Annotated in this window: 47 protein-coding genes (2 of these 47 running past the window's edge); 29 read left to right on the top strand and 18 right to left on the bottom strand. The window is 71.9% G+C overall.

Going from position 1 to position 57,242, the window contains the following annotated elements; genetic code table 11:
• The 4 genes from WME85_RS36770 to WME85_RS36755 form a co-directional block, all read right to left on the bottom strand.
• Window positions 1-296, bottom strand: the 5' end (the start) of a protein-coding gene (locus tag WME85_RS36770; protein WP_437842440.1) for a multicopper oxidase family protein. It extends 1,690 nt beyond the left edge of the window; 296 of the gene's 1,986 nt are visible here — the first part of the coding sequence; it begins with the start codon at window positions 294-296; the stop codon falls past the left edge of the window.
• A gap of 289 nt (window positions 297-585) precedes the next feature.
• Window positions 586-2,481 carry a multicopper oxidase family protein gene (locus WME85_RS36765; protein WP_437842438.1) on the bottom strand — a complete coding sequence of 632 codons (1,896 nt, stop codon included), beginning with the start codon at window positions 2,479-2,481 and terminating at the stop codon, window positions 586-588.
• Between the two features lie 459 nt (window positions 2,482-2,940).
• Window positions 2,941-4,014: a D-xylose ABC transporter substrate-binding protein gene (xylF, locus tag WME85_RS36760; protein WP_437842436.1), complete on the bottom strand. Its 1,074-nt coding sequence runs from the start codon at window positions 4,012-4,014 to the stop codon at window positions 2,941-2,943.
• A gap of 79 nt (window positions 4,015-4,093) precedes the next feature.
• Entirely contained in the window at window positions 4,094-5,752 is a 1,659-nt protein-coding gene (locus WME85_RS36755; RefSeq protein WP_437827743.1) for a glycoside hydrolase 5 family protein, read from the bottom strand.
• Between the two features lie 506 nt (window positions 5,753-6,258).
• Between WME85_RS36755 and WME85_RS36750 the strand changes: the two genes are divergently transcribed.
• The 5 genes from WME85_RS36750 to WME85_RS36730 all read left to right on the top strand — a co-directional run bounded on the left by WME85_RS36750 (window position 6,259) and on the right by WME85_RS36730 (window position 11,429).
• Window positions 6,259-7,380: a sterol desaturase family protein gene (locus tag WME85_RS36750; protein WP_437827742.1), complete on the top strand. Its 1,122-nt coding sequence runs from the start codon at window positions 6,259-6,261 to the stop codon at window positions 7,378-7,380.
• Between the two features lie 249 nt (window positions 7,381-7,629).
• Window positions 7,630-8,745 (top strand): ADP-ribosylglycohydrolase family protein, encoded by a 1,116-nt coding sequence (locus tag WME85_RS36745; RefSeq protein WP_437827741.1) that lies wholly within the window; start codon window positions 7,630-7,632, stop codon window positions 8,743-8,745.
• 15 nt (window positions 8,746-8,760) lie between these two features.
• Window positions 8,761-9,126 (top strand): GH12 family glycosyl hydrolase domain-containing protein, encoded by a 366-nt coding sequence (locus tag WME85_RS36740; protein ID WP_437842434.1) that lies wholly within the window; start codon window positions 8,761-8,763, stop codon window positions 9,124-9,126.
• Between the two features lie 130 nt (window positions 9,127-9,256).
• The gene (locus WME85_RS36735) at window positions 9,257-10,672 is read left to right on the top strand and encodes an AAA family ATPase (protein WP_437827740.1); all 1,416 of its coding nucleotides are present in this window, start codon (window positions 9,257-9,259) and stop codon (window positions 10,670-10,672) included.
• Window positions 10,673-10,685: 13 nt separating this feature from the next.
• Entirely contained in the window at window positions 10,686-11,429 is a 744-nt protein-coding gene (locus tag WME85_RS36730) for an HNH endonuclease (RefSeq protein WP_437827739.1), read from the top strand.
• Here the strand turns inward: WME85_RS36730 and WME85_RS36725 are convergent.
• Window positions 11,341-13,767 (bottom strand): NACHT domain-containing protein, encoded by a 2,427-nt coding sequence (locus WME85_RS36725; protein ID WP_437827738.1) that lies wholly within the window; start codon window positions 13,765-13,767, stop codon window positions 11,341-11,343. The genes WME85_RS36730 and WME85_RS36725 overlap by 89 nt on opposite strands.
• Window positions 13,768-14,263: 496 nt before the next feature.
• Here WME85_RS36725 and WME85_RS36720 point away from each other — a divergent pair, with 496 nt between their 5' ends.
• The 10 genes from WME85_RS36720 (at window position 14,264) to WME85_RS36675 (ending at window position 24,710) form a co-directional block, all read left to right on the top strand.
• Window positions 14,264-14,578, top strand: a complete 315-nt coding sequence (locus WME85_RS36720; RefSeq protein WP_437827737.1) for a hypothetical protein — start codon at window positions 14,264-14,266, stop codon at window positions 14,576-14,578.
• A gap of 30 nt (window positions 14,579-14,608) precedes the next feature.
• Window positions 14,609-14,914 carry a hypothetical protein gene (locus WME85_RS36715; protein WP_437827736.1) on the top strand — a complete coding sequence of 102 codons (306 nt, stop codon included), beginning with the start codon at window positions 14,609-14,611 and terminating at the stop codon, window positions 14,912-14,914.
• A 416-nt stretch (window positions 14,915-15,330) separates the two neighbouring features.
• Window positions 15,331-17,274 carry a DUF1585 domain-containing protein gene (locus WME85_RS36710; RefSeq protein ID WP_437827735.1) on the top strand — a complete coding sequence of 648 codons (1,944 nt, stop codon included), beginning with the start codon at window positions 15,331-15,333 and terminating at the stop codon, window positions 17,272-17,274.
• On the top strand, window positions 17,271-18,158 hold the full coding sequence (locus WME85_RS36705) for a hypothetical protein (RefSeq protein WP_437827734.1): 888 nt from the start codon (window positions 17,271-17,273) through the stop codon (window positions 18,156-18,158). Before WME85_RS36710 ends, WME85_RS36705 begins: the two co-directional genes overlap by 4 nt.
• Window positions 18,159-18,168: 10 nt before the next feature.
• Window positions 18,169-19,533: a DUF1501 domain-containing protein gene (locus tag WME85_RS36700; RefSeq protein ID WP_437827733.1), complete on the top strand. Its 1,365-nt coding sequence runs from the start codon at window positions 18,169-18,171 to the stop codon at window positions 19,531-19,533.
• On the top strand, window positions 19,530-20,861 hold the full coding sequence (locus tag WME85_RS36695) for a c-type cytochrome (RefSeq protein ID WP_437827732.1): 1,332 nt from the start codon (window positions 19,530-19,532) through the stop codon (window positions 20,859-20,861). The genes WME85_RS36700 and WME85_RS36695 overlap by 4 nt, the downstream gene beginning before the upstream one ends.
• Window positions 20,862-20,999: 138 nt before the next feature.
• Window positions 21,000-21,857 (top strand): helix-turn-helix domain-containing protein, encoded by an 858-nt coding sequence (locus WME85_RS36690; protein WP_437827731.1) that lies wholly within the window; start codon window positions 21,000-21,002, stop codon window positions 21,855-21,857.
• A 55-nt stretch (window positions 21,858-21,912) separates the two neighbouring features.
• Entirely contained in the window at window positions 21,913-22,407 is a 495-nt protein-coding gene (locus WME85_RS36685; protein ID WP_437827730.1) for a VOC family protein, read from the top strand.
• A 321-nt stretch (window positions 22,408-22,728) separates the two neighbouring features.
• Window positions 22,729-23,961, top strand: a complete 1,233-nt coding sequence (locus WME85_RS36680; protein ID WP_437827729.1) for a hypothetical protein — start codon at window positions 22,729-22,731, stop codon at window positions 23,959-23,961.
• Window positions 23,958-24,710: a ferritin-like domain-containing protein gene (locus WME85_RS36675; protein ID WP_437827728.1), complete on the top strand. Its 753-nt coding sequence runs from the start codon at window positions 23,958-23,960 to the stop codon at window positions 24,708-24,710. The genes WME85_RS36680 and WME85_RS36675 overlap by 4 nt, the downstream gene beginning before the upstream one ends.
• Before the next feature lie 259 nt (window positions 24,711-24,969).
• Here WME85_RS36675 and WME85_RS36670 read toward each other — a convergent pair whose 3' ends face one another.
• Together WME85_RS36670 and WME85_RS36665 are read right to left on the bottom strand one after the other, a co-directional pair.
• A complete protein-coding gene (locus tag WME85_RS36670) occupies window positions 24,970-25,926 on the bottom strand; it encodes an Rpn family recombination-promoting nuclease/putative transposase (RefSeq protein WP_437827727.1) in 957 nt (318 codons plus the stop codon).
• 75 nt (window positions 25,927-26,001) lie between these two features.
• Window positions 26,002-26,865 (bottom strand): hypothetical protein, encoded by an 864-nt coding sequence (locus WME85_RS36665; protein ID WP_437827726.1) that lies wholly within the window; start codon window positions 26,863-26,865, stop codon window positions 26,002-26,004.
• 966 nt (window positions 26,866-27,831) lie between these two features.
• On the opposite strand from WME85_RS36665, the gene WME85_RS36660 reads away from it, so the two are divergent.
• Complete coding sequence (locus tag WME85_RS36660; protein ID WP_437827725.1) at window positions 27,832-28,842, top strand: hypothetical protein; 1,011 nt, start codon at window positions 27,832-27,834, stop codon at window positions 28,840-28,842.
• Between the two features lie 115 nt (window positions 28,843-28,957).
• Here WME85_RS36660 and WME85_RS36655 read toward each other — a convergent pair whose 3' ends face one another.
• Window positions 28,958-30,196 carry a hypothetical protein gene (locus tag WME85_RS36655; protein WP_437827724.1) on the bottom strand — a complete coding sequence of 413 codons (1,239 nt, stop codon included), beginning with the start codon at window positions 30,194-30,196 and terminating at the stop codon, window positions 28,958-28,960.
• A gap of 475 nt (window positions 30,197-30,671) precedes the next feature.
• On the opposite strand from WME85_RS36655, the gene WME85_RS36650 reads away from it, so the two are divergent.
• The 3 genes from WME85_RS36650 to WME85_RS36640 all read left to right on the top strand — a co-directional run bounded on the left by WME85_RS36650 (window position 30,672) and on the right by WME85_RS36640 (window position 34,547).
• Complete coding sequence (locus tag WME85_RS36650; RefSeq protein ID WP_437827723.1) at window positions 30,672-32,078, top strand: RNA polymerase sigma factor; 1,407 nt, start codon at window positions 30,672-30,674, stop codon at window positions 32,076-32,078.
• Between the two features lie 453 nt (window positions 32,079-32,531).
• Entirely contained in the window at window positions 32,532-33,104 is a 573-nt protein-coding gene (locus WME85_RS36645) for an RNA polymerase sigma factor (protein ID WP_437827722.1), read from the top strand.
• Between the two features lie 522 nt (window positions 33,105-33,626).
• Window positions 33,627-34,547 carry an undecaprenyl-diphosphate phosphatase gene (locus tag WME85_RS36640; protein WP_437827721.1) on the top strand — a complete coding sequence of 307 codons (921 nt, stop codon included), beginning with the start codon at window positions 33,627-33,629 and terminating at the stop codon, window positions 34,545-34,547.
• On the opposite strand, the gene WME85_RS36635 is transcribed toward WME85_RS36640, so the two are convergent.
• On the bottom strand, window positions 34,529-34,813 hold the full coding sequence (locus WME85_RS36635) for a cupin domain-containing protein (protein WP_437827720.1): 285 nt from the start codon (window positions 34,811-34,813) through the stop codon (window positions 34,529-34,531). The two genes, WME85_RS36640 and WME85_RS36635, sit on opposite strands and share 19 nt — an antisense overlap.
• Window positions 34,814-35,556: 743 nt before the next feature.
• On the opposite strand from WME85_RS36635, the gene WME85_RS36630 reads away from it, so the two are divergent.
• The 3 genes from WME85_RS36630 to WME85_RS36620 all read left to right on the top strand — a co-directional run bounded on the left by WME85_RS36630 (window position 35,557) and on the right by WME85_RS36620 (window position 36,605).
• The gene (locus tag WME85_RS36630; protein WP_437303695.1) at window positions 35,557-35,955 is read left to right on the top strand and encodes an RNA recognition motif domain-containing protein; all 399 of its coding nucleotides are present in this window, start codon (window positions 35,557-35,559) and stop codon (window positions 35,953-35,955) included.
• A gap of 108 nt (window positions 35,956-36,063) precedes the next feature.
• Complete coding sequence (locus WME85_RS36625; protein ID WP_436621828.1) at window positions 36,064-36,246, top strand: hypothetical protein; 183 nt, start codon at window positions 36,064-36,066, stop codon at window positions 36,244-36,246.
• Window positions 36,243-36,605, top strand: a complete 363-nt coding sequence (locus WME85_RS36620; RefSeq protein WP_437827719.1) for a hypothetical protein — start codon at window positions 36,243-36,245, stop codon at window positions 36,603-36,605. The genes WME85_RS36625 and WME85_RS36620 overlap by 4 nt, the downstream gene beginning before the upstream one ends.
• A gap of 466 nt (window positions 36,606-37,071) precedes the next feature.
• Here WME85_RS36620 and WME85_RS36615 read toward each other — a convergent pair whose 3' ends face one another.
• Both WME85_RS36615 and WME85_RS36610 read right to left on the bottom strand, forming a co-directional pair.
• Window positions 37,072-37,437 (bottom strand): hypothetical protein, encoded by a 366-nt coding sequence (locus tag WME85_RS36615; RefSeq protein WP_437827718.1) that lies wholly within the window; start codon window positions 37,435-37,437, stop codon window positions 37,072-37,074.
• Window positions 37,438-37,823: 386 nt separating this feature from the next.
• A complete protein-coding gene (locus WME85_RS36610) occupies window positions 37,824-38,045 on the bottom strand; it encodes a hypothetical protein (RefSeq protein WP_437827717.1) in 222 nt (73 codons plus the stop codon).
• Window positions 38,046-38,669: 624 nt separating this feature from the next.
• Here WME85_RS36610 and WME85_RS36605 point away from each other — a divergent pair.
• The 4 genes from WME85_RS36605 to WME85_RS36590 all read left to right on the top strand — a co-directional run bounded on the left by WME85_RS36605 (window position 38,670) and on the right by WME85_RS36590 (window position 45,019).
• Entirely contained in the window at window positions 38,670-39,737 is a 1,068-nt protein-coding gene (locus WME85_RS36605) for a DUF72 domain-containing protein (protein WP_437827716.1), read from the top strand.
• A gap of 238 nt (window positions 39,738-39,975) precedes the next feature.
• A complete protein-coding gene (locus WME85_RS36600; protein ID WP_437827715.1) occupies window positions 39,976-43,287 on the top strand; it encodes a hypothetical protein in 3,312 nt (1,103 codons plus the stop codon).
• A 68-nt stretch (window positions 43,288-43,355) separates the two neighbouring features.
• Entirely contained in the window at window positions 43,356-44,459 is a 1,104-nt protein-coding gene (locus WME85_RS36595) for a deoxyhypusine synthase family protein (protein ID WP_437303689.1), read from the top strand.
• Window positions 44,460-44,482: 23 nt separating this feature from the next.
• Window positions 44,483-45,019 (top strand): hypothetical protein, encoded by a 537-nt coding sequence (locus tag WME85_RS36590; protein WP_437827714.1) that lies wholly within the window; start codon window positions 44,483-44,485, stop codon window positions 45,017-45,019.
• 17 nt (window positions 45,020-45,036) lie between these two features.
• Here WME85_RS36590 and WME85_RS36585 read toward each other — a convergent pair whose 3' ends face one another.
• The 4 genes from WME85_RS36585 to WME85_RS36570 all read right to left on the bottom strand — a co-directional run bounded on the left by WME85_RS36585 (window position 45,037) and on the right by WME85_RS36570 (window position 49,071).
• Complete coding sequence (locus WME85_RS36585; RefSeq protein WP_437827713.1) at window positions 45,037-46,209, bottom strand: homogentisate 1,2-dioxygenase; 1,173 nt, start codon at window positions 46,207-46,209, stop codon at window positions 45,037-45,039.
• Window positions 46,209-47,360, bottom strand: coding sequence for a 4-hydroxyphenylpyruvate dioxygenase family protein (locus tag WME85_RS36580; RefSeq protein WP_437827712.1), 1,152 nt, complete (start codon window positions 47,358-47,360; stop codon window positions 46,209-46,211). Before WME85_RS36580 ends, WME85_RS36585 begins: the two co-directional genes overlap by 1 nt.
• A 62-nt stretch (window positions 47,361-47,422) precedes the next feature.
• A complete protein-coding gene (gene maiA, locus WME85_RS36575; RefSeq protein ID WP_437827711.1) occupies window positions 47,423-48,097 on the bottom strand; it encodes a maleylacetoacetate isomerase in 675 nt (224 codons plus the stop codon).
• On the bottom strand, window positions 48,094-49,071 hold the full coding sequence (locus WME85_RS36570) for a fumarylacetoacetate hydrolase family protein (protein WP_437827710.1): 978 nt from the start codon (window positions 49,069-49,071) through the stop codon (window positions 48,094-48,096). Before WME85_RS36570 ends, maiA begins: the two co-directional genes overlap by 4 nt.
• A gap of 140 nt (window positions 49,072-49,211) precedes the next feature.
• Here WME85_RS36570 and WME85_RS36565 point away from each other — a divergent pair, with 140 nt between their 5' ends.
• The gene (locus tag WME85_RS36565; protein WP_437827709.1) at window positions 49,212-51,656 is read left to right on the top strand and encodes a substrate-binding domain-containing protein; all 2,445 of its coding nucleotides are present in this window, start codon (window positions 49,212-49,214) and stop codon (window positions 51,654-51,656) included.
• A 177-nt stretch (window positions 51,657-51,833) separates the two neighbouring features.
• A complete protein-coding gene (locus WME85_RS36560) occupies window positions 51,834-54,266 on the top strand; it encodes a substrate-binding domain-containing protein (protein ID WP_437827708.1) in 2,433 nt (810 codons plus the stop codon).
• A 43-nt stretch (window positions 54,267-54,309) separates the two neighbouring features.
• On the opposite strand, the gene WME85_RS36555 is transcribed toward WME85_RS36560, so the two are convergent.
• The 3 genes from WME85_RS36555 to WME85_RS36545 all read right to left on the bottom strand — a co-directional run bounded on the left by WME85_RS36555 (window position 54,310) and on the right by WME85_RS36545 (window position 56,543).
• Entirely contained in the window at window positions 54,310-54,663 is a 354-nt protein-coding gene (locus WME85_RS36555) for a DUF1801 domain-containing protein (protein ID WP_437827707.1), read from the bottom strand.
• 282 nt (window positions 54,664-54,945) lie between these two features.
• The gene (locus WME85_RS36550) at window positions 54,946-56,352 is read right to left on the bottom strand and encodes an NAD-dependent succinate-semialdehyde dehydrogenase (protein ID WP_437827706.1); all 1,407 of its coding nucleotides are present in this window, start codon (window positions 56,350-56,352) and stop codon (window positions 54,946-54,948) included.
• Window positions 56,349-56,543 carry a hypothetical protein gene (locus WME85_RS36545; protein WP_437827705.1) on the bottom strand — a complete coding sequence of 65 codons (195 nt, stop codon included), beginning with the start codon at window positions 56,541-56,543 and terminating at the stop codon, window positions 56,349-56,351. Before WME85_RS36545 ends, WME85_RS36550 begins: the two co-directional genes overlap by 4 nt.
• A 29-nt stretch (window positions 56,544-56,572) precedes the next feature.
• Here WME85_RS36545 and WME85_RS36540 point away from each other — a divergent pair, with 29 nt between their 5' ends.
• Window positions 56,573-57,242 carry the 5' portion of a hypothetical protein gene (locus WME85_RS36540; protein WP_437827704.1) on the top strand. Its footprint extends 320 nt past the window's final position, so 670 of the gene's 990 nt are visible here — the first part of the coding sequence; its start codon is at window positions 56,573-56,575; the stop codon falls past the right edge of the window.

Here is a 57,242-nt window from a genome sequence, read left to right as displayed (position 1 = left end):
TGGGGTAGATCCATCTCGGGCGGCAGGACCTGCTGCGGGAACTGCCGGACAGCGATCTCGTAACGATCGAAGCGCGCGCCGAGATCGTGGCGCCCGTTTGCCCTGGGCATGGTGGGCGGGATGAGCAGCGGGCGGCTGTACCGGAATGCGGCGATGTCGATGCCGGGGAGGGTCGGTCCCTGTGCCGAGGGGATCGGACACGCATCGAGGGCCGCCCTCGCCATACCGCCGCGCCGGAGCACCAGGAGCCCGCCCGTCGTGGCCAGACCATACTTCAGGAGCTGTCGCCGTTTCATGGAGGACATCGCATCTCCTTGCGCCACAGCCCATGCTGTGAACGCGAGGTATCATGACGAGCGCAGGGATCCGGACAATCCAGGAGGCCCCGGATTCGGGCGCCTGCGTGATCATGAGAGAGGATACGGATTCACCGAGACCTCGGGTGAGGCGAGGATGCCTCTCCGCGGATCGGGATCGTGCCGGGCGGCGCGCCGCGCGTGCGGGACGGGCTCGGCGCGCGGCTCGCGTCCTTGCTTGTGTCCCGGAAGCGGGGGAGTGGGCTGGCTGGAGGCGCGCGAGGCGCGGTCACCGTCGCGGGATGTCGTCCGGCATCGGGCCGATCTGGTAGGGCCGCATCATCTCGTTGTCCTCGTGCTCGAGGATATGGCAGTGCCACACGAACCGCCCAGGCTTCTCGAACCTCATCTTGATGCGCGTGATCTCGAACGGCAGCGCGACGACGGTGTCCTTGACGCCCTCCTCCCCGGCCTCCGGCGGGCGCGGATCGCCGTCGAACGGCTGGCGATCGACGACCTCGAAGTGGACCTCGTGGACGTGGATCGGGTGCGCGTCCACGGTGAAGTTGTAGATCTCCCACACCTCCGTCGAGCCCACGGCCGGGTTCTCCGTGATCGGATCGTGCCAGAAGAGCGGCCTGGGCGTCCTCCCGCCCTGCGGAGGATCGAGTGTACCCAGCAGGGCGACCTGCAGGCCGGCCTCGGGATCGAGCGCGGAGCTCACGTCGTTCAGGGACACCTGCCGGCGGACGTCCACCTCGCCGAGGGGGGGGATCCGGGGGAGATCGAGCCGGTGGGGGGGCGTGCTCGTGTCGCTGCTCGTCGCCGGCACGACGCGGAGCTGCATCACCTGCCCTGTCGTCTTCGGGTCGGCCGGGGGCTGCGGACCGCCGGTGAAGGGCGCGTCAGGACCGAGGTTGAGGAGGACGATCTCGGTGCCCGCGCGGACCCCGCTGAAGTCGACGATCACGTCCACGCGCTCGGCCGGAGCGAGCAGGAGGGTCCCGCGCTCCACGGGGGAGGGGAGGAACCCTCCCTCCGAGCCTATCTGCCAGAACGGGAGGCCGTTATCCATCTTCAGGAGCAGGAACCTCGACGGGCAGCCGTTGAGGATGCGGAAGCGGTACCGCCGCTGCTCGACCTCGAGGTAGGGCCACGCTTGGCCGTTGACGACCATGGCGTCGCCGAAGAACTCCGGGACCCAGATCGGCGGGATATCGCCCTTCGGGATGTACAGCGCGTCGAGCGGCGGGGAGAGCCCGCGCGAGGCTGGATAGAAGAGCGAACCGTCGTCGTTGAAGGAGCGGTCCTGGATCACGAGCGGGATCTCGTGGACCCTGGCTCCCGGGGGGTCTCCTGGTCTCGGGGCTGGTCCGGGGAGGGCGTCGTGCGGCAGATCGTCCGGTCCGCCGCGGAGCAGGTAGAAGCCGGCCGGCCCCGCGTAGACGTTGAGGCGGGTGATGCCGAGCGAGTGGTCATGATACCAGAGCGTCGATGGCCGCTGGTCGTTCGGGTACTCGAACACGGCCGTCCCCGGCTCCCATAGCTGCCCGAGCGGCGACGTGCGCCGGTAATGGTCGTAGAAAGTGCCGGTCTCCGCGTACCCCTCGGGGATATCGGTCGCCGCGGGGAGGTACCAGGCTTCCGGATAGCCGTCGCTCTCCTGCCGCACCCTGGCGGTCCCGTGGAGGTGCGTGACGAACGGCACCGGGCCCCGGTAAGGTCCCGGCGGGCAGTCGCCGGCGAACGTGGGCCGCCTGTCGCGGCCTTTCACCCCGCCGGGCGGGTTGGCCCAGTGGAGGGTCGGGTCGACCGGGAGCAGGTGGGGGAGGAAGCGGCCTGTCGCGGGGTCCTTGAGATCGTTGATCCACTTCACGCGCACCGGCCGCCGCCACTTCGCCTCGATGGTGAACGCCGGGTAGCTGAACGACTGCGGGTGATGGACGGAGCCGTAGCCCCACACCGTCGTCGGGGGCAGACCCAGCTCGGGCGGCAGGACGTGCTGCTCGAACTGCCGGACGGCGATCTCGTAGTAGTCCGTGTCGGCGCCGTCCACGCTGAGCACCGCCGCCTCGGGCATGACCCGCGGGATCGCCAGCGGGCGCGTGTATCTGGGGATCGCGGCGCCGGGCAGGGTCGGGACCGAGCCCGGGACGGCCGGGCACGCGGCCGCGGCCGCCCTCACCACGCCTCCGCGCCGGAGCGCCGCGGTCGCGCCGCGGCCAGACCGCGCCTCGGGAGAGGTCGTCGCTTCATCGAGGACATCGCGCCTCCTTGCCTCGCGCTGCACGCTGCGAGCGCGCACCAGGATGGCCGGCGCGCGGACCCGAGCCACCCGGGAAGCTCCGGATTCGAGGAGCGCCGGGATCATGAACGGTTCCGGGATCGCTGGGCTCCGGGCGACATCCAGGGCTCAGCCGTACGACCGGGATCGCCTGGGACGACGCGCGGCTGCGGGCCGGGCGCCCGCGACGCCCGGGAGCGCGGTCGGGTCATGGTCACGCGCCCACGCGCGCGCGAGGGAGCGAGGGAGGGAGATGGGAGGCGGGAGGCGTCCGCCGTCAGACGCCCTGGAGGACATCCGACGGCAGATCGCCGATCGGGCGGCGAACGCTCGCCCGGGAGAGGCCTGCTCGGCCGCCGGCTACTGCTCCTTCGGGGCGTCCTTGTAGACTTCCTCTTTCTTGTGGAACCCGTCGGCGATCACCGTGGAGGCGAGGTTGTCCTTGTCCACGGCGACCGGCGTGATGAGCACGCTGGCCACGTCCTTCTTCCCGTTGTTGACCGTCTGCGTCTTCTCGCCGAGGTCCTCCTTCTTCGCCAGCTTGATGGCGAGCTCGGCGGCCTTCTCGGCGAGCAGCTTGATCGGCTTGTAGACGGTCATGTTCTGGGTGCCGGCCGCGATCCGCTGGCAGGCGGCGAGCTCGGCGTCCTGCCCCGAGACGACGACCTTGCCGGCGAGCTTCTGCTCGCCGAGCGCCTGGACCGCCGCGCCCGCGAGCCCGTCGTTCGAGGCGACGACCGCCGTGACGTTGTTGTTGTTCTTGGTGAGGGCGTTCTCGGTGATCTTGAGCCCCTCGACCGGCTGCCAGTCCTTGGCCCACTGGTCCGCCACGACCTTGATGTCGCCCTTGTCGATGAGCGGCTTCAGGATGTTCATCTGCCCCTCGCGGAACAGCTTCGCGTTGTTGTCGGTCGGGGAGCCGCCGATGAGGACGTAGTTCCCCTTCGGCTGCATCTTCACGAGGTACTCGGCCTGGAGCTCGCCCACCTTCACGTTGTCGAAGGACACGTAGAGGTCGACGTCGGAGTCGAGGATCAGCCGGTCGTAGGCGATGACCGGCACGCCCTGCTTGTGCGCCGACTCGACGATCGTGGCCGTCGTCTTGGCGTTGTGGGGCACGACCACGAGGATGTCGACGCCCTGGGTGAGCAGGTTCTCGGCCTGCGAGTTCTGAAGGGCGTCATCGCTGTTCGCCGACTGCACGAGGACCTGCGCCCCGAGCGACTCGGCCTTCGCCTTGAACAGGTCGCGGTCGCGCTGCCACCGCTCCTCCTTGAGGGTGTCCATGGAGAAGCCGATCGTGAGCTTCTTCTTCTCCGTGCCCTTGGTGTCCGCGGTCTTCGCGGCTTTTTCTTCCGTCTTGCCCGCGCCCACCTCGTTCCCTGCCTCCGGCTTCGAGCAGCCGGCCGAGAACGCGAGCGAGAACAGCGCCATGAGGAAGGCAGAACGACGAATCAAGATGACCTCCGCGTCAGATGAAGGGGTGTGGGGCTGTGATGGGCCCCACGGGTAATCACTGTGTCGAGTTGATCTGGTCAGCGTACTGCATGATGAGCGTCAGCGTGTCGACGTCGGTTGTGTACACCGAGTACCAGCCCTGGAGCTCGTGGGGCGGATCGCCGATGTAGTCCTGGCCGATGCGCCAGTAAAGGTTCCCGTCGTTCTCCGGCCTGCCGGTCCCGCCCCACGCCCAGAAGTTCACGCCGGCGAGCTCGGGGTTGTCCTTGACCGCGTCGAAGACGGAGGCGTAGTACGCGTTCCTCTTCGTGACCGGCGTGCTGATGGGGTCGGACTTGTCGTCGCGCGCGAGGCCGAACTCCTCGACGACGATCGGCTTGTTCAGCGCCTTGGCGTGCGCGACCTGGGTGGCGATGAACGCGTCGCTCTCGTCGATGGCCGCGCTCAGCGACTTCTCGGCGTCGCTGTCGATCGGCAGCGAGGGGTCGTACCACGACCAGTTCTCCGGCCAGACGTGGAAGGTCAGGTAATCGATGCCGGCCACGTCGTGGAACGCGCGGTAGTCGCTGTTCGCGTAGTCGCCCCACTGGTACAGCTCGCCCTCCGAGCCGATGGAGACCAGGTGGTTCGGGTCGATGTCCTTGATGAACTTCGCGGTCCGCTCGACCCAGAGCTTGAAGAGCGCGCTCCAGCCCCGGAACGACCGCGGCTCGTTCGCGAGCTGCCACGCCATGATGCCCGGGTGGTCCTTGAGGGCGGCGATGACGACCTCGGCCCGGCTGTAGAAGAACTCCTGCGCTTTCTTGTTGCACAGGAACAGGGTCGAGAGGTTCTGCTGGTCGTCCCACGCCGGGCCGACGAGGTTCGGGTCGGTGATCGTGTTCGGGTGGGGGATCGCGAAGTCGCCCGCGAGCGGGACGGCCTGGCAGTCCTCGCCGGTGCCCTCCTCGAACCGGGCCGACCCGGCGAACGGCACGAAGTGGCCTGCCGCGAGCAGGTCCGCGCCCGTGTCGGGGTGGGTCAGGCCGACCTGGTAGTCGCTGAAGTCCTTGCCGCACGTGGTCTCGGGCTGCTCGTGCGCCCACTTGATGTACTGGGGCATACCGCCGGACCAGTGGTACCAGTCGTTCAGCGTCATCACGGCCTTCATGCCGTGGCCGTGGATCTCGTCGAGCACCGTCTTCAGGTTGCTCACGTACTGCTCCAGCTTCGGGTCGGCGCACGGCGCATCCGACGACGCGGGGAAGATCCGCTGCGGCCCGAACTCCGGGTCGTTCTGCTGCGCCTCGGGGATGTCGCCCTCGCTGAGCGCCATGATCCGGAGGTTGAGCACGCCCTGGCTTTCGAGGATGTCGAGCTCGGCGCGCAAGCGCTCGCGGTCGACGTAGGGAGCTGCCCAGAAGTTCGTGCCCATGTACTTGTACGGTTTCCCGTCGAGCGTGAGCTTACTCCCATCGGTGCGGACGTAGCACTTTTCGGCTTGCCGGGCGCAGTCGACGGCCGCGCTCCCGCCGGTTCCGTCCCCGCCGCCGCCGGTGTCGCCCCCGCCGGTGCCGCCCCCGCCGCCGCCGGTGTCGCCGCCGCCGGTGTCGCTCCCGCCGCCGCCGGTGTTGCCGGACCCACCGGTGCCGCCGGAGGGGGAGGGGTCGACCGCGTCAGAGGAGCACGCGGCGAGGGAGAGCAGTCCCAGAGCGAGCAACAAGGTTCTGTTCATGGTGTTTCCTTACCTGGTTCGAGGTTCGTTCCTCAAGCGTGGCTGAGCGCTGTCGCTCGGAGCCTGCGGCCGGTTCACGGCGAGTTGCCGAGCGGCCGCGTCACCTGCGCGGTGATCGTCTCGCCGGCATGGCTGCGATTCCCCCGGACGTCGCGCCACGACAGATCTCCGTTCGGGGTGGTCGCTCCTGCTGGCTTGGCTGGTGGCAGACCACTTAATCGGTTCAGCGTCAACAGGGAACCGAGCGGCCGGCGGGGCGGCTCCGGAGCGGGCGTGCGGTGTTCGGGGCGCTGCCGGCGCGCGGCTGTCCGGCGGGCGGCGCCGGGTCCTGAGGCGGGGCGATCCGGGCCGGCGCCGGTGGTCGCTGCGCGCCGGCCGAGGCCGTCCGGGTGGCGCGTGTTTGCTGGCGTGCTGGCGGCGTGCCGGCGGCGTCCGGGCGGCGTCCGGGCTAGGATAGGCGGGCGGTGGCCGAGGGGCTGTGCGCCGGCCGCGCGGAGGACGGGGGCATGTCGTCGAGGCTGATCCTGCTTGCTGTACCGGCCTTTTTTGCGCTCATCGGCGTCGAGCTCTGGCTCTGTCGCCGCCGCGGGCGCCGCGATTACCGCTTCTCCGACGCGCTCGCCAACCTGTCCTGCGGGGTGGGCCAGCAAACGATTGTCACCCTCGTTAGTGTCGGCTTGCTCGTCTATGTCTTCCTCTTCGAGCGCGCCGCGCCGGTCCGGCTGCCGCCGGGCGCGTTGTCGACCTGGCTGGCCTGCTTCGTCGCCGTCGACTTTTGCTACTACTGGGCCCACCGCGCGAGCCATCGGGTGAACTTCCTGTGGGCGGCGCACGCGGTCCACCACCAGAGTGAGGACTACAACCTCTCGGTCGCGCTGCGTCAGAGCTGGGTCCAGCGGACGTTCTTCTGGCCGTTCTTCTGGCCGCTCGCCCTGCTCGGCTTCCCGCCGGCGGTGCTCGTCACGACGTACACGCTGAACACGCTGTATCAGTTCTGGATCCACACGCAGCTCGTCGGCCGGCTCGGTCCGCTGGAGTGGGTGCTGAACACGCCGTCTCACCACCGGGTGCACCACGGCGTCGACGCGGCGTATCTGGACCGGAACCACGGCGGCATGCTCATCGTCTGGGATCGGCTGTTCGGCACGTTCCGCGCGGAGGGCGCGCTCCCGCGCTACGGCGTCGTCCAGCCGCTCGGGAGCTTCAGCGCGCTGCGCGCGAACCTCGACCCGTGGCGCAAGCTCGCGCGCACGGCGGCGGCGGAGCCGCGCCTCTCGGGCAAGCTGCTCGTCTTTCTCCGGCCGCCGGACTGGCGCTCCGAGGCGTCGCCGCCCGAGGAGGGCCCGCTGCGCACCGACCCGGGCTATGTCCTGCACGACGTGGAGCGTCCCTTGCCGGTCCGCGCGCTCGCGGCGGGGCTCTTCCTGGCGGCGCTCGTCGGCGCGATCGCGTTCCTCGACGCGGCGCCGGGCCTCGGCGCGGGCCCGCTGTGGGCGGGGGCGGCCGTGCTCCTGGCGGCGCTCACCGGCGTCGGCGCGCTGCTCGACGGGCGGGCCTCGCCGGAGCCGGCGCGCGGCGAGGCGACGTCCGCCGGCTCGCCCAAGGGGCTGCCGATCTCGCCTGCATAGAAGGTAGCCAGAGCGCCCGGCGAGCCTGGGAGTCGCGCTGCGGCGGCGGGCGGCGGCGCCGCGGCGGCGGGCGGCGCCGTGACACGATGTCCATCGGCGCGGAGAGCGACTGCCAGCCTGGCGGGCTGCTCCCGGGGCGGACGCGCGGCGTGGCGCGTCGAATCGCGCGGATCTCGGCGGCGCGCTGCGGCCGTCTCCGCGTCGCGCTGCGGTCGTCTCCGCGGCACGGCGCGTGAAAGGCGCGCTCGCATGCCCATCGAGACGACATCCATCGATCGCGAGGACCGGCTCACCGGCGTCCTCCTCGGCGCGGCGGTCGGCGACGCCCTCGGCCTCCCGCGCGAGGGCCTCTCGCGCCGCCGCGCCGCGCGCCTCTTCGGCCCTGCGCCGCTCGAGCACCGCTTCGTCTTCGGCCGCGGGATGATCAGCGACGACGCCGAGCACGCGTGCATGACGGCGCAGGCGCTGCTGGCCGCCCCTCGGGACACCGCGCGGTTCGCGCGCTCGCTCGGGTGGCGTCTCCGCGGCTGGCTCGCCGCGCTGCCGGCGGGCGTCGGATACGCCACGTTGCGGGCGATCCTCAAGCTATGGCTCGGCTTCTCTCCGGAGCGGAGCGGCGTCTTCTCGGCCGGCAACGGCCCTGCGATGCGGGCGCCGATCCTCGGCGCGGCGCTCGCCCTCGCGCCGTCGCGCATCGAGCCGATGGTGCGCGCTTCCACGCGCCTCACCCATACCGATCCGCGCGCCGAGGAGGGCGCGCGGCTCATCGCCCTTGCGGCCGCGTATGCCGCGGTGCGCGGGCCGGAGCAGGTCAATCCGGGCGAGCTCCTGGCGATGCTGCGCGAGCGCGTCTCGGACGGGGAGCTCCGCCGCCGGCTCGACTGCGCGGCGGAGCTGCTCGCCCGGGGCGCCTCGGCGGAGGAGTACGCCGCTGCGATCGGGCTCGATCAAGGCGTGAGCGGCTTCATCGTGGACACCGTCCCTGCGGTCCTGTTTTGCTGGCTCGCGAACGTGCGCGATTTCCGGCGCGCGGTGGAGGACGTGATCCTGCTCGGGGGCGACGCCGACAGCACGGGCGCCATCGTCGGCGGCCTCGCGGGCGCGACGCTGGGTGCGCGCGCCATTCCGGGAGCGTGGCTCCGCGGGATCGCCGATTTCCCGCTGTCGGTCGGGTGGATGCGGCGGCTCGGGGCGCGGCTCGCGCGGGCGTTCCGCGGCGAGGGGGAGGGCGCCGCGGCGGGGGAGGGCGCTCCTCGCGGGGAGGGGCCGCTCGGCTACTTCTGGCCGCTCGTGCCGGTGCGCAACCTGATCTTCCTGATGCTGGCGCTGAAGCACGGATTCCGGAGGATGCTGCCGCCCTATTGAGGCGCCGCATACGACATCTGGATGGGCAATGGCACGCGGCTCCAGGGCTACCTGATGGTGTGGCTGCGCGATCCGCCGAGCTATCAGCCCGCCGGGCAGCCGAACCCCGCGCATCAGGGCGTGACGGTCGCGAACGTCCCTGGCACGTGGAACATCTGGAACGGCATGGTGAACGGCCTGCCGAACGTGAACTGGGTGCGCGCCGAAGGGAACGACAGCTACGAGATCGAGTTCGACGTGATGGACTTCGTGCGCGACGCGGAGACGCGCGGCCTCAGCGTGCCCGGCAATACAGTGAACGCGGTCGGCGTCGGGTTCGAGATCTGGGAGGGCCCGCTCACGAACTTGCAGAGCCTCGACTTCTACGTCGACGTGAACTGACGTGAACTGAGCGCGCGCTTCGCTCCTCGCGCCAGCGCGCGCCGACGAGCTTCGGCAGCTCCGGCGAGAGCTCGCTCGCCAGAATCTGTACGAGCGCGCTCCTCGCGGTGCTTTGGGCTATAGTCGGCGCGTGACGACGCGCCGCAACGAGAGCAAGTCGCCGCCCGCGCCTCCGCCGGGGGCAGGTACAACCGCTGTTTCCCGGCTCGTCCTCGAGAACGTGCGTTGCTTCGCGCGCGGCGAGGTGCCGCTCGGGGCGCAGGTCACGGTCGTCATCGGGCAGAACGGTTCCGGCAAGACGAGCATCATCGAGGCGATCGCCTCCCTCGCGCCCGGCGACGGCGAGGGGCTCGACCGCTTTCCGCTCCGCCGCGGGGCATCCGGCGGCTCGATCGCGCTCCACGGGACCGGCGCCGAGCCGCTCGCGCGCTGGGTCGATGGCGAAGGGCGCGCCGAGCGCGCGCGGCTCCCGCGCGGACAGCACGTCTTCGCGTATGGCCAGTACCGGGCCTTGCGTCCGCCGGCGAGGCCGCGCCAGGCGGCCGGCCCGACGCTCCTCGGTCCGGAGTGGGAGCAGGCGCTGGCCCGGGCGCTCCCGGCGCACCTCGAGGACGCGCTGCGCCGCCCGGCCACGCGCACGCTGGTCGACTTCGACGAGTACCTCTTCCGGGATCTCTCGGCCTACGTCGCGCTCCTGGAGGAGCGAGGCGAGTACGATCCTGCCGCGCGGGCGGTATGGGAGAGGCTGCGGGCGTGGCTCTTGGGGCTAGACCGGCGCATCGAGGGAGTGGACATCGTGGAGCAGGAAGGGCGCCGCGTGGTGGCGTTCCGTCGCTCGGGCGTCACGCTCTCGGTCACCGAGCTCTCCGACGGGTACCGCGCCATGCTCTCCGTCGTCCTGGATCTCGCGATCCGCTACGCGCAGCTCTTCTCCGCGCTCGACGATCCGCTCGCGGGCGAGGCCATGGTGGCCATCGACGAGGTCGATCTCAACCTCCACCCCCGCTGGCAGCGGTGGATCATCGATCAGCTCACGAGCCTGTTTCCGCGCACGCGCTTCGTGTTGACCACGCACTCTCCCGCGGTGGTGCAGGCCGCCATCGACGACGAGAAGCGCGAGATCCAGATTCTGGTGCTGGACGAGAAGCCCGGGGAGGGCACGACGGTGCGGCCGTTGACGAAGGGCGATCTGGAGCGGCTCGACGGCGCGGAGGTCGACTCGGTGATGGTGGACGGCGCTGTCTTCGCTGTGCCCTCGCGCCTCTCGCCGACGTACGAGGCGCGGGAGTTGGAGGCCGCCGCGCTCCGCCAGAAGGTCGAGGACGGCACGGCGACGGCGCGCGACCGGCAGACGCTGCTGAAGACGCTGGACGAGCTGCAAGGCGTGCTCGCGCGGGAGGAGGAGCGGGAGGGCAGAGGGCCGCTGCTGTCCGAGATCGCGCGGACGCAGATCGCGCTGCTCAGGCGGCTGGATGCACAGCTTTCCGTGAAGGGAGGGGGACGGCGTGATCCGGCTCCGGCGAAAAGGCGTAAAGCCTCCCGCTGACTGGCAAGCGACGGTGGACGCGGCGTTCCCGGACGCGGCGGCGTTCTGGAAGAAGGTGAAGGCCTTCGAGAAGCTCGCCGAGCACGGGGCGAAGCGGAAGAAGGGGTTCGTGCGCTACGCGCCGGATGTGCTGCCGTCCGACGAGAAGGGGAAGCCGGAGTTCCCGCCGGTCTGGCGCGCCGATGCGCGCGTCCGGCAGGCGATCGCCGGGATGTCTCAAGGTTTCTGCGCTTACTGCCAGTCTCCCGTCAGCTCGACCCACCCCGGGGCGAAGGGGGAGGAGAAGCCGCCGGGGCAGGTCGAGCACTTCCGGCCCAAGGCTCGCTTTCCCGCGCAGGCCTACGCATGGGACAACTACTTCCTGGCATGCATGGGGTGCAACGGCGCGAAGCACGACAAGTGGCCGGCCGGCGGGTACGTGCGGCCTGACGAGGGCGACCCGGGCAGCCGGTTCGTGTTCGCGGAGAACGGCGAGATCGAGGCGCGTGACGGCGATGAGCAGGCGAGGTGCACGGTCGAGGACTTCGACCTGGCGCGCCACTGGCTCACGCAGCACCGGGGAACGGCGATCCAGAGCCATCTTGACTTCGTGCGGAGGCTGATGGGGCGTCCAGGCATTCAGCTTCAGGACATGCTGATCACGCGGCCGGTGGCGTTCTCCGAAGCGATCAACCAGAACGTGCGGCGCGTCTGGGAGAACGGACGGCGTAAGAAGAAGCAGAACTCGTCGCGTGGGCGGTCTCGGCGCGTTCGATAAGCGCCCTGAGCTTGTTGCGCAACTCGGGGTCCTCCACAAGGTCCATGCTTATTTGGAGAGATCGAACGGCGCTCGGATCGGCTGAAGGAATGGCATCGAAGAAGATGGAAAACGCCGTCTCCGAGACTTCAATGATGCTTCTCACGAAGAGGGCGGCGCACTCGGCAAGAGTGCGAGGCTTGTTGAACATCCCGAGCAAGGTGGGGATCGGGTAATCGGTCCGGCTGGGGTCTCTCAGAAACTTCAAAATTGATCGTGTTGCTGGCTCATATTGAATATAGGCAAGGAGCACGATGATTGACGTCTTCTCTTCCGTGCTCGCCTTGTCGAGCGATCGAAGGAGCACCGGTCCGGCCACGTCGCCGAGATGAACCAGCGTTTCGAATTCTTTGGGGCTCGCCGGCGGAATCAGCCGTGCCACGCGCTTCTCGATCTCCTTCCGCTGCGCCTGCCTGACCTCGATGGCCGTGTCGGTGCATTGCGCCGCGAGCATCGTCCCTTCGGCCACGTCGTCCCCGTCCTTGGCGAGCAACCCGCGGATGATCCGGTCGGCATGAGCGCCCGGGAACCCGGCGGAGAGCACGATGACCTCGTGCCACCACTTGTCCCTGTAGCTCAGCAGCAGCTCGTTGTAGGCGTGCGCGTTCACCAACTCCATCGCGGCGAGGTATTCCTGGAACGTCAGGTGCGAGAACGCGAAGGAACCTGGCGATCGCTCCACGAGTACGCCGTTGCGGTCCCGGATCTCCGTCACGATCGTCGCCGCCTCCCCCTCCGGACGGCCGAGGTCTGGCAGGTGTTCCGCGAGCCGCTTGACGACCTCCTCCGCCGGCAACTCCGCCACGCGCGCCCTGTGCATCGAGAGCGCGAGCCGGGCGAGCAGGGCGCGCTTCGCGTGGGCGTCGAGCTTGCCGATGGCGGCGCCCTCCGCGAACTTGGCGCGGTCCCACTCGTAGAGCAGGACGTTGGTGATCGCCTCGTAGAGGGCGACCCGGCGCTCCGGGATCCGCTGCCCGAGGAAGCGGTGGACGACGCAGATGACGGAGCAGAGGAGGGGAGTCTCCGCGAGCTTCTCGATCGCCCGGCTCGCACGCACTCGCTCTTTGAGATCGTCCGCGGCGGCGCGCGCGTCGATCTCGGCCTGTTCACGTGGCTTGTTGAGGCTCAGCTCGGCGGCCAGACACCATCGGTCGATGAAGACGCCGACCTCGTCGCGCGTCATCGGCAAGAGGCGTGCGCGCGCAAATCCTCTGGGCGCGGTTTCGTCCTCGCCAGGAGCGGCGGCCGGCCTCGTCGTGACGATCACCGAGTTCCCTGGGTACGCGTCGAGCGTCGCCGTGAGGGCCGGGAGCACTTTCCCGGCCACCTGCGTCCGGGCTTCATCCAGGCCATCGATGAGAAGCAGCGCTCGACCACGCCGGAGCGCTGCTTCCACGAACCAGGCCTCCGCGCCGGCGGCGTGCGCCATCCCCTCCGGGCTCGCTGGAGGGTCCTGAAGCGCTCGCACTGGCACGAGGAAGGGAATCGACGCCGGTTCGCGCCGTGACGTGGGCGTGGCCAGCTCGCCCCGAGCGGCGCGCGTGGCCAGGTACGCGAGGAGCGTTGATTTGCCGCTGCCCGGCTCGCCGAAGATCAGGAGGCGTGGGTGGTCCACGAACGCATCCGTAGCGAGCACCCGCGGCCGCTCCAGCACGCGCAGCATTGCGCTGGCCGCCTTAGCTTCGACCGCCATCGCGCCGCCCTTTGGCTTCTTACCTGCCGCCCTTCTTGGCTTCGTCGAGCGCAGCTCTTCCGACGGCTCCTCCACATGCAGCGGCACATAGGCGATCTCGAGATCCTGCCGCACGCGCGCGCTGAGCTGGAGTCCGCGGATCTCGATCTGCCCGTATCTCGCCTCGACCTCGCGCCGGTAGGCCCGCTCCGCGGCAGCGAAGCGCGCCTCCTCGTCGCCCCGGGCGGCCGCGTCGAGCACGGCGCGCTCTTCCGCGCACCGGATCTCGAAGACATCCGCTTCCGGAAAGGCATCCTCGAAGCCCTTCTGCCGCCACCGCTCCACGAGTGCGCGCAGCTCGCCGCGCAGCTCCTCCGGAACCGGGTAAGGCCCGCGCGCCGCGAACGCGTCCACCAAGCGCCGCCTCGCCCGCGCGCGCCGGTTTCTGCCGACCACCTCCGGCAGGCCGTCACTCGCCTGCGGACTACCCGGCACCTCGGCGAAGATCCTGTCGAGCAACGTCTCCGGCGACTCTGCCGCCGCAGCTTCCACCTCGGCTCGGCGCGTCGCCCCGGCGGCCTTGCCTCGCCCTACCCTTGTCTTCGCCTGTCGCACGGCCGCCGTCACGACCCGGCATCCTAGAGATCGCCCTCGCTATCGTCCAGCAGACGGGCGCGAGGCGCCCACCTCGTGTCGACGTCGTCGCCCGGCCGCAGCACGACTCGTCCGGAACGCCCTCTCCCTCCCTCCCCCGCAGCCTCCCCACCCCGCTCGTCCTCCGCCCGTGGCATGCTGTCTCCCCGGGCCGCCCCATGCGCTTCGTCATCCACACCCCGCCACCCCCTCTCGCCCGCTTCGTCAGCCAGCTCTGGTACTACGCCACCCCCGAGCTCCCCCATCTGCTCGAGCGCGTGCTCCCCAGCGGCGCGGTGAACCTCCTCATCAACATGGCCGAGGACGAGCTGCGCTGGTACGACGACCCCACCGGCCTCGCCGGCGTGGCCGCCGCCGACGGCGCCCCCGCGCCCCCGCGCCCCCGCGCTGCCACCGCCTCCGCGGCATCGCCGTCTGCGGCGCCCGCGCCGAGCACATCACGATCGACACGGCCGAGCAGCGCGAGGTCATGGGCGCCGAGTTCACCCCGGGCGGCGCGTTCCCGTTCTTCGGCGTGGACGTCGAGGCGCTCGGCGGCGCCCACGTCTCGCTCGAGGCGATCTGGGGCCGCGAGGCCGACCTCGTCTGCGAGCGCGTCCTCGAGGCGAAGACCCCCGAGGCAAGGCTCGGCGCGCTCGAGTCCGCCCTCGCCGCGCGGGCGGCGCGCGCGGTCGACTTTGCTCTCGCGGCGTTCGCCGACCCGTCGCGCGCCAGCACCGTGGCCGACGTGACGGGGCGGCTCGGGATGAGCGCGAAGCGGTTCATCCGCAGCTTCACCGAGTAGGTCGGCCTCACCCCGAAGCGCTACTGTCGCGTGCGGCGCGTCCAGCAGGGGATCTCGGCGATCGAGCGCGGCGAGCGCGTCTCGTGGGCGGGCGTCGCGGCCGCGTGCGGCTACTACGACCAGGCGCAGTTCATCCCGACCCACGGAGGCCGGGGGCTCGCCGCCACCGAGATCGCCGCGCTCCCGCCTCGCTCGCGCAGCGCGAAGAACCCGAGCTACGCCCCTCTCGCGCCGCAGAGCTTCACCGATTTCGACTGGCTCGCGGTCCTCGATTCAGCGACATACAACCGCGGCGGCCGGACGTTGCGGAGGAAACGAACGAGCGGCACGCCGTGACGATATCGTCCTGTCCCGCCGGACAAGCATTCGAACACTGCGCAGCGACGACGACCTCCTCACCCTGAAAGAGATGAGGGCCTCCGGACCCTGGCGCTGAACAGCGTCGAGGGCAACACCGCTGTTCCCGACCGTCGCGGGCCGGGTACCGACGCCTCGTCGGGGGTCCCATGCTCGAGGCGGGCTCGCCCGGTGCGGCCCTGCGGGACGGAACTCCCGGACGGCGAGGGGATACAGCGGCAGCGCATCGACATACATCCGCGGTCGATGGAGGCGCGCAGCGCGTGTGTCCTCCACATCCACGCCAGATGGAGGCGTGCGGCGCGTGTGTTTTCCGAGCGACAGGCTCGCTTGGCGTCGGCGTCCGAGGCAAGATCCCATCTCTCTGCTTCGCTCAGATCACGTAGGAGGCATCCATGCGACGAGCTGGAAGAATCGCGGCCCTCTTGCTCCCGCTGGCGCTGCTCGGGTCCCGCGCCGACGCGGCGCCGGGCCTGGGCGACTACCGGTATTTCAGGGCGCTATCCATCGATCTCCAGGGCAGGATGCCGACCCGCGACGAGATCGCCGCGTTCGAGTCGCCCGCATTCGACGTCGACGCGTGGATCGACGATCGCCTGGCCCAGCCGGCGTACGCCGAGCGCATCCGGCGCATCTACATGGACCTCATGCGCCTCGACGTCGGCCCGTCGTTCCAGTTCGTGCCGAAGGCGTCGATGCTGCGCCGCCACGAGATCCTCGGCCCCGACGGCAGGCCGATGTACGTCTACTTTCGTCTGCTCCAGCGGCGCGAGCGCCCGGAGACCGACGGCGATTTCTGCTTCACCAAGGCCGAGACCGGGCTGCAGTTCCCCAAGTACGCGGCCGGCGTCGGCACGCCGATCCCCGTGTCGCAGGAGGCGCTCGACCGGAACACCGTCCTCCTGAAGCCCTGGTGGCTCTACCGCGACTACCGCGCGGCCGATCCGCACGATCGCTATGACCCGGCGACCTGGGCCTCGCGCTACCCGAACTTCACGCCGGCCGACGAGCTGCTCCGCGAGCCGGACGGCACCACGCCGGTCCAGGCCGTGCGCGTCTGCAAGGAGGAGGCGCAGACCGCGACGACCGGCACCGTGTTCATCACCGGCCGCAGGCCCCAGCCGGTCGGGACGCCGCCGCCCTACGACCGGCTCCTCCCGCTGCCGTACGACACCGACTATGCGCGCGCGCACCCGAACGCGCCGATCGATTGCCTGAGCGGCACCTCGGTCACGCTCGCGCGCGAGTGCGGCTGCGGCCCCGGCCTCGAGCGCTGCGTGCCGACCGCGGGCCCGAACCTCGAGCGGCGCGGGTTCACCGTGCCGCTCAGCGCGCCGCTCGGCGCCGAGCGGCCGACCGTCGTGGACCCGGAGTTCACCGGCGCCTGGTCGCGCTTCTGGTGGGGTCAGGAGGCCGTGCAGTTCCTCGAGCGCATCGTCGCCGAGGACCGCGACTTCCGGGAGGTCCTCACGGCCAGGTACACCTACGTGAACGGCCCGCTCTCGCAGTTCTACCAGTGGATCGCTCCCTCGACGTGCTGCGGCGGCGAGTTCGGCAGCGCCGATTACGTGAGCGGTCAGCTCTTCGGCTACGTGAACCCGGTCTCGCTCTTCGAGCCGAGCCGGGCGCCGAGGGACCTCCTGCCCCACGACACGACCGCCTGGGTGAAGGTCGAGGACCGCGGCCCCTTCGCCTCGGGCCTGCTCACCATGCCGATCTTCCTCACGAAGTACGGCTCGCGCCGCGGCCGCGCGCACGTGCTCTACAACGTCTTTCTCTGCAGCGAGTTCGTCTCGACCGAGACGCGCCTGCCGCCGTCGAACGAGTCGAACCTGATGGTCCGGCCCGGGTGTTCGGGCTGCCACGTCTCGCTCGAGCCGCTCGCGGCCTACTTCTCGCGCGTCGTCGAGAGCGACTGGACCTTCCTGCCCGGCTCGAGCTTCCCCCTCGAGAGCGCCCAGTGCAGCGCGCCCGCCGGCGGCACGGCCCAGAAGGGGTGCGATAACTTCTACGATCCGGCGTTCAGCAGCGCGACCTCGGCCAGCCTGCGCGGCGCCTACGGCTCGCACGAGCACGCCGACGAGGGGCCGGCGGGGCTCGCGCGGCAGATCGTGACCTCCGAGCGGTTCGCCCCCTGCGTCGCGGAGAAGGTCGTCTCGTCGTTCCTCGGCCGGGCCCTCACCGGCGACGACGCCGAGCTCCTCGAGCAGGCCGAGGAGGCGTTCGTGGGCGGCAGCTACCGGATGAAGCCGCTCGTGCGCGAGCTCGTGCGCGCCGCGGCGTACGAGGACGCCAACAACCTCTCGTCGGCCGCCTGGCGCAATGGAGGCTCGCGATGACCCGCTCGTCTCGACATCTCGCGGCCCTCGCGGCCATGGCGCTCGCCGTGATCGCAGCGCCCGCAGCAGGGTGCTCCAGCAAGGAGACGCCGCAGGCCGCCGCCACGGAGCCGCCCGCGCCGACCACGCCGCCGACGACGCCGACGACGCCGACGACGCCGACGACGCCGACGACATCGACCACGGCGCCGACACCGCCGTCGCCGACCACGCCTCCGACCACGCCGCCGCCGACCACGCCGCCGCCGATCGTGGGCGTGCCGGAGCAGGCGATCCCGGGCCACACCGATCTGCAGGACGACACGCCGAAGGAGGGGCCGCGGCTCGTCCCGCAGGAGGTGTACCTGCAGACCTATGTGAAGCTCTTCGGCGACGACCTCACGCCCCTCCAGGTCGAGGCGCTCGCGCGCGGCGCGGACGCGGGCAACGTGTTCGACCGGTGGGCCGATTACATGAGCCCGCTCGGCTTCCCCGACCACAAGCTCGACGTCAACCGCCAGACGAACACGAACACGCTGATGATGGCGACCTTCGAGCGTCTCGGCATCGCGCTCTGCGCGCGCAAGGCCGAGGTCGAGCTCCGGAGCAGCCCGCCGCCGCCGCCGATCGCGGCGCGCCGCGTGTTCGCCTTCGACATGACGCCCGCGGATCCTACCGACGCGGAGTTCGTCGCGCGCTTCGACGTCCTGCACCGGACGTTCCTCGGGTATCCGGCGGCCCTCGCCCCGACCGACCGCGCGGGCCGCTTTCAGGCGGTCTTCCGCGATGTCGTGCGGCGGCACGCCGCCCCCGGGGCGCCGACGTCGCGCTTCACCCCGCAACAGGCAGGCTGGGCGGCGGTCTGTTACGGCCTCGTCCGCCATCCGGAGTTCATCGTCTACTGAGGAGCCGACCATGAGATGCTGCTCGAACCGCAGGACGTTCCTCAAGGCGCTGAGCGGCGCCGCGGCGCTCGCGGCCGCCGGGGTTCCGGTGCTCCGCGCGCTCGCCGCGCCGCCCGACGGGGAGCACGAGTACTTCATCTTCATCGACATCACGGGCGGCTGGGACGTGCTCCTCTGGTCCGATCCGCGCAACGAGCGCCGGGGCCTCGTCGACCCGCCGAGCACGGAGAGCCTGAGGACCGACGGGCTGACCCGCTGGGTCGACAGGCCGCTCGAGCCGGGCGCGTCCACCTTCGAGCTCGTCCGGCCCTCGGGCAGCAACCTCGTGTTCGGTCCGGCGATCGGCAAGCTCGCGGACCTCTACGACCGGATGTGCATCGTGAACGGCATTGCCATGAACACGGTCAGCCACCCCGACGGCACCGTGTTCTCCGCGACGGGGCAGCACCTCGTCGGCAGCCGCGCGGTGTCGCCGAGCATCGACACGATCCTCGCGAACGAGCTCGGCCTCGCGGAGCTCTTCCCGCTGGTCTCGGCGCGCTTCCCGTCGTGGTTCGTCGGGAGCAACCTCGATCGCCGCGCCATGCCGGTGCTCGTCGACTCGATCGGCGCCATCGGCAAGTCGCTCACGAGGACGACCCGCTACGACCGCGCCGAGGACCGCGATCAGATCTCTCAGCTCCTCATCCAGGAGGCCAGGGACCTGGCGGACATCGCGTATTACCCCGAGGTCTACGAGGGCATGGCCCTGCACTACGAGTCGCTGCGCAAGGTCCTCTCGAGCGGCATCCGCGACGTGTTCACGGCGAGCGAGCTCAAGGTCGCGCAGCCGAGCTTCGACTACGGCGGCAGGTTCCACGGGGGCGAGGCGGTGAGCGCGGCGTTCGCGGTCGAGGCGATGAAGCGCGACGTGGTGCGGTGCGCGAGCTTCGGGCTGCAGGGCTTCGACACGCACACAGGCAATTACCAGAACCACGCGCTCATGCTTCAGGAGGCGTTCGACATGATCGCGACGCTCGTGCAGGTGCTCGACGCGTCGCCGCACCCGACGCTCGACGGCGAGCGGCTCTCGGATCACACGCACATCCTCGTGATCAGCGAGTTCTGTCGTGGGCCGATGATGAACCCCGCGGGCGGGCGCGATCATTACCCGAACAACTCGGCGCTCATCCTCTCGCCGCGGTTCAGGGGCAACTTCGCGCTGGGCCGGAGCGACGAGGAGCAGCTCCTGCCCGTCGTGACGCGGTCGTTCTCGGACGGCGAGCGGCCGATCAGCCCCGCCGACGTGCTCGCGACCTTCCTCGGCGCCTTCGGCATCGAGCCGGGCAAGTACCTGCGCGACGGGGAGATCATGCCGGAGCTCCTGGCCACATGAGGGCGCGCCGCTTCTGGCTGATCGTGGGGGCGCTGCTCCCGCTCTCGTGCGGCGGGGGCGGGGAGGGCTCGCCCGCGCCGGAGCAGCAGGACCCGCAGGAGACCGGCCCGGAGGACACCGATGCGCCGGACGGCGATGCGCCGGACGCCGGTCCGCCGGACGGCGATGCGCCGGACGGCGATGCGCCGGACGGCGATGCGCCGGACGCCGGTCCGCCGGACGCCGACCCACCGCAGCCCGACGAGGTGCTCGCCGTGTATCCGGTCGTCTGGAGTCGGGGTGACGCGGACGTGGGGCAGGTCGCGAGCGTGGTCGACGGCGGCGAGACGGTCGTGGTGCTCGGGAGCAAGGGCGCCGTGGTGCTCGAGCACGGCGAGGTCGCGAGCACGGACTCGACGAAGGTCGACTGGCGCGCGTGCGGGGTGGTCCCCGCGGCCGATCGCACGAGCGGCGGCTGGACGGTGGGGATCGACGGCGAAGGCGGCGTGTTCCGGATCCGGCCGCGGGTTCCGGTCGAGAGCATCTCGGCGCGCTACGGGCTCGAGCACGACGTGGTGACGGCCGTGGCGACGAGCGGCGGGAAGGCGGTGTTCGGGCTCGAGGAGGGCGTGGCGATCGCGGACGGCGAGCTGGTGACGCACTACGCGACGGGCCCGTTCACCAGCCTGACCGCCAGCGACGGCGGGCGCATCGCCCTGGCGGGCGCCGACGCCGTCCAGGCCTTCGAGCTGGCCGCCGAGGAGATCACGACGTTCGCCGTCCCCGGGGCCGCGCACGTGGCGTTCGACCCGGAGGGCAGGCTGGTCGCCGCGACCGCGACCTCGGTGTACCGGGAAAACGACGACGGCGCGCTCGCGCTCGTGTACGAGGCGGAGGAGGGCGGCCCGGCGATCCACGGCCTCGCGGCGTCCGGCAGCCACGTGTGGCTGGGCATCGGGTCGGAGCTCGGCCTCCTGGAGCGCGACGCGGTGGTCCGCACGGAGGGGATCGGGCTCGCGCTCGATGCCCGGCTGATCGCGGCGAGCACGGGCGATGTCTGGGCCATCGCCGGCGGCGAGCTCCTGCGCTTCTCGGCGGACGCGTCGCAGGGCGAGGACGCCGACAGCTGGGAGGCGCAGATCCGGCCGATCGTCGAGGCGTCGTGCAGCCTGTGCCACCTGCCGGGCGGGCCTGCGGCGATCGATCTATCGACGTACGCGGCATGGGTGTCGCACCGGACGGCCATCCGCCAGCGCGTCGTCGTCGAGCGCGACATGCCGCCGCCAGGCATCGAGTTCTCCGAGAGCGACCGGGAGATCATCGCGGCCTGGATCGACGGCGTCCGCTGAGGCGGCGGGCGCCCGCGCGGGCGGCGCTCGAGGCCTCCTCGCTCGGCCCTGCACGGGAACGGGAGCGCGGCCAGGTTCACCGCGACACCCACCCCGCTCGTCCTCCGCCCGTGGCATGCTGTCTCCCCGGGCCGCCCCATGCGCTTCGTCGTCCACACCCCGCCACCCCCTCTTACCCGCTTCGTCAGCCAGCTCTGGTACTACGCCACCCCCGAGCTCCCCCATCTGCTCGAGCGCGTGCTCCCCAGCGGCGCGGTGAACCTCCTCATCAATATCGCCGAGGACGAGCTGCGCTGGTACGACGACCCCACCGGCGTCGCCGCCGTCGACGGCGCCCCCTCGCCCCCGCGCTGTCACCGCCTCAGCGGCATCGCCGTCTGCGGCGCCCGCGCCGAGCACATCACGATCGACACGGCCGAGCAGCGCGAGGTCATGGGCGCCGAGTTCACCCCGGGCGGCGCGTTCCCGTTCTTCGGCGTGGACGTCGAGGCGTTCGGCGGCGCCCACGTCTCGCTCGAGGCGATCTGGGGCCGCGAGGCCGACCTCGTCCGCGAGCGCGTCCTCGAGGCGAAGACCCCCGAGGCGAGGCTCCGCGCGCTCGAGTCCGCCCTCGCCGCGCGGCTCCTCCGCCCCCGCGCGCCGCCCGCGCGCGACCCCGCGGTCGACTTCGCCCTCGCCGCGTTCGCCGACCCGTCGCGCGCCAGCACCGTGGCCGACGTGACCGGGCAGCTCGGGATGAGCGCGAAGCGGTTCATCCGCAGCTTCACCGAGCAGGTCGGCCTCACCCCGAAGCGCTACTGCCGCGTGCGGCGCTTCCAGCAGGTGATCTCGGCGATCGAGCGCGGCGAGCGCGTCTCGTGGGCGGGCGTCGCGGCCGCGTGCGGCTACTACGACCAGGCGCACTTCATCCATGACTTCCGCGCTTTCGCGGGCCTGACCCCGACCGAGTACGTCGCGCGGCGCCGCGAGCGGAACCACGTCCGGCTCGACGGCTGAGCCGGCGGGCACGTTTTTACAATACCCCCTCCCGTCGCGCGGACATGTTCCGCCCATGACCAAGCGACCGCACCCCATCGCCCCGCCCCCCTACCACGCCGTCGTGCCTCACCTCGTCGTCGCCGGCGCGTCGGACGCCATCGCTTTCTACAAGAAGGCGTTCGGCGCGACCGAGAAGCTGCGCCTCGCCGATCCGAAGCTGGGCGGCAACATCGTCTGCGCCGAGCTCATCATCGGCGATTCGGTCATCAGCGTCGCGGACGAGGCCCCCCAGTGGAACGCGCGCGGCCCGAGGGCGCTCGGCGGCTCGCCGATCGTCCTCACGCTCAACGTCGAGGACCCCGACGCTGTCGCCGCGCGCGCCGTCGAGGCGGGGGCCAAGATCATCTATCCCATCGACGACCAGTTCTACGGCCGGCGCGAGGGGAGGGTGGAGGACCCGTTCGGTCACCAGTGGGTCCTGTCGGCCGTCATCGAGGACGTCTCCGTGGAGGAGATGCAGGCGCGCATGGCGCAGTGGTGGGAAGAGAAGGGCACGAGCGCCGCCTGAGCCGCTCGACTGGGACATAGGTCCTCCATCCGCTCTTCGACAGCACTCTCTTCGACAGCACACCTCGCCTGCCGCGCCACGGATACCGCAGAGCCCGTGGCGCGCGGGCGCCTCATCCGTATACTGCATACCGCGCGTTCACCGATCCAGTTGAGCCCGCCAGCCGCCACGCGCGCGTCATGAGCGCCGGAGGTAAGTAGCGCTCAGGCGATCTTGCGACAGCTGTGGCCAAGTGCCTCAGCGTGGAGCGCGGCTGTCGTGGACAGGGCTGGCGCCCCCGTGGAGCGCCTCTTGCAGATACCCCGGAGACTGGAGGTCAAGGTGGCACTTGATTTGTTGAACGAGCGGGGCACACCGCTAGACAAGCAGCAGTTCGATTGGCGGGAGATGGTCAGCATCCCGTCGAGCAAGCTGAACGATGACGCGTTCACCCGCGTCCGGATCATCTTGATGAACGGCATCGAGTCCGAGGCCGTGCGCTTCTCTCATGCCTGTGCTCGCATGAACGGCGCGCTCCAGCGCGAGCTGGCCCTCATCCGCCGGGTCGAGCACCACCAGCAGACGATGGTGAACTGGCTCCTGCCGGGCGATCTGTCCGTGCTCGAGACCACCATCGGCTTCGAGCAGGTGGCGATCGAGGTCACCGCGTCGGTCGCCATGAACGAGCCCGACGAGTACATGGCCCAGGTCTACCGGTTCGGGATGCTCGAGGACTTCGACCACCTGTACCGGTACTCGGCGCTGATGGACCGGGTGCATGGCAAGGACTCGAACAACATCCTGCAGTGTTACACGGACATCTGTCCGGGGAGGCCGACGAGCGTGGAGCACCGCCACCCCGACGACGACCTGCGGGCCCCCTATGATCGGAGGACGGCGGCGCCGCTGACCAAGCTGAACGCGCTCACGATCATGGCGTCCGAGCACCAGACGCACGACTACTACATGAACGTCGGGCCGACCTTCGCCGATCCGATGGCGCGGCAGCTCTACGCCGAGATCGCCTCCATCGAGGAGCAGCACGTCACGCAGTACGAGTCGATCATCGATCCCAACGAGAGCTGGATCGAGAAGTGGCTCCTGCACGAGGCGACCGAGGTCTACAACTACTACAGCTGTGCGCAGTCCGAGTCGAACCCCCGGATCAAGGCCATCTGGGAGCGGTTCGTCGATTACGAGCTCGGGCAGCTGCAGCACGTGCGCCGCCTCTTCGAGACGATCGAGAAGCGCGACGCCGCGGAGATCCTGCCGAAGGAGCTGCCGGATCCCATCGAGTTCAGGAGCCACCGCGAGTTCGTCCGCCGCGTGCTGCAGAGCGAGGTGCCCCTGCGCGCTGTCGGCAAGAACATCGTGGATCCGCGCCAGGTGCCGGAGTCGCCGCAGACGATCGCCTACCGCGAGCGGCTCAACATGGCTGGCTCGCCCTCCGAGACGGTCGCCGCGGGGTACGTGTGGGTCCCCGGGACGGAGCTCGCCGCGCTGGCGGGCCAGGCCAAGGAAGCGAACGGCGCGAACGGCAATGGCGCGAAGGTTTACAAGATGAGGTCAGCATGAAGACCGAGACGACCGCGGGGATGAACCGCACCGGAATGGACATGTCGCCCATGGACTCGAAGGAGGTCGTCGTGGGCGCGAAGATCATGCCGCCGAGCAGCGCGGGCGACGATTCGGCCATCGCGAGTGTCATCGCCCATTACGCGCGGCGGGAGGAGCGGGTCGGGACGATGCCCCCGCCTGGCACGCTCAAGGGCGCGGTGAAGACGGCGCTCCAGGCGCTGAAGGGCGAGGCGCCGCTCGTCCTGCTCGACAAGCTGGGCGAGCGGCTCGCCTTCGAGCGGGCGGGGAGCCGGCTATGGAAGGGGGTGCTCGCGAAGTTCGACGCGCTCGGCTCGTTCGAGGGCGGCCCCGCGCGCGAGGAGATCGAGCAGATCTACCGGGACGAGGCGGAGCACTTCCTCCTTGTCGCCTCGGTGGTCCGGACTCTGGGCGCGGATCCCACGGCCGAGACGCCGCTGGCCGACGTCCACGGGGTCGCCTCGTGCGGCCTGATCAAGGTCGTGACGGATCCGAGGACCAATCTGGCCGACGCGCTGGAGGCGATGCTGATCGCCGAGCTCACGGACAACGACGCGTGGGACGTGCTCATCGAGATGTCCCAGGGCCTCAACGACCCGCAGATCACGGCGCGGTTCATGGACGCGCGCGCCGCCGAGGCGCGCCACCTCATGAGGGTGCGGTCCTGGATCAAGGCGTCGGTGCTCGCCCGGGCGAAGGGCGATCACGCGAACATGGTGACGAGCTGAGCTGAAGGCTCGTCCTGTAACCAGGCCAGGCCCGCAGCTCGCGGGCGCCAGGCGCGCAGGGTACACCCGGCGGGCGTGGCGCCCGCGCGCGCGTTTCATGTCTCATGGACGGTCTGGCGCTGGATGACCGCTCGCCCGCTCGCCCGCTGGCTGAGCCTGCTGTGCTGCTGCAGCGCTCGGCTGCGGCCGGCGCCGATCGCCGCGCTCATGCCACGGGCGCGACGACCTCCTCGGCTGCGGCCGGCGCCGATCGCCGCGCTCATGCCACGGGCGCGACGACGTCCTCGGCGGAGGCCGCGGTCGCGGCGCGCGCGATCCACCTGTCGAGCGTGGCTGCGTCCGTGCACGCCTCGATGCGCGCGCGGGTCTCGCTGTCCACGGCGATGCCGCGCGCCGCGAGGACCGCCAGGATCGCCCGGGCCAGCCCCTCCTGTCGTCCGCGCGCCGCGGCGTCGGCTGCGCGCGCCGCGGCGTCGGCTGCGCGCGCCTCGGCGTCGGCGGCGAGCTTCACGAGCTCGCGCGCCTGCTGGATCTCGTCCATCACGCGCTGGTAGGCTTCCTGTTCGGCCTGTGTGAAGGTCGCCTCGTTGGCGAGCTCCACCGCGTCCCGGTGGGGCCCTGGCGGCAGCTCGGGCGGCACCTCGGCGAAGTCGGGGGTGTGGACGAAGAGCCAGGCCCACAGCTCGGCTCCGGTCTCGGGCCACCGCCTCGGGAGCTTGGGCAGCTCCAGGAACGCGTACTGGACCTGCAAGAGGCCGTTCTGCCCGCTGCTCCGCTCGGTCATGTTCCAGCGGCTGAGCATCGGCACCCGCGGCAGGTCCTGGGCGTCCTGCTCGGCGTCCGGCCACAGGGCGAAGTCGCAGATGGACACCGCCACCACGTCGGCGAGCTTGGTGTACGGCTCGCCCCGCTGGAGCTGCGCCACGTAGGCCTTGCAGGCGTTGTACACCACGCGGTTGACGAACCCGGGCACGTGGATGAGCTGCATCTCCACGACGAACGTGGTGCCCGCGCGGTCACGGCATTTCACGTCGAGGATGGACAGCTTGGCGCCGGTGACGTGCGGCGCTTGCTCGCTGGGCAGGTATTCGATGACCTCGATGGCCCGCTCGCCCTGGCGCTCGAGCAGGTCATTGAGCAGGCCGCGCAGGATGTCGGGGTGGTTGGCGAAGATCCGCCGGAAGACGAAGTCGTTCTTCAGGTCGGCGAAGCGCATGCCCTAGCTTTGCAGTCGTCCGGCGCGGGGCGCAAGCGGGTAGGCGCTGGCGGATCTCCTCGATCTGCCGGGTTCTCAGACCGGCGCGCTCAGCTCTCCGCCGCCGGCGGCTCCAGCCCCGGCCGCCGTCGGCGCAGCCGGGACGGCCGGCGCGCCGCTCGTCGCCTCGCCCTTGGCGCCGCCCGGCGCGCCGCTCGTCGCCTCACCCTTGGCGCCGCCCTGCGTCCGACGCGCGCCGGTCTCGCGGTGCGCGTCGAGCGGGCGCAGGGCCTTTCGGACGGCCTCGATCGTCGCGGGCTCGTCCTCGTCGACCATGCCGGCCACCTTGGTCGCGTAGCTCACGATGGCGGACTGGATGGCGCGCACGAAGGTGGCGAGGTTCGATGTCGCGGCGGCCTCCTTCTGCAGCCTGTCTCTCACCATCACGTCGTAGCGCGGCAGGACGTTGCCGATCTGCTCGAGGAACTCGGGCCCGGCGAGCGCGTCGATCTCCGGCTGGAGCGCGGCTTCCTGGATGTGCTCCACGATGGAGGCCATGACCGTGTTCTGCGCGGAGTACTCGGCGGTGAGGAACGACAGGCCATCATCGCCGAACAGCTCCTTGACCAGCTCCTCCGCGCGCCGCGCTTTCGGGAAGCGCTCGGGGGGCAGCATCGAGTACGCGATGAGGCGCATGCGCAGCGCCCCGAAGCTCGCGTCGGCCTCCCGGTCGAGCACCCGCACGTCCTCCTCGGACAGGGCGCCGTTCTCCCGGCGGCGCGCGGTGAGCGCCTTCTGGCCTGCCTCCGCGGCGGCCTTCAGCTTCGTGCGCGCCTTGGCGACGTTCTCCGGCGCCGTCTCGGGACAGGCTGCGACCAGCGCGTTGGCGAGGGTCACGCCGTTGGCGATGTTGATGATGGGAGCACGAACATACACCGAAGCATCGAACGTTTGGTCCATCGTGCCACGCTATGAACGTAGGTGTTCCGAGTCCAGGGCTCCTGTCGTCGTCAATGTGCTCTCGGCGCCACAGGGATGCTCGAGAGCATCGATGCGACGCGAGCGGCGGAGCGCGGGGGGGACAGGCGAAGAGCGGTGAGGAGAGGAGTGACATTGAAGTTTTTCGCTCCTGTTCACCTGCCTCGATGACGGACGGAGGGTTCTGCGGCTGCGGGCAGGGGAGGGCGGCGCGCGGCGAGCGCTGTCCCGGGGGTGTTCCGGGCTTGCGGGGACGGGTCGTCGACCTGGTGGCGGTGCCGGGAGGGGTCCCCGGACGGATCGGGGACCTGTGGGCGATGCCCGGAGGGTTCCCGGATGGGTCGGCGACCTTGTGGCGATGCCGGGAGGGTTCCCTGACGGGTCGTCGACCTGTGGGCGATGCCGGGAGGGTTCCCGGATGGGTCGGGAACCTGGTGGCGATGCCGGGAGGGTTCCCTGACGGGTCGTCGACCTTGTGGCGATGCCGGGAGGGTTCCCGGATGGGTCGTCGACCTGTGGGCGATGCCGGGAGGGTTCCCGGACAGGTTGCCGACCTGCGGGCGAGGCTCCGGGGCTTCGCGGACGAGTCGCCGGCCTGCCCGGAGATGCCCCCGGGCATCCTGGAACGGGTCGCCGTCGTGCTGGCGCGGACCGATCGGGTTCTTTTCAGAGGTCGCCGACCTGCTGGAAAGGCCGGTCGGCTTCCCGGAAAGGGTCGTCGACCCGTTCTGCAGGCCTCGAGGGTTCCAGCGCCTGACAGGGCAGGCATAACGGATCGTGCCGACGCGGAAAAATGCATTGTCGGGTGCCGGTCGAGCTTCGTAATTCCACTCGGAGCCGGTCGCATCCGGTCGTGGCCCTTCGGTTTTGGCCTTGATCCGGTGCCTCACGCTCGAGCGGAGTCCCTTGCGCCATCCACGTCTGAACGTCCTCGGGTGCAGTGTTGCCGTGTCCCTGGTGCTGGCCGCGCCGCCGGTCCTTGGCCAGGCGCCGCCGGGCGGCGTGCGGCTGTCCTACACGCGCGGCCCGGGCGCGGAGGGGTGCCCCGAGGAGCAGGCGTTCCGGGACGTCGTCGCCGCGCAGCTCGGCGGGGCCGACCCCTTCGGGGAAGGCAGCGGCCGGCTGGTCGAGGTGGTCCTCGCGCGCCAGGGGCGCCGCTTCCTGGGGAAGATCGCGCTGTACGACAGCGACGGCCGGCGGCTCGGCGGCCAGGAGCTCGCGAGCACGGCGTGCGGGGCGCTCGTGGAGGACGTCGGTACTGCCCTCGCCATCATGTTGCGCCCGGCGCGATCGGCGCGGGAGCCAGCGCCGCCGCCCCCGCCATCGCCAGAGCCGGCGCCGCTGGAGGCAGCCTCCCCGCCGGCGTCAGAGGCCTCGCCGCGCGCGCCGGCCCCGGTCCCGGCGCCGCCTTGCGCGCCGTGCCAGCCCGCCGCTCCGGCGCGGCCCGCGGCGCGCCCGGGCCCCTCGCTGGCGTGGCCGCGGCTTCAGGTCGGCCTGGGGGCGCTGCTCGCCGAGGGCATCGCGCCTGCCCCGGCCATCGGGTTCTCGGGGTCGATAGGGGCCCGATGGGAGGCATTCGCGCTCTCGCTGGAGGGAGGTTGGCACCTGCCGGTCGCCGCCAAGCCGTATCACGGCAGGATCTTCGGCGTGTCCTGGCTCGGCGGTTCACTCGTCGCCTGCGGGCATGCCGCCTGGTTCTTCGGCTGCGGCCTGGGCACGGCAGGACGCGTGCGGCACTTCGGCATGGCCAACTTCGTGGGGGAGGCGATGCTGCCGTCCGCGGGGCTCGGGCTACGAGGTGGCGTGGAGGTGCCGATCTCGCACCAGCTTGCTGCGCAGCTCAGCGGCGACTTTTTCGTCAATGTGAGCCGCCCAGCGCTCAATTTTCCTGGCGGATCGAGCTCATCCACAGCAGCGACCTCCACAGTAGGAGCACTGCGTCTGGTCGCTTCGTTCTGAGCCACGTACGACAGTTCGACCTTCGGAACGCGCCTGCTGGGAGCATGGCGCGTGCTGGAAGCATGTGGACGAGGCGGCGCGTGGACGCGGCCGTGAGAACCCTGGCCCGCCTGCCTCAGGTAGGTGTCTGCTCAGGTACCGCCTCAGGGCGACAGCAGAATGTCGCGGCGCCGCGCAGCGCGACGCCACCGGTCGGCTCGCCGCCGGTCGGCGCGCATGTGCCCGGATCGAGGTGGACGACGCTCGCCGATTTGCTCCCGAGCGCCGTCCCGGGGGAGATCGCGCCGCAGAAGGGGGCTGCAGAGCTCACCACCACGCCGACGACGAACTGCGAGCACGCGCTGTCGCTGAACGCGGACGCCAGGATGCTGCAGGTCGCCCCGCTTGGCTCGGCGCAGCCACACGGCGCGCAGCTGCGCGTGTCGTCGGCGCCTGCGTAGAAGACGTGCCGATCCGGATAGCTCTCCGGGCAGTCCTGCTCTCCTTCGTGATGGATGCACGTCAGGAACCCCTCGGGCGGCGCGCCGTCGCCGGCCGGAGGCGCCGGGATGCAGACCGTCCCGGGATCGCCGCATGAGGCGACCACGGTGCCGGTGCACGCCCGGGCAAAGGTCGCGAAGCCCCCGCTGGTCCCGGCCTCTTCCGGCCCTTCAGGCGCCTCGACGACCCTCGGCGCGCAGGTTCCGGGCAGCACGCGCGGGGCGGGGATCCCGAGCGACTGCGCGCAGAGGGCGCCGTCGCACAGCTGTTCGGCCGGGACCGCGTTCGTCGAGGTGCATGCGCCGTCCCATCCGTCCGGTGCTGCGAACGAGGTCTCGGCGGCGCCAGGGACGTCGCAAGGAAAGCTTGCGTGGGCGCGCCACGCGGCCGGCAGCTCGCACGACGCGTCCGGCGGATCGCACAGGCAGGCCGGGCACGCGTGCGGCGCCGCCGTGAAGTCTGCATGACCCTCGTAGCCAATGCTGGGCGCGGAGGCGGGGCAGTCGGGCGCCTGGTCATGTGCGCCAATCCAGAGCAGCGCTGGCTCGGACCAGTCGAGCGGTGCTCTGGGCACGCACTGCCCCGAGCAGGCCTGTGGCAGGGTGGGGTCGAAGCCGGGAGCTGTGGCGCTGTCGAGATCCGCGCCCGCGCTCGCGTCGCTGCAAGCGTCGTCTGTGTCGCTACCGGCATCGCCGCACGTGTCGGCTCCGGCATCGTAACACGGGCCGCCCGGGTCCGTGGCGCCGGGGACGGTTGGATCCTGGCAGACATCGACGCCTTTGATGTCGCCGACGACCACGCAACCGCCTGCCAAGGCCAGGGCTTCGAGCAGGAGGACCGCGGCACTGCACGCCATCACCTCGCTGGTTCTCACGGATCGACCCCACGATCTCATCGGCTCATTCCTCTCCTTCGGCGACGCAGCGGCCGAGTTCGCAGTGCCACGGCGCGAGCGCCTCCGCAGGGGACCACGGGAAGAGCGAGGCGAGAAGCCCCCTCAGCCGGAGGAATGCGCCGGGGGTACCTTCCTGCAGCCACCGCACTTTCACCAGAGCCGCTGCAAAAATGTCGCGCCTCGTCCACGCCTGCTGATCCGGCCCCGGTCACTGGAAAGCCAGAGCGCGCCGAGAGCTCGCGACAGGCTCATCGACCGCCAGGTACCTTCGAGTCGACCGCCGGTCGCCTGCCAGCCTGGCCGATTTTGCAACGGAACAGAGAAACGTAACGTGATGCGCCAGGACGACGGTGGCCGACGAAGAACCCGCAGGGAGCTGCCGGCCCTTCGGACTTTTTTCTGTCCCGCGGACGATTTCGCCACAACCCGGCCCATCTCGCCGGAATAAGTACTGATGAGGGAGTCACGACCCCGCCGGCTGTCGCCGGTCCCCGCCCAGGACGCCGCCCCTGAGCCGGCGGCAGAGCTGCCGCGGCCTTCCTTCGAGGACGTCTACAAGAGCCTGCTCGGGTACGTCCTCCGGGTGCTCTGGCGGATGGGCGTCCCGGCCCGGAACCTCCGCGACGTGGCCCAGGAAGTGTTCCTGGTCGTGCACCGCCGGTTCGACGACTACGACCCCCGCCTTCCTATGAAGGCATGGGTGGCGAGCATCGCGTCGCACCTCGCCCTGCGGCACCAGCGGCTCGCCCGGAACAAGCGCGAGCTGCTCGCGCGCTCCGAGGCCGAGCGCATCGACGTCGTCGACCCGGGGTGCGACCCGGAATCGCTGTACGCGCGGGCGGAGACGCAGCGGATCGTCCGGGAGCTCGTCCAGCGCCTCGAGGGCGACCGGCGCGTCGTGTTCATCCTGTACGAGCTCGAGGGCCTCGACATGCGCGCGATCGCCGAGGCGCTCCAGGTCTCGGAGAACACCGCGTGGGACCGGCTGCGGCGCGCCCGCAAGGACTTCGCGGCGGCAGTCAGGCGGCTGAGCGCGAGCGACCGCGACGCGCTCGGCGTGTGCGGTGCCCGCTTCGCGCTGGCGCCGCTCGCCCTGGCGCACGGGCCACTGCTGCTCGATCTCGGGGACGCTCGGCTCGCCCTCCCGGAAGACCTCGGCGAGCTGCTGTGGGCGCGGCTCCAGGCGCTGCCCGCCGCCAGGGACGGCCAGGGGATCGCCCGGTCCAGCCAGGCGGCGCGGGCGGACTTTCCCCTCCGCGACGGCGCAGCGGAGGCGGTCCCAGGGTGGGCGGCCAGCGGCGCCCCGGCGGGCCTCGCGCGGGCGGGCATCGAGGTCGCGCGGGCGAAGCTCGCCGCGGCAGGCGCGGCGTTGTTCCTGGCCGGTGCCGGCGCTGGCGCGGGCACCGTCTACGCCGCCTTGCCTCGCGCCGTCCCACCCGAGATCGCCCTCGCTCGCGGCGACATGCTGGCGGCTGCCCCCGTCGGCTCGGGTACGACGGTCGAGCTCGCTGCCATCCCGGCGGCTCCGTCATGGGTCGTTTCGGCGCCGGCACCGCCTGCTGCCGCGACCAGCGTGAAGGTGGCCGTCCCGCCGCTGGACACGGACTTGACCCTGCTCCAGCGCGCCATCGCCGCGCTCGGAGCGGGGAAGGCGACCGATGCGCTCGATGCGCTCGATCGCCACGCGCGGAGCTACCCACGCAGCCCGAGAGCCCAGCAACGCGAGACCGTGGCGATCCAGGCCCTCGTCCAGGCCGGCCGGCGCGCCGAGGCCGCAGCGCGAGCCGCCCGGTTCCGCGAGGCTTTCCCTGGCAGCGCGTACCTGCCCGTGATCGAGGACGCATTGAACAGCCTCCCGTGAAGGCCGGCGCCCTTCATCTGTTCTGAATGACTGGAAGAGAGAGTCGGCCGGATCGACTGGAAGAGGGGGTCGTCAAGGCACCCTGGGCACCATGGATATTCTCTCCTCTCCTTGGCGTCCTTGGCGTCTTGGCGGTTTGAGCCCTCTCCCGCTCCGGGCTCTCCAGCGAGCGTTTGCGCTCGAGCTCTAGCCACGCCGCTCGTCACCCCAGCGCGAGCTTCACGAGGAATCATGGGCGTGAAACCGAGCCCGTTCGATCGATCTCGCAGCGAATTGCGGGCGCCTCAGGGAACTCGCGCGCATGGACGCGCAGTTCCAGAAGCAGCGCTGGCTCACTGTACAACATGAGCTCGGTAGGCTCCGAGTTACCGCCAGAAAAACTACCTTCCATGACAGCAACAGTTCGCCTGGTTTGCCAGCGGCCGGCCGAGGCTCGACGCATCGGAGAGCCCGGTGAGCGATCGGAAGAGCGGCGCGCCGCCCTCTCCGCCGCTATCGATGCCGCCGCGCGCGGCGGTCTTCCCACCGGTCGGCGCCCTCGTGGCGGAGCAGCGCCTCATCGTGGCCACGCTCATCGCGTGCGGCGTCCCCGCGCGCGATCGCGAGGATCTGCTCCAGATCGTGCTCGTCGCCGCCTGGAGAGCCATCCAGTCCGGCAGGTACCGCCCCGATCCGCGGGCCGACCCGCGCCGCGCGCTCCGTGCGTGGCTGCAGGGCATCACGTGGCGGCAGGCGGGCCATCACCTAGGGCGCGCCCACGTTCGCCGCGAGGTTCCGGTCGACGACCCGCGCGCGCTGGTCGACGAGGGCAGCGTCGACCTGGATGGCCGGCTCCTGGCCCGCGCCGCGCTGCGCGCGCTCGCCGAGCTGCCCGCGCGCCGTCGCGATCTCCTCCTTGCCGCGGCAGGCCCCCGGACCGTCACCGCCCACGCCGGGGCTCACGGCCTCGCTCCGGCCACGGCCGCCCGACGGCTGCAGCTCGCCAGAAAGGCGCTCGCCCGCCGGATCGCGCGGCGGCTCTGGTAGGTCCGGGCGCTCAGCGGCGCGAGCTGGTCTGTGCCGGACGACCTCGAAACCTCACCGCGGCGTGGGCGTGGTGAAGGTGGTGAACTCGACCCGCTCGGCCCAGCCAGCCTTGTGAGTGTACCGGATGGGCGGGATCGTGAGGCCGGCCTTCGCTTGTTCGCGAGCCTCGGCAGCGGAAGCTGCGCGTTGTGCGGAGCGAGCAGGATACCCTGTAACTTGATCTTGCAGGCCGTGGGCAGGTGTTGTCTCAAGTCATCGTGAAGCCGGTCGCGAAGCGAGTGCTCGTCGATGGGCATCAGCACGGCGTCCCCCCGGAACACGGCACGTGGCGTGGGCGGTTCAATGAACACCGCCAGCGTGATCGGCTCGGAGCGTCGGGCGAAAGTGATTCCAAGGCGTCTCGCAAATGTCAAGCGTGAAGGCGCGCCTCTCCGCCCCCGCCGCGCCGCCGCCCCGCCACGACGGTTGATCCCGTGCGCGCTCTCGATCCCCCGCGGCCCGTGTGCGGATAGACTCCGCGCAATGTTCTGGTTCGACGCCGTCCTGCTCGGGGTCCTCGAGGGCCTGACCGAGTTCCTCCCCGTTTCGTCCACCGGTCACCTCATCCTGCTCGGCGCGTGGCTCGGCCACGAGAGCGAGGCGGCGAAGACGCTCGATATCGTGATCCAGCTCGGCGCGGTCCTCGCCGTGGTCGTCTATTTCCGCGAGCGCCTCGCCGTCACCGTGCGCGGCATCCTCCGGCGCGACCCGGACAGCCTCCGCCTCGCGCTCGCGATCGCGATCGGCTTCCTCCCCGCGGCGCTGGTCGGCCTGCTCTTCCACAAGGCCATCAAGGCGTACCTCTTCGGGCCAGGCCCTGTCGCGGTCGCCCTCATCGCCGGCGGCTTCCTGATGATCGGCGTCGAGTCCGCGCGCCGGCGCCGGCCGGACCAGGGCGCGCCGCGCGTCGAGGACGTCACGCTCCAGCGCGCCCTCGCGATCGGCTTCGCCCAGTGCTTCGCGCTCTGGCCAGGGGCGTCGCGCTCGATGACCACCATCGTCGGCGGCCAGCTCTCGGGCCTCAGCACCGCCGCCGCCGCCGAGTTCTCGTTCCTCCTCGCCATTCCGACGCTCGGCGCCGCGACGGTCTTCGACCTCGCCAAGAACGGCCGCGCCCTCCTCGACGCGCCCGGCGGCGCCACGGCCCTCGCCGTCGGCCTCGCCGTCTCGTTCGCGGTCGCCCTCCTCGTGATCGCCGTCTTCCTGCGCTACCTCAAGCGCTACGGCCTGGCGCCGTTCGGCTGGTACCGCATCGCGCTCGGCGCCCTCGTCCTCTGGCTCTGGCTCGCGAGTCGCTCCGCCCCCGCCGAGGCCGGCGCCGCCGCGGCCCAGCCCGGGCCGCACGGCGACGTCGCCGCGGCGGGCGCCAGCGCGAGCGCGGGCGATCAGCCGAGTCGCCCGTAGGCGTACAGCCACCGGGCCGTCGTCGCCCCGCGGTTGCGCACGGTGTGTACCACGCCAGCCCGGATCTCGATCTCCTCGCCGACGCGGGGCACGAGCCTCTTTCCGGCGAGCTCCAGCTCGAGCTCGCCTTCGAGGACCATCAACAGCTCGTCGTCGTCGTGAACATAGTCCTTCCACACGCGGCCGGGCGGATCGGTCCACAGCCCGCCGTGGAAGCCGCGCGCGCGCCAGCGCTCCAACACCTCATCACGAGCCGCCCTGTCCATACCCACTCATCTTGCCCGAGACGCGGGACATCGTCCACGCCGGCTCCGGCGCGGCATGGCCGCGCGCAAACGAGCTGGCGCTCTGCCCGCTCGCCGCGCCGTCGCCGCGAGCGCCGGGGCGGAGACGGCGTTCTCGCGCGATGGGAGAGGCAGCGTCCTCGTCACGCCGACGCGAGCGGCGCGCAATGACGCCGACGCGAGCGGCGCGCAACGACGCCGACGCGAGCGGCGCGCACCGCGCCCGCCAGCCTTGCGCTCTGCGCGACGCACCCAGGCTCGGCGAGCTGTCGCGCACCGTACCCGCCGCGCGGCCGCAGCTGCCTCCCTGTTTTCCGCTGATCAGCTCGGATTCAGCCCCAGATACAGCTCGGATCGCCCGGGACGATGCGATGGCGCTCACGAGGTCGTCGGCGACTTCGCGTGCTTGACGTGCTCGACAACAGCCTCCGCGAGCCTCTGCGCCGAAGGACGGACGAAGACGGAACGGCCCGCTTGCGGAAAACGTCACGTCGGGCTAGGATGCTCATCCTCACGAACGTCCCTGGCCCTCGACACGACGCTTTCCCTCTTCCCTCTCTCACGAGGGAGACTGCAGCTCGCTCGGACGACTGGACGACGCACCGTGTGACCGCGCGGGAGTTCCGCGCGGCACGTCTCCGTTCGATCCGCTACGGCTTCGTCGGATGGCAGGCCGAGAGCGCCTCATGGCGCAACAGAAAGCCGTAAAAAAAGAGCAGGTTGGCATGGGAAATCGTCTCTACGTTGGAAACCTTTCGTTCAGCACCACCCGCGAGACCCTCGAGTCCGCGTTCGCCGCGGCCGGCGAGGTTCGTGAGATCGCGATGCCGACCGACCGTGAGACCGGGCAGCCGCGCGGCTTCGCGTTCGTGACCATGGGCTCGGCCCAGGCCGCGAACAGCGCCATCGCGCAGCTGAACGGCTCGGTCCTCGACGGCCGCGCGCTCAAGGTCAACGAGGCGCAGGAGCGCCCGGCGCGCGGCGGCTTCGGCGGCGGCGGCGGTGGTGGTGGCTTCGGCGGCGGTGGTGGCGGTGGCTACGGCGGCGGCGGCGGCGGTGGCCGCGGCGGCTACGGCGGCGGCGGTGGTGGCCGCGGCGGTCGCGGCGGCGGCGACCGGTACTGATCACCGGCGCGGCGCGGCGGCGTTCGTGCGCCGCCGCGCCCGCGCTGTCAGAACGCGCCACAGGGCGCTGAAGAACGCGCCCGACGGCGCCGAAAGGCCTGGTTCCGCATGCAGAAGCAGGGAGCATTGAAGCGGCAGAAGGAACGCGCCCGGCAGGAGAAGCAGCGCGAGAAGGACGCGAACCGCGTCGCGCGCCGCAGGGAAAAGGGCCCCGGCGACAACGGCTCACCGGGAGAGGATCCGGACATCGCGGGGATCGTCCCGGGGCCTCAGCCTCCGGTCGTCGAGTGAAACGCGAAGCGCCGAGCCAGGGCGCCGAGAGCGCCCCGTCCGGGCCAGCAGCCGATCAGGACAGCTCGGCGCAGACGACCGCGCGACAGCGGTTCATCGAGCAGAGCGCGACCACGCTGGGCCAGGCGTGGGCCAGGCGGTGGCGTCAGGACCTTCACCGAGAAGGCCGCCCCGCCGCCGGCGGATGGCCCGGCACGCTGCGCGAAGCGCGAACCCAGGTAGAAATCGCCCTCCCCGGCGAGATGCTCCACCGGAAGATGCCCGCCATCACCGGCGTGGAGCGCGAGCTCGCGGCCCGGACCGCCTACGCCAGCGCACGGAACGAGTGGCGCAGGCACATCGAGCCCGAGACGCCCTGATCCCCTAGCCACGTCCGTGCAGCGACCCGGAACGGGTCCTGTACAGCGTCGCCAGCGTTCGCAGCGCGGCAGAGCGAGCGCCCCGGGCCTGTGCCGCGGCCATGCTCGCGCTGCGGCGGAGGAATCGCCGCCCGGCGCCCGCCTCGCGCCGTCGGCCGAGCCTGACCGAGGCGTCGCGGTGATTCAGCGAGCTGTCGGCCGAGCCTGACCGAGGCGTCGCGGTGATTCAGCGAGCTGTCGGTCGAGCCTGACCGAGGCGTCGCGGTGATTCAGCGAGCTGTCGGCCGAGCCTGACCGAGGCGTCGCGGTGATTCAGCGAGCTGTCGGTCGAGCCCGATCGAGGTGTCGCGGTGATTCAGCTTGTTGCAGGTGATCTCGTTCGCCCCCGGCGCCCGAGCTGCTCGCGACGTGAGACCAGCGCGCCGCATCGTCCGAGGCACGCCTCGGACGATGCGCGCTCGCCGCCCTAGGCCCCTACCTCGGCGTTCGTCCGGTACGTGGCCGTGGCGACGTAACGGAGGACCCTGGAGCAGAACTCGCTGCCACAGCTCCCCCGGCAGGCGCATTCACCCTCGAACCGCGCCGTGCGCGAGGCGAGGGCGTTCAGGATCTCCCGCGTCACGTCGTAGCCGCCGTTGTCGCAGGAAGAGTACGAGCACGGCATCTCGAACAGCGCATGCGCGTGCTCGACGACGACACGACGGATGTACTGCGTGTCGTTCGCCAGCCCGTTGGACCGGGTCTCGCGGATCTCCAGGTTCAAGCTCGTCAGCTCCGGGACCTTCTGCAGGAGCTTGCCAGCCGCCTGTTCCCGCTTCCCGCGTTGGAGCATGCGCTCCTCCCGCTCGATATTCCTGCGACGATTCGCTGAATACATCTACCACCTCGGTCACGCAGGAATGCACCAAGCCCCTGCCCTTATTCAGTATAGCGCAGTCGATGGACCGGCGCATGCACAATCTGGCCACTCCAGGATGGCGTCGATCCGTGACGAGCGGGTGTAACGGAAGAGCGCCTGCGTCGGTATGACATCAGCCGGGGACAGCCAATCACAGGCGGTCGCGCCGCATGGCCGGCGGTCGCGAGCGCGGCTGTGCGGAGGCGCGCTTCCTGAGGAGAGGAGCGCACGAGCGCGAGGGGCGATCTGCGCCCTCCAGCGCCGAGCGCGCGTTGCAGCGAGGCCGGCGCTGCCGCGCTTTCTCTCCGCTCCCGCGCGGCTCAGTCGTCGTCGGCCAGGACGATCCCCTCCAGCTCGATGAGGTTCGTCCTCGCGGCCCGCAGCTTGGTGAACGCCTCCTGGACGACCTCGCTGACCGCCATCTTGTCCGCGCGCGGCGCGACCTGTATCGCCCCGAGCGCCTGCTCGAGGTTGCTCTCCGCATCGGCGATCTCCTGCTTCGCCGCCGCGACCTTCTCCAAGAGAGTCTTCTTCTTCTGCATCGACCTGTGCCCTTTCGACGTGCTGCGCGCTTCCGCTTCGACGAGCACCGCGCCTCGAGGCGCGGCGAGGTGGGGCGGCACGGAATGCCCTTCGATCCGGGCAGCGAGGCAGCATAGGCCAAGTCCCGGCCGAGGGGGGACCGAAGCGCGCACGCCAGGCGCCGGCAGGCGCGGAGCGCCGCCCACGACCGCCCCCGGCGTGGCGACCTGAGCCGGCCGCCGGCTCCGGCGCGCCGCCAGCGGCAACCGCGGGACGCGCCGCCGCAGCGACCGCGGCACGGCGCGGGGGCGCTCCGGCTCGACGGCGGCCGTGCCCCCGCGCGGGCGGTTTGTCTGCCAGGCGCGCGGCGCGCTCCATCGCTGCCCCGCTGCGAATGCGAGCCAAACGCGAGCCAGAGACAGGGGCCCAGCGACCGCCCGTGTCGCCCGGAGCGACCCCGGAGCATGTGAGAAATATCCGATGTTCAACGGAATGTGTCGCGCGCGGCGAGCGAGCGTGAGCGGTCGCGCGTGGGGGACGCGTGGGGGAATAGAGCGGCGCTGCACGAGATGTGTTGATGATCTGACGCAGCATGTCTGGACAGCGCTTCCGTCGCCGGAGAACGGCCTTATGGTGCTCTCGATATGCACGAAGCAGCCCTGCGCGACCCGCCGCGGTCGCCCTCGGAGGAGACTCCACACAAGCACGAGGAGCGGCTCGCGCGCGCCACCGCGCTCGCGGCGTGCGCGCCTGTGCCCGCCCGCCTCGACAATGTCCTCGCCGGGACCGCCGGGTGGACCGATCCCACCCTGGTGAAGAGCCAGCGCTTCTACCCGAAGGGCGCGTCGAGCCCGGAGCAGCGGCTCAGGTTCTATGCGTCCCAGTTCCCGGTGGTCGAGGTGAACTCGAGCTATTACGCGCTCCCCGGCCCGGCGATGGTGGAGCAGTGGGTCAGGCGGACGGCGCCTGACTTCGTGTTCAACATGAAGGCGTTCGCGCCGCTCACCCAGCATCCGGTGGAGCCCGCCCGCCTCCCCACGGACCTCCAGCGCGCCCTGCCGGCGGCGCTCCTCGATCGGCGGCGTCTCTACCCGGGCGACCTGCCGGCCGAGGCCAGAGACGTGCTCTGGGAGCGCTTCCGGCAGGCGGTCGAGCCGCTGCGCGCGGCGCGCAAGCTCGGGTACGTGCTCTTCCAGTTCCCTCCGTGGTTCACGGCGACGCGCGGGAACGTCAGGGTCATCGAGGAGTGCCGCGAGCGCATGGAGGGGGTGCCGCTCGCCGTCGAGCTCCGTCACGGCTCGTGGGGCGAGCCCGACCGGATCGAGCGCGTCGCGGACTTCCTGCGAGACATCGGCGCCTCCTACGTCATCGTCGACGAGCCGCAGGGCAAGGAGAACAGCATGCCTCCCACCGCGCTCGTCGCGGATCCGCGCCTCGCGGTCGTGCGCTTCCACGGCCGGCGCGCGGAGACCTGGGACGCCTCTGTCAGCGTCAACGAGAAGTTCAGGTACGTTTACGATCCCGCGGAGCTCGACCCGTGGGCGGAGACCGTCGAGCGGCTCTCCGGCGAGGCCGAGAGGGTCCACACGATCTTCAACAACTGCGTGTCCAACTACGCCGTGCTCGGGGCCAAGGGGCTCGTGACGCTCCTCGCCCGCCGCCGGGCCGCCGATCTGGAGTGCGAGGATCCGCCGGCCTCGGCCGTTCACTGAGCCAAGGCCTCGCCCCGATGCGTCCGTGGACGCCCTCATTCCGGCGAATCCGGAGTGATTGCAGGGGTGGTCGGAAATCGCCATCAGACCGCGAGATAAGGCAGGTACAGCGATGACCTCTCCGATCTTCAGGGGAGCTCTGTCTCCGGACAGACGGCAGAGCCGCGTTGGCGGGCGTCGGCGCTCGCGCGCCGCCCGCCAACGCGGCGGGCCCTGATCCGCGGTAGGCTCCGTCGCGATGACGCAGTCCCGAGCGGCGGGCGCTCCCCGCCTCGCAGCGCCGTCGCGCCGGCCCGCGGCGGCTCCCCGCCGGCGTGGATCGCAGCAGCGCGCCGCCGTGCTCCTGGCAGCGCTCGCGCTCGCCCGCTGCGGCGGCGCGCCGCCCCGATCCGCGCCGGCGGAGGGCCGCGCGCCCGCCGGCGCGCCCTCACCGCCTTCGCCTGAGCCCCTGCGCGCCCGCTGGGTCGACGCGAGCGGCGTGACAGCGATCGGCCCCCGCGTCCCCGGCGGCACGATCGCGCTGCTCGGCGGGAGGCGCGTCCTCGTCGCGAGCGACGGCGCCGTGCGGCCCGAGACGGCGCCCTGCCCCGAGCCGCTGCTCGAGCTCGCCCTCGTGCCGTCCGCCGCCGGCGCGAGGCTCGTCGGGCGCGGGGTCCACGGCGTGTACCGGTTCGATGATCCGCTCGGCGCGCCGGCGCTCCTCGCCCGGTCCGAGACCGAGCTCCTGCGCATCGGCGGCGGGCCTGCGGTCGTCGCGGTCTGGGACGCCGCCTCCGACCTCCCGGCCTTCCTCGACGTCGAGACGGGCCTGCCGCGCGCGCTGCCGGGCTTGCCCGCCCTGCCGCTGCGCGCGATCGCGTTCCGGGACCTCCAGCAGGGGGCCGGGCTCTTCGAGGCGGCAGGGCTCGCGGTCACGGTCGACGGCGGCGCGTCGTGGCGCCCGGTCGCCCCGCCGCCGGGCGCCGACGGCCAGCAGGCCGACCCCGCCGCCCTGCTCGGCCTCTCCGGCCTGCGCCTGCGCGGCGACGACCTGCTCGCCTCCGCGCCGGGCGCGGCGCTGCCGGACGGGCAGCGCGAGGCGCTCATCCGCGTCGCCGAGGCGCGGCTCGCGCCCCTGCCGCCGGCGCCGGCCGCGCCGCCCACACCCGCTGAGCGCGCGCCGGGCGCGGGCGCGCCGCTGCTCACGTGGATTGACGCGACCGGGCGGCACCCGCTGGAGGCGGCGATCGCGAGCGGCGCGCGCTCAGCAGGCGTGGCCGGCGCCGCGATCGCGGCGAGCCACGGCCTCCTCGCCCGCGTGGACCTCGGCTCCGGCGCGCTCCTGGAGCTCGCCCGCTTCGGCCACGGCAGCTGGGTGAGCGCCTGCGGCGCCGGCCGCGCCGGGCGCTCGGCGTGGGTGGCGTGCGCGCTCGGCGAGGAGGCGCCGGCGCGGCGCGACGTCCACGACCCGTTCGGCGTGCTCCAGATCCCGCTCGACGGCGGCCGCCTCGGCGAGGAGGCGCCGGTCGTCGTGCGGAGCGGCGAGGCGGAGCTCCGCGTGTCGCCGAGCGGCGGCGCCATGCTGCTCGCGCCGTGCGACGCGGACGAGGAGGGCAGCGCGTGCGTGCGCCAGCCGAGCGGGCGGTGGATCACCGTCCGCCCGGGCACCGACATCCACTGGCGCGGCGCCGGCCCGCTCGCCGATGGCCGCATCGCGATCGTGCGCGGCCTGTGGGACAGCGACGTCGCGCCGCGCGAGGAGCCCGCGCCGCGCGGCGGTGGCGCCGCCGGCGACGACGGCGACGCGTCCGGCGCCCACGTGGCGGTGATCGACGCCCGCGGCAGGGAGCAGCCTCTGGTCCCGCTCGGCTGGCTCCGCGAGGCAGGCGGCGACGTCCACGTGATCAGCCCCATCGAGGAGGGGCCCGACGGCGCGCTGTCGTTCGTGGTGGCCGACGAGGCCGGCGAGCTCACCGCCGTCGTCGCGCCCCCCGGCGGGCAGGCGTCGCGGGCTCACCTGGCCGGCGCCGCGCACGCCCTGATCCACGCCGGCCACGGCGTCGCGGTCGGGGACGGGCAGGTGCTCGCGTCGGCCGACGCCGGCCGCTCCTGGGCGCCGGTCGAGGTCCCGGCCCGCGCCGCGGACGCGATCGCCGGGCTCGTCGACCAGCTCGCCGAGCCCGGGGTGCTGGCCGTCAACGACGTCGGCTTCAAGATCGACGCCCACCTCCGCGTCGGCTGGGGGCCGGCGTTGCCCGCGGCCTCGGGGCCCGCCGCCGGGCCGGCGCTCGGGGCCGCGCCGCTCCTGCCGGGCCGGCCGCCGCCGGCGCTCCCGGAGCGCGCGCTCGCGTGCACGGCGCAACCCGGGCCGCCGCCCGGGCCGCCGGGGTTGCCGCCGCCGGCCAGCGCGCAGGAGGCGCTCGCGCTGCTGGCGGGCGACGCGCGGTCCGGGCCGGAGGGCCAGCGCCACGTCTCGTCGGCGAGCGACCGGCGCTGGGGCATGCTCTCGACCGTCGCCGCGCTCGACGCGCGCGCGCCCGACGTCGCGCCGAGGAGCGCCGGCCAGCGCGGCGCCGACGCGGCGGCGCGCGTGACGTGGACGCTGCGCTGGCTCGACCCCACGGAGCTCGGGGCGCGGGTCCGCTCGTGGACGGGCCCCGCGCCCGAGGGCGTCGGCCGGGACGCGACCCTCGCGCGGTTCGCGGCGTCCGGCGATCGGGTCGTCTTCGCGGTGCGCGCCGCGGGCCGCGACCTGCTGGTCAGGGCGAGCGCCGGCCGCGGCGCCGAGGTCGCCGAGGTGCCGCAGGAGCTGATGCCCGAGGCGGAGATCGCCTTCAGCGAGGCGCCGGACGGGCCCATCGCGTGGCTCCGCGACGCGTCGCTCGTCGTCTGGTCCTCCGGCGAGGCCCCGCGGGCGATCGCCGCGCTGGCGGGCGGCGGCGCGCGCGCGCTCGGGCAGCCGACGAGCGCCGGCGTCCCGCTGCTGCTCGGCTTCCGCGACCTGGCGCTCGCGCGCACCGTGCCGATCCCGCCCGCGCCGGGAGCGCGCGCGCCGGGCGCCGCGCCGGGAGCCCGCGCGCAGCGCGGCGCGCGGGAGGCGCCGGTGCAGCGGATCCCGCCGGGCGCGCTCGCGACGGCGCCGCCGCTGCTGCCGCTCGACGGCTGGGAGCTCGCCCCGAATGTCCGCACCGAGCTCACCCGCCTGCCCGCGTGCGCTGCGCGCCCGCCCGGCGCGCGCTTCCTGCTGGGCCGCGCGAGCGCCTTCGCGATCGTCGACGGCCGCGGCGCGCCCGTGAGCGCGGCGGTCTATGACGTTCGTGTGTCGGGGCGTGACGGCTGCGTGGCGAAGATCGCCGCGCTGCTCGATCGCGATCGGCGCGGAGAAGCCCATCCCGGCGCGGCCCCGATCGCGTTCGTGCGCGCCGATCTCGCGGCCCGGCGGGCCGAAGGCGGCGAGCGTGGGATCGGCGAAGCCGCTGGCAGGCCCGGAGGAACGGCGCGCGATCGCGCGCGGGCAGCAGGAGGAGGAGGAGCGCGCCGACTCGCGTGCTCCCTGCCCGTCCGACCGTGAACCCGCTCCTGCGTGCGGAGCTTCGTGCTCGACGCCCCACCCCCCCCGCGGCTATATGTTCGCGCGCCATGTCCTCTCCGAAGCATCCGCGCTCCTCGCACCGCCACCTGGGCGATGGAGTCGAAGACAAGCTCGTCCCGCTCGAGGCGCTCGACCCGCTGAAGATCGGGTCGTTCGACGACCTGCTCCGCGCGATGAGCCGGACCGCGTTCAGCGGCCGCGCGCTCGGCGAGGCGTGCGACGTGCTCGAGACGATGGTGCGCGACGAGGACTGCCTCGTCGTGGCGACCTTCTCCGGCGCGATGACGGTCGCCAAGATGGGCGTCGTCATCGTCCGGATGATCGAGGCGGGCATGATCGACTGCATCATCAGCACCGGCGCGCTCATGGCGCACGGGTTGAGCGAGGCGGTCGGCCTGACCCACTACAAGGCGAACCCGACCATCTCCGACGAGACGTACTTCGACAAGGGGTACAACCGCGTCTACGACACGCTCGAGATGGAGAAGAACCTCAACGCCATCGAGGTCTTCGTCCGGCAGGAGCTCGACAAGCTGGACACCAGCTCGCCGTGGTCGAGCGAGATCATCTGCCGCCAGCTCGGCAAGGCGCTGGCCGAGATGGGCGACTCGCCCGGCGTGCTCCGGAGCGCGTACCTGCGCAACGTGCCCGTCTACGTGCCGGCCTTCACCGACAGCGAGATGGGCCTCGACGTGGCGACGTGGATGCTGCGCAAGGTGAAGGCGCAGCACGGCGACAAGCCGGGCTTCGACGTGTGGCGCGAGGCCGTGCCGCCGTCGTACAACCCGTTCCTCGACCTCCTGAGCTACGCGCGCCTGGTCCGCACGAAGAAGCGCATCGGCATCTTCACCATCGGCGGCGGCGTGCCGCGCAACTGGGCCCAGCAGGTCGCGCCGTTCTACGATATCGTCGGCGACCGCCTCGACATCGAGGTCGAGCACCCGCGGTTCCAGTACGGCGTCCGCATCTGCCCCGAGCCCGTGCACTGGGGCGGCCTCTCCGGCTGCACCTACTCCGAGGGCGTGAGCTGGGGGAAGTTCGTCCCGCCGCACGAGGGCGGCCGCTTCTCCGAGGTGTACGCCGACGCCACGGTCGCGTGGCCGCTGCTCGTGCGCGCGCTGCTCGAGCGGCTCGGCAAGATGCCCAGGTAGCGGAGCCGATCAGCGAGGTCGCCATGCCCCACCCGCCGCGCATTCTGGAGGTGCTCCTCTCCCTGGCCGTCGCCGGCGGCGCGCTCGTGTCCGCCGGCTGCCCCTCGCCGGAGGAGCGCACCTGCGACGCCCTGTGCGACTGCACCGGCTGCAGCGAGGCGAGGTACCTCGAGTGCGTGGACAAGACGGAGATCGCGCGGAAGGACGCCGAGGCGGCGAGCTGCCCGGCGGGCGCCTTCGACGAGCTCCTGACCTGCATCGGGGAAGAGGCCGAGTGCAAGGACGACAATTTCGCCTTCGACGGCTGCGAGGACCAGGAGCGGAGCCTCCGCCAGTGCCGCGTCTTCGTGCTCCGCACCCCCTGCCAGCACGCCAACGAAGTCTTCATGGCGTGCGGGCAGGGGATCGTCTTCGAGGACAACCCCGACATGTGCATCGGGCCGACCGCGTGCAACGCGGGCTGCATCCTCGACACGTCCTGCGATGGGCTGTTCGGGATCGACCCGGTGGAGTCGAGCCGCTTCAACGAGTGTACGCTCGACTGCTTGCAGATGAAGTGATCGCCTGACCGCGTCGGTCAGGCGCCGGCGATGAAGCTGTCCTGGTAGCCCGGGTCCTCCACCGCGAGCGCGGCCGGGGTGGCCGCGAGCGGGCGGGTGGTGTCGAGCATGACGGCGAGCTCGCTCGTCTCGCGGGCCCCGAGGCTCGCCTCGTACGCGCCGGGGTGCGGCCCGTGCGGGACGCCGGCCGGGTGGTGCGAGACGCTGCCGGGGCCGACGCCGCGGCGCGAGGTGAAGTTGCCGCGGCAGTAGAAGAGGAACTCGTCGCAGTCGACGGACGAGTGGGGGTAGGGGCAGGGGACCGCCTCGGGGTGGAAGTCGACCGGGCGCGGGACGAAGCTGCAGACGAGGGCGCCGCGCGCCGCGAACGTGCCGTGCCAATCCGGCGGCAGGTGGACGAGGCCGACGCGCGGCTGGAAGCTCAGGATCGGGAACGCGAACGGGTACACCGTCCCGTCCCAGCCGACGACGTCGAGCGGCGAGCGCTCGCAGGTGAAGCCGTGGAAGGCGCCGCCGCGCTTCACGACGAGCGCGCGGATGCCCTCGTCGAGCGGGCCGACGAACGTGGGCCGCCGGAAGTCGCGGTGGGAGTACGGCGCGTCCATCCGCAGCTGGCCGACCTCGTTGCGCCACTGGCGCGGGAGGTGGAGGTCCGCGGCCTCGATCGAGAGCCACCGCTGGGGCGCCGGGTCGGGGATGAACCGGTAGAAGAGCCCCTTCGGGACGACGACGTAGTCGTCCTGCTCGAAGCGGAGATCGCCGAGCATCGTGCGCAGGACACCGCCGCCCTGGAAGACGAAGAACAGCTCGTCGGCGTCCGCGTTCGCGAAGTACACCGGATCGGCGGCGTCCGGCTGGGCGACGCCGATCACCACGTCGTCGTTGAAGAGCAGCGGCACGCGGCAGTCGATCGCGGGCGCGGGCGCGGGCCCACCCCGCGGCGGCAGGTCCTGCGACCGGTAGTGCCGCTTCGCGAGCGGGCGCGGCGGCGCGGCGACCGGCAGCGCGAAGCCGTGCTCGGCCCGCGCGACCCGGTGCTCGTGCGGCCGGCGCTCGTGGTAGGCGATCGTGTAGGGGCCGTCGAAGCCCTGGCGCGTCAGGCACTCCTCGTAGCGGAGCTCCCCCGCCTCGCCGCGCAGGGCGATGTGGTGCTTGCGCGGGACGGCCCCGACGACGACGCGATCGAGCATCAGCCGTGCCCCTCGGCCTTCTGCTGCCGCTCGATGCTCTCGAACAGCGCCCGGAAGTTGCCGGCGCCGAAGCCGCGGTCCCCCTTGCGCTGGATGAGCTCGAAGAAGAACGGCCCTGCGTCGGGATCGCGGTGCGTGCCGGCCGACTCCTTGAGGAAGATCTGGAGGAGGTAGGACCGCGCGCCGTCGCCGTCGACGAGCACCTCGAGGTCCCGCAGCGTGGCCACGTCCTCGTCGAGCTCGCCGATGCCGAGCTGGCGTACGCGCTCCGGCAGCATGTCGTAGTAGGCGCCCGGGGTCGGCATGAACTCCACGCCGCGCTCGCGCAGGCCGCGCACGGCCGTGAGGATGTCCTGCACGGCGAGCGCCACGTGCTGCACCCCGTCGCCGCGGTGCTCCTCGTTGAAGACGTTGATCTGAGAGCTCTTGAAGTGCGGCCGATAAGGCTCGTTGTTCGCGAACTTCACGCCCGAGCCCGGGTCCCACATCACGGCCGAGCGCAGGCCCGAGCCGTGGCCGGCGTCCTTCGCGACGTCGTTCGTGTGAAACGCGATCTTCCAGAACGGCTCGAGGCCGAGCACGTGCTCCATCCAGAGCAGGGCGGGCGCCATGGTCTGGAAGTTCGAGGTGATGTGATCGAACCGGGCGATCCCGAAGCGGTTCTGGCCGCCGCGCGGCGCGTCGTGGGCCACGCAGCCGGGGAACAGCGCGCGGTAGCCGCGCCGCTCCACGAAGCGAAAGGTGGTGTCCCCGAACGGCGTCGTGATCGAGAACGAGGCGAAGGTGCCGCCCCCGTCCGTCACCCGGTGGATCTCGTCGATCGGCGTGCCCCCGCGGCCGTCGAGCAGCCGGAAGGCGCGGTCGATGTCCTCGACCTCGAAGACCACCGTGCCCACCCCGTCGGGGTGCTTGCGCAGGTAGCGCCACGCCCGCCCGCCCTCACCGAGCGGCTGCGAGCAGACGATGGCGCACTCGCCGGCCTGGAAGACGACCGACCGCTGCGCCGCCGCCGCGGTGAGCTCCGGCGAGCTCGCGGCGGTCTCCTGGAAGTCGAGCTTCTCCGTGTAGAACCTGCGACTCCGCTCGAGGTCGCGCACGTAGTAGTGCAGCGCCTCCACCCGCTTGATGCCTATCGACTCCACCTTGGCCATCGGGTTCCTCCGTCGCGGGGCTGGCTCCCCGCGGCTTCACGCAAGTTCCACGCAAGCGCGAGCTACGCGCTGACCGGGACCGCGTCGGCCTGGCGATCGGCGTGGGCGGCCTGGAAGGCGGGCAGCGCCATGCACGCCGCCTCGATCCGCGTGAGGGCCGAGAGCGGCGCGATGTCGACCCCGTGCCGTCGCGCATTGTAAAGCTGGGGCACGAGGAACAGGTCCGCCACCGTGACCTGGTCCCCGACGCAGAACCGCCCGGAGAGCTCGCTCGCCGCCGCCTGGAAGGCGGCCAGGCCCGACGCGATGAAGCGCCGGGCGAACGCCTTCTCGTCGCCGCCGAGCTCGCCCTGCACGTACTTGAGCGTGGCCGTGTTCTGCATCGGCTGCGTGCCGGAGTTGATCATCTCGACGAGCTGCCGCGCCTTGGCGCGCAGGTAAGGATCCGCGGGCAGGAGCGGCGGCGCCGGGAACAGCTCCTCGAGCAGCTCGATGATCGCCACCGACTGGGACACGCGCCGGACGGCGCCGTCCTGCTCGAACTCGAGCGTTGGCACCTGCGCCATCGGGTTCTTGGCCCGGTAGTCGTCGCGGAGCTGCTCGCCGCCGTCCCGCACGAGGTTCACCGGGCGGTATGCGTGCTCGATCCCCTTGTAAGCGAGGGCGATGCGCACGCGCCAGCTGCACGAGCTGCGCCAGTAACCGTAGAGCGTGAGTCCCCGGATCGCGGCGCTCATCTGGCCATCACCCGCTGCGCGATGCGCCCGAAGAGGCTCTCGCCCGCGCGATTCAGCATCTCGATCATGATCGTGTCTCCTGGTTTCATGAAAGGCGTCCTGGCCGCGCCGTGCGCGAGGACCTCGAGCATGCGCTTCTCGGCCAGGCACGACACGCCGCGCGCCGGGTCCTGGTTGGAGACGGTGCCGCTGCCGAGGAGGGTCCCGGCCGTGAAGCTGCGGGTCCTCGCGATGTGCGCGATGAGGTCGAAGAACGAGAAGTGCATCTCCGGGCCGGCCTCCGGATCGCCGATGAGCTCGCTATTGTAGGTCGAGCGGAGCCGCAGGTGGACGCGCCCGTCGCGGAACGCGTCGCCGAGCTCGTCCGGCGTGATCGCGAAAGGCGAGAACGCCGTGGCAGGCTTCGAGCAGAAGAACCCGAAGCCCTTCGCGAGCTCGGCGGGCACGAGGTTGCGCAGCGTCACGTCGTTGGCCAGCAGGAACAGGCGGATGTACCGGTGGGCTTCGTCGCGGCGCGCGCCCTGCGGCGTGTCGCCGAGGACGGCGCAGACCTCGGCCTCGAAATCGAGGCCCCAGGTCTCATCGTCCAGGACGATGTCGTCGGTCGGGCCGAGGAGGACGCCGGAGCCGCCCTGATACACCAGCGGATCGGTCGCGAGCGTCTCGGGCGGCTCCGCGCCGCGCGCCTTGCGCACGAGCACGATGTGATGGATGTACGCGGAGCCGTCGATCCACTCGTACGCGCGGGGCAGGGGCGCGGCGAGCTCTTCCACGGCGAGCGGCGCCACCGCCGCGCCGCCGCGCTCGATGTCGTCGGCGATGCGGCGCAGCGCCGGCTCGGCGCGCCCCCAGTCGTCGAGCGCGGCCTGGAGCGTGGGGAACGCCGCCCCGGCGGGCGCGTAGGCGAGTCCGTCCCGGCGGACGACGATGAGCGTGCCGTCGCGGCCGGGGCCGCGGAGGGAGGCGAGCTTCATGCGGGTGCGAGCTCCTCGTGGGCGTTACGGTGGTCTCATCGCCTGCGCTTGACAAGCACGAGGCCACTCACGCCTGCTAGCGTCGGTGCATTCTCGCACCGTGCACGACGATCGACCGGTGACCGGCTGAACGGATCTGTATGAATACCGGACTCGATATCTTCTCCACGCTCCACCAGCTGGTGCAGCGCGCCATGGCCAGCCTCCCCGGCGCGCAGCGCGGCAGCCTGCTGGTGCGCGCCGGACGGCGGCTCGTGTACAGGGCGACCGTCGGGCTCGACGACATCCTGCCGGGCGGGGCGCGCATGCCTTCGGACGGCGGGCGCTTGAGCGCGTCGGCGCCGTTCGGCCCGGCCGCGGCGCCCGAGGCGGCGCGCGGCCCGTGCCTCGTCCCCGCGGCCGCGTGGTACCGGGCGCACCTGCCCGAGCTCGCGGAGCGGCCCGGCTGGCCTCCCGAGGGCGCCACCATGCTCGTCGTGCCGGTGCCCATGTTCGGCGCGCCGGGCGCCTACCTCGCCCTCGAGCAGCCGGACGCCACGCCGCTCCCGGGCGCCTCTCGCGCGCTCCTGGATTCCGTCGTGGAGCGCGTCGGCGCCGCGCTCGCGCGGCGTGGCCTGTTCGACGAGAAGGCGCAGGTGGCGCAGGAGATCCGCCTGCTCGAGGAGGTGCTGAGCGCCGTCGCCGAGTCGGTCGACGTCGTCGGGCTCATCGAGACGCTCGCGGACGGGATCAGGAGCGCGCAGACGGGCCCGCAGTGGGCCGCCATCGACCTGGCCCTCCTCGACGACGCGCGGGGCGGGCCGCGCGCGCCGGACGCGGCGCGGCCTGTTCGGCGGCGGACGGCGCGGATCCACCGGGCGCCCCGCCGGCCCCTGACGTCGTACTGGAACAACGTGCACGAGGGCGCGATGCTCGCGGGGCGCGACCTCAGGGCCGAGGTGCAGTTCGCGCTCGGGCGGGGCGAGGGCCCCATGTCCCAGGACAGGCTCATCGAGGAAGGGATCCGCCGGGGCGTCCGGGGGATCGCCGTCGCGCCCATCGACTCGGCCGCGCTCGAGCCGAGCATCCGCCGCGCCGCGGAGGCGGGGATCCCGGTCGTCACGATCGACGCGCCGCCCGTGGAAGGCACGCGCGCGGCGCTCTACATCGGCACGGACAACCGGGCCGCCGGGCGGCTCGCGGGAGAGCTGATGCTGCGGCTCCTGCCGCAGGGCGGCGCGGTCGCCGCCCAGTGCGTCTCCACGACGGTGCGCAACGTCCACGAGCGCCTCGAGGGGTTCCGGGAGGCGGTGGCCGGCACATCGGTCCGCCTGGAGCCCCCCTCGGAGAGCCACTTCGAGCAGGCGCGCGCGCTCGATCTCGCCAGGGTCTCGCTGGAGTCGCGGCCCGACATCGGCGGCGCCTTCGGGGTCTGCAGCGAGAATGGCCCGAGCTTCGGCGTCGCGTCGATGGAGCTCGGCAGGGGCGGCGCCCTCAAGATCGTCGCCTTCGATCTCATCACGTCGACGCTCGCGATGCTCCGCGACGGCGTGATCCACGCCGCCATCGTCCAGCGCGAGCACGACATGGCGTACCGCGCCGTGCAGGTCCTCCACGACATCGCGACGCGCGGCGCGGAGGCGGCCCTCGCGGAGCTGCCGGCGTCGCGCGTCATCGACACGGGCGTCGACGTGGTGACCGTCGAGCGCACGCCCTGGTCGATCTCGGTGGCCGACCACCTCGCCCAGAGCTCCGCCCACCGGTTCGGGGACCGCAGGCTCGGCGAGGCCCACGAGCGCCCGCTCGAGCTCCTCGTGATCGGGATCGCCGAGAGAGCGCGCCCCAGCGACGACGAGGAGCTGCCCGTCGAGGAGGCGTCCGTGGTGGGCCGGGTGATCCGCTCGTCCAGCTCGCTCGTCATCGACATCGACGCCGGATCGAGCGAGCACCAGCGCTTCCCCGAGGTCGCCGAGGCCCGCAGGAAGGGCGCGCGCACGCTGGTGGGCGTGCCGCTGATCTCCGGGGACGCGGTCGTCGGGGTCCTCCTCCTGAGCAGCGCGCGGGCCGACGCCTGCTCGGCGAGCGACCTGGCGCTGCTGGAGCGCGTGGCCGGCGTGGCCGCCATCGTGCTCGAGAACGCACGGCTGCTCTCGCGGCTCAAGGAGCGCACGCGGGAGCTCGAGGCGCTGAGCCGCCGCCAGGAGGCGCTCTTCGACACGATCGCCGAGCTGTCGAGCCCGGTGGTGCCCATCGCGAGCGGCGTCCTGGTGATGCCGATCGTCGGCGCGCTGGACGCGCAGCGCTCCGGCCGCTTCATCGAGTCGATGCTGCGGGAGATCGCCGAGCAGAAGGCGCGCGTCGTGATCATCGACGTCACCGGGATGGCGGCCGTCGACGCCAGCGCGGCGAGCCACCTCGCGCAGGCCGCGCGCGCCGCCGCGCTGCTCGGGAGCGAGGTGGTGCTCGTCGGGATCGCGCCCGAGGCGGCGCGGCTGATGGTCGACCAGGGGCTCGACCTGGGCGACATCGTCACCCGCTCCACGCTGGAGCTCGGGTTCTCCTACGCGCTCCGCAAGACGGGCGGCCGGGTCGTCTATCGCACCTGAAGCCACCGGCGCGCCTCGCTCGCCACCTCCGGCGCAACGGAACCGCAACCTACGCAACCTACGCAACAGACACCGTCACGACGGTAGTTTGATGGCATCCCTTGACAGCGGAACCGCAGTCACGCCTGCTAGCTGCTGGCGCTACGGTCCTCGAAACGGCCGGCTGAGCGGAGCTGCATGGATTCCGGACTGGATGTCGTCGCGACACTTCATCATCTCGTCGAGGGGGCCGTCGCCCTCCTGCCCGGCGCGAGGCGCGGCAGCCTGCTCACGCGCGCGGGGCAGCGCCTCGTCTACGGCGCCGCGGTAGGGTTCGACGGCGTCCTTCCGGCCGGGGCGCGCGCGCTCCACGATGCGGGGGCGCTCAGCGCCTCGGACCCGATCGGGCCGGCCGCGGCGCCCGAGGCGGCGCGGGGCCCGTGCGTCGTCCCCGCGGCCGCGTGGTACCGAGCGCACCTGCCCGCCGTCGGCGGGGCGCCCGGCTGGTTGCCCGAGGGCGCCTCCATGTACATCGCGCCCGTGCACCTCTACGGCGCGCCGAGCGCCTACCTCGCGCTGGAGCAGCCGGCCCACGCCGCGCCGCTCTCGGACGAGCGCCGCGCGCTCCTCGACCGCCTCGTCGAGCGCGCGGGCTTCGTGCTCGAGCGTCACGGCCTGTTCGATGAGAAGGCGCAGACCGCGCGGGAGCTGCGGTTGCTGGAGGACGTGCTCGGCGCCGTCGCCGAGGCGGTGGATCCGATCGCCCTCATCAGGACGGTCGGCGACGGCATCCGCAGCGTGCAGCTCGGCCCGCAGTGGACCAGGATCGATCTGGTCATCCAGGAGGACCCGGGCCACGGGGCGCGCGCGGCGGACGCGGACCTCACGCTCCGCGTGTACGAGGCGCCGCGCCGGCCCATGACCGGGTACTGGAACAATGTGCGCGACGGCGTGCTGGCGGCCGGGCGCGATCTCGGCGTCCACGTGGAGTTCAAGACCGGCAGGACCAGCGGCCCCGCCGCCCAGGCGTCGCTCATCGAGGAGGCGGTGCGGGAGGGGGTGAAGGCGATCGCCGTCGCGCCCATCGACGCGGAAGCGCTCGAGCCGGCCATCCAGCGCGCGGCGGCGGCGGGGATCCCGGTCGTCGCGATCGACTCGCCGCCCGCGAAGGGGAGCCGGGCGATGCTCTACATCGGGACCGACAACGCCGCGGCGGGCAGCATCGCGGGCGAGATGATGGCGTGCCTGCTGCCGCAGGGCGGCCGGGTCGCCACCCAGACCTCTTCCATGGCGGCGCTCAACAGCCGCCTGCGCCTCGAGGGCTTCCACGCTGGCGTCGCCGGCGCGTCGCTCCGCGTCGACCCGCCCACCGAGGATCTGTACGACGTCGAGCGCGCCATCCGGCTCGCCGCCGCCACCCTGGAGGCGAACCCCGACATCGCCGGCGCCTTCGGGGTGTGCAGCGAGAACGGCCCGAGCTTCGGCCTCGCGGCGAAGCGGCTCGGCAGGGGCGGCGACCTCAAGGTCATCGCCTTCGATCTCGTCGCCTCCACGTACGCCATGCTCCGGGACGGCGTGATCCACGCCGCCATCGTCCAGCGCGAGCACGACATGGGGTACCAGGCCGTGCAGGTGCTCTGCGAGACGATCGCGCGAGGGGTCGAGGCGGTCCTCTCGGAGATGCCGGCGTCGCGCTGCGTCGACACCGGCGTCGACGTGGTCACCCTCGAGCGCACGGAGCGCTCGATCGCCCTCGCGGACTACCTCGCGATGAGCTCTGCGAGGAAGATCGCGAGCCGCAGTCCGGACGAGCCGTCGCCCGATCACGGGCACAGGATCCTGGTCATCGGCATGGCCGAGAACGTGCACCCGGTCCAGGAGAGGCAGATCCGGGTGGGGCGCGACTCGCTGGTCGGCTGGATCATGCGCTCGGCCTGCCCCCGCGTCGTCAACCCCGACTCGAGCGAGCGCGAGGCGTTCCGCGAGGTCGCCGACGCCCGTGAGCTCGGAACGCGCACGCTGGCGTGCGTGCCGCTGCGGTCCCGGGCCGGGGTCCTCGGGGCGCTCGTCCTGCACAGCGAGCGCGAGGACGCCTGCACCGCCGGCGACCTCGCGCTGCTCGAGCGCGTCGCCTCCGTGGCCGCCGTGGTGATCGAGAACGCGCGGCTGCTCTCGCGGATCAAGGAGCGCACGCGGGAGCTGGAGGCGCTGAGCCGCCGCCAGGAGGCGCTCCTCGACACGATCGCCGTGATGTCGAGCCCGGTGGTGCCGATCGCGCCCGGCGTCCTGGTGATGCCGATCGTCGGCGCGCTGGACGCGCAGCGCTCCGGCCGCTTCATCGAGGCGCTGTTGAAGGAGATCTCCGAGCACCAGGCGCGCGTCGTGATCGTCGACGTCACCGGCATGGCGGTCATCGACGCGAGCGCGGCGAGCCACCTCGCGCAGGCGGCGCGCGCCGCCGGGCTGCTCGGGTCCGAGGTGGTGCTCGTCGGGATCGCGCCCGAGGCGGCGCGGCTGATGGTCGAGCAAGGGCTCGAGCTCGGCAGCATCGTCACCCGCTCCACGCTGGAGCTCGGGTTCTCGTACGCGCTCGGCAAGACGGGCGGGCGGGTCGTGTACCAGCGCGGCTGACCCCCGGGCGGCGGCGCCCGTACACGACCGCCCCACGCCGCGATCAGCGATCGCGGTGGAGCTCGATGGCGGCCGCGACGAGAGCGGCGATCTTCGGGACGTCCACGTCCCTGGCCGAGCGGATATGGACGTTCCTGGCCTGCTTGGCGCTGCCGGTGAGCAGGCCTTTCGGGTCGGGCGGCTCGGCGCCCTGCTCGAAGCCGATGGTCACGCCGAAGCGCTGGGGAGCCAGCCAGCAGACCTGGTGTTTTTGCCCGTCGCCCATCCGGAAGCTGATGATCCGCCAGCCCGGATAGACGTGCTCGTGCACGTCGGGGATGATGCGGAGGAGCAGCTTGCGCACGCGCAACGCCAGCTGCTGCGCTGCGGGAGGATACTCGCTCAGCAGAGCGGCCACGGCCGGATCGTCCGACACAATCGATGACGGTAGGTCGCCGTCCACGAGGACGCAACCAGCTGCGCATCGCAATGCGACGTTCTGGTTCGGGCGCTTTCACTTCGAGCAGGTCGACGCTTCAGGTCGGCGCTTCAGGTCGGCGCTTCAGGTCGGCGCTTCAGGTCGACGATGTGCGTGATGTGTACCGCTGCCCGCGCTCCGGCGAGCCGGAGCGCCACAGGCCGCCTCACCCGCGCTGGCCGCGCGCTGCGCCAGGAAAGGCGCCCGGCGATGGCGGACGGGTCACTCCGTCGCGGGCAGGCCCCTCGGCCGTTCGTCCTTGGCGATCCAGACGGTCTTGATGTTCACGAACTCGCGCAGGCCGTACGACGAGAGCTCGCGGCCGTAGCCGGACATCTTGACCCCGCCGAACGGCAGCCGCGGATCGGAGACGACCATCCCGTTGACGAACACCTGGCCGGCGTCGATCTCGTCGATGAGGCGCTCGCGCTCCTTCGCGTCGCGCGTCCAGACGCTCGCCCCGAGGCCGAAGCGGGTGGAGTTCGCCATGTGGATGGCCTCGTCGATGTCGGTGACGCGCAAGACCGCGGCGACCGGGCCGAAGAGCTCGTCGTCGGCCGCGGGGGAGGGGCTCCGCACGTCGGTGAGCACGGTCGGCGGGAAGTAGTTGCCCGGCCCCTTCAGCCGCTTGCCTCCGGTCAGGAGGAGCGCGCCCGCGGCCACCGACGCGCGCACCTGCTCCTCGAGCTCCGCGGCGATCTGCGGCGTGGCGAGCGGCCCGACGTCGACCGACGGGTCCATGGGATCGCCGATACGGAGCCGGCGCATGGCGGCGACGAAGCGCTGCTCGAACTCCGGCACGATCGACTCGTGCACGATGAAGCGCTTCGCCGCGATGCAGGACTGGCCGTTGTTGATGATGCGCGCCTTGATCGCGGTCCCCACGGCCGCGTTGAGGTCGGCGCTCGGAAGGACGATGAACGGATCGCTGCCGCCGAGCTCCAGGACCACCTTCTTGAGGTGCTTGCCCGCGTGGGCGCCGACGCTGCGCCCCGCGTTCTCGCTGCCCGTGAGCGTCGCGGCCGCGATGCGCGGGTCGGCGAGCAGGCGCGGAACGACGTCGGTACCGACCAGCAGCGCCTGGAAGACGCCCTCCGGGAAGCCGGCCCGGCGGAGGATGTCCTCGATCGCGAGCGCGCAGCGGGGGACGTTCGAGGCGTGCTTGAGCAGGCCGACGTTCCCGGCGAGGAGCGCCGGGGCGGCGAAGCGGAAGACCTGCCAGAACGGGAAGTTCCACGGCATGATCGCGAGCACCGGGCCGAGAGGCTGGAACGCCACGTAGCTCCTGTCGGCGTCGGTCGCGACCTCCTCGGGGGCGAGCAGGCGCTCGGCGTTGTCGGCGTAGTAGCGGCACGCGGTCGCGCTCTTCTGGGCCTCGGCGATGGCGGAGCCGATGGTCTTGCCCATCTCGAGCGTCATCAGCCGCCCGAGCTGCTCCTTCTCGGCCTCCAGGATGTCGGCGGCCCGGCGGAGCTTCTCGGCCCGCTCGGTGACCTGGGTCTTCCGGAAGCTGCGGAACGCGGCGTGCGCGCGCGCCACCTTCCGCTCCAGCGCCGCCGACGAGAGGGGCTCGAAGGTCTCGAGCGTCTCTCCCGTAGCCGGATTGATCGTCGCGATGGCGGTGTTCACGGAAATGCCTCCTCTTCGAGCGCCGGGGGCCGCGCCCCGTCGCCTGCCTTCTCAGAGCGCGCCGAGCGATCCCGGCAGGCGAGCTTGGTCCAGACCCGGCTCTTCTTGCAATGGCCAGCGACGACGAGCCCGCCTATCTTCCATTTCGGCGCGCAGGTAGCGGGCGCGTGAGGGCGGAGGGGGGTCGTCATCGCACGTCCTGTTCATTACGCAGAGGGGGATGGTGCGCAGCGGATCCCCTGCCGCGGGCGACGCGGAGCGCGCGGCTTCGGCCCGGGCGGCGCGCGCCGCCGAGCGCACGGCGCTCTCGCCTCCGGTCGTCGATGATGCCGCCGGCCTGCTGTCCCGCGCGGGCGAGCTGGAGGTGAGGGTAAGGGCGATGGAGTCGCTCCTCTGCGCCGGCGTGCCGTTCATGGTGGCGGGCGCGTATGCCTTCTTTGCGTACACCGGCATCTTCCGGGACACGAAGGACCTTGACGTGATGCTGGAGGAGCGGGAGGTGCCGGCGGCGTTCAGGGCGCTCGAGCGGGCCGGCTTCGAGACGGATCTGCTCGATCCGCGGTGGATCGGGAAGGCGCACGCCGGCGAGCGCTTCATCGATCTCATCTTCTCGTCGAGCAACGGCCTGGCGGTGGTCGACGGCGGCTGGTTCGAGCACGCGCGCCCGGCCACGATCCTGGGGCACTCCTGTCTGATCGCGCCGGTCGAGGAGATCATATTCACCAAGGCGTTCGTCGACGAGCGGGAGCGGTACGACGGGGCGGACGTGAATCACCTCATCTACGCGTGCGGCGACGAGATGGACTGGGAGCGGCTCCTCGGCCGCTTCGGCCCGCACTGGGAGGTGCTGCTCGCGCACCTCACGCTGTACCGCTTCGTCTATCCCGGCG

Origin of the sequence: Sorangium sp. So ce1153, from assembly GCF_051521595.1 — a bacterium.
Lineage (GTDB): Bacteria > Myxococcota_A > Polyangia > Polyangiales > Polyangiaceae > Sorangium.
This window is presented reverse-complemented; position numbering and strand designations above follow the sequence as displayed.

Excerpts from the sequence above, each read along its gene's own strand:
- WME85_RS36585 (WP_437827713.1), bottom strand. The coding sequence starts at position 46,209 with ATGCTCGATCGCGTCGTCGTCGGGGCCGTCCCGCGCAAGCACCACATC.
- WME85_RS36595 (WP_437303689.1), top strand. The coding sequence starts at position 43,356 with ATGTCCTCTCCGAAGCATCCGCGCTCCTCGCACCGCCACCTGGGCGAT.
- WME85_RS36630 (WP_437303695.1), top strand. The coding sequence starts at position 35,557 with ATGGGAAATCGTCTCTACGTTGGAAACCTTTCGTTCAGCACCACCCGC.
- WME85_RS36635 (WP_437827720.1), bottom strand. The coding sequence starts at position 34,813 with ATGGACAGGGCGGCTCGTGATGAGGTGTTGGAGCGCTGGCGCGCGCGC.
- WME85_RS36745 (WP_437827741.1), top strand. The coding sequence starts at position 7,630 with ATGCCCATCGAGACGACATCCATCGATCGCGAGGACCGGCTCACCGGC.
- WME85_RS36695 (WP_437827732.1), top strand. The coding sequence starts at position 19,530 with ATGAGGGCGCGCCGCTTCTGGCTGATCGTGGGGGCGCTGCTCCCGCTC.
- WME85_RS36610 (WP_437827717.1), bottom strand. The coding sequence starts at position 38,045 with ATGCAGAAGAAGAAGACTCTCTTGGAGAAGGTCGCGGCGGCGAAGCAG.
- WME85_RS36670 (WP_437827727.1), bottom strand. The coding sequence starts at position 25,926 with ATGCGCTTCGCCGACCTGAAGAACGACTTCGTCTTCCGGCGGATCTTC.
- WME85_RS36755 (WP_437827743.1), bottom strand. The coding sequence starts at position 5,752 with ATGAACAGAACCTTGTTGCTCGCTCTGGGACTGCTCTCCCTCGCCGCG.
- WME85_RS36560 (WP_437827708.1), top strand. The coding sequence starts at position 51,834 with ATGGATTCCGGACTGGATGTCGTCGCGACACTTCATCATCTCGTCGAG.
- xylF (WP_437842436.1), bottom strand. The coding sequence starts at position 4,014 with ATGGCGCTGTTCTCGCTCGCGTTCTCGGCCGGCTGCTCGAAGCCGGAG.
- WME85_RS36615 (WP_437827718.1), bottom strand. The coding sequence starts at position 37,437 with ATGCTCCAACGCGGGAAGCGGGAACAGGCGGCTGGCAAGCTCCTGCAG.
- WME85_RS36570 (WP_437827710.1), bottom strand. The coding sequence starts at position 49,071 with ATGAAGCTCGCCTCCCTCCGCGGCCCCGGCCGCGACGGCACGCTCATC.
- maiA (WP_437827711.1), bottom strand. The coding sequence starts at position 48,097 with ATGAGCGCCGCGATCCGGGGACTCACGCTCTACGGTTACTGGCGCAGC.
- WME85_RS36750 (WP_437827742.1), top strand. The coding sequence starts at position 6,259 with ATGTCGTCGAGGCTGATCCTGCTTGCTGTACCGGCCTTTTTTGCGCTC.
- WME85_RS36650 (WP_437827723.1), top strand. The coding sequence starts at position 30,672 with ATGAGGGAGTCACGACCCCGCCGGCTGTCGCCGGTCCCCGCCCAGGAC.
- WME85_RS36720 (WP_437827737.1), top strand. The coding sequence starts at position 14,264 with ATGGGCGCCGAGTTCACCCCGGGCGGCGCGTTCCCGTTCTTCGGCGTG.
- WME85_RS36705 (WP_437827734.1), top strand. The coding sequence starts at position 17,271 with ATGACCCGCTCGTCTCGACATCTCGCGGCCCTCGCGGCCATGGCGCTC.
- WME85_RS36605 (WP_437827716.1), top strand. The coding sequence starts at position 38,670 with ATGCACGAAGCAGCCCTGCGCGACCCGCCGCGGTCGCCCTCGGAGGAG.
- WME85_RS36565 (WP_437827709.1), top strand. The coding sequence starts at position 49,212 with ATGAATACCGGACTCGATATCTTCTCCACGCTCCACCAGCTGGTGCAG.
- WME85_RS36700 (WP_437827733.1), top strand. The coding sequence starts at position 18,169 with ATGAGATGCTGCTCGAACCGCAGGACGTTCCTCAAGGCGCTGAGCGGC.
- WME85_RS36675 (WP_437827728.1), top strand. The coding sequence starts at position 23,958 with ATGAAGACCGAGACGACCGCGGGGATGAACCGCACCGGAATGGACATG.
- WME85_RS36590 (WP_437827714.1), top strand. The coding sequence starts at position 44,483 with ATGCCCCACCCGCCGCGCATTCTGGAGGTGCTCCTCTCCCTGGCCGTC.
- WME85_RS36685 (WP_437827730.1), top strand. The coding sequence starts at position 21,913 with ATGACCAAGCGACCGCACCCCATCGCCCCGCCCCCCTACCACGCCGTC.
- WME85_RS36545 (WP_437827705.1), bottom strand. The coding sequence starts at position 56,543 with ATGACGACCCCCCTCCGCCCTCACGCGCCCGCTACCTGCGCGCCGAAA.
- WME85_RS36665 (WP_437827726.1), bottom strand. The coding sequence starts at position 26,865 with ATGGACCAAACGTTCGATGCTTCGGTGTATGTTCGTGCTCCCATCATC.
- WME85_RS36600 (WP_437827715.1), top strand. The coding sequence starts at position 39,976 with ATGACGCAGTCCCGAGCGGCGGGCGCTCCCCGCCTCGCAGCGCCGTCG.
- WME85_RS36625 (WP_436621828.1), top strand. The coding sequence starts at position 36,064 with ATGCAGAAGCAGGGAGCATTGAAGCGGCAGAAGGAACGCGCCCGGCAG.
- WME85_RS36580 (WP_437827712.1), bottom strand. The coding sequence starts at position 47,360 with ATGGCCAAGGTGGAGTCGATAGGCATCAAGCGGGTGGAGGCGCTGCAC.
- WME85_RS36640 (WP_437827721.1), top strand. The coding sequence starts at position 33,627 with ATGTTCTGGTTCGACGCCGTCCTGCTCGGGGTCCTCGAGGGCCTGACC.
- WME85_RS36710 (WP_437827735.1), top strand. The coding sequence starts at position 15,331 with ATGCGACGAGCTGGAAGAATCGCGGCCCTCTTGCTCCCGCTGGCGCTG.
- WME85_RS36690 (WP_437827731.1), top strand. The coding sequence starts at position 21,000 with ATGCGCTTCGTCGTCCACACCCCGCCACCCCCTCTTACCCGCTTCGTC.